Genomic DNA, 57,671 nt, shown 5'->3' on the forward strand with positions numbered 1-57,671 from the left:
CGCAGCATCCTGGACCGTGTAGACCAGCACGTCGTTGCCGTAGTAGTTGGTCATGGTCTTGTAGGTGACCGTGCCGTCGGCGGTGAACGAGATGGCGCCGGCCCTGCCCTGGAAGGTGCTGTCGAGTGACGCGCTCTCATGCGCCACGCCGATCAGCTTCAGGCCGGGGTTGTCGTTGGCCAGCACGTTGAAGGTGACGGAACGGTCCTCGCACACCTTGACGGCGTCGGGGTTGGTGCCCAGGGTGGCGACCACGCCGGCATCGACCGTGAAGTTCTGCTCGCCTGCGGCCAGCGTGATGACGGCGGTCTTGCCGTTCACGCCCGCATCGGAATCCGTGGCGTCGTTGCCGACATCGGACTTGGTGAACATGAAGCCGCCGGGCTGCTGGAACTCCACCTGGTACTGGCCCGCGTTGAGCCCATAGAAGTGGTAGATGCCGTTGTTGTCGGTGGTCGTGAACGCCTTGGTGTCGTCGGCCGTGCCCAGCACGCCGTCGGCGCCGGCGCCGTTCAGCGTGACCAGGACGCCTCCGACGCCGACTTCCCCCGCGTCCTGCTGGCCATTGCCATTGGCATCCAGCCAGACCCGGTCGCCCAGCGCCGCCGCGGTCACCAGGCCCGCGTCGACGTCGGTGCGATCCTGGCCGGTGGCCAGCGTGATCGTGTCGGTGCGGCCGGTGAACCGGTTGGCGTCGCTGTCTGCGGTGTCGTAGGCGTTGTTGCCGAAGTTCGCTGTCGTGAAGACCATGCCCGGCGGCAGGCCGTTGAACTGCACCTGGTAGTTGCCGGCCGTCAGGTCCTTGAACAGGTACTTGCCGTTGGCATCCGTGGTGGTGGTCGCCAGCGTAGTGTCGTCGGCCGTGCCGAACACACCGTCGGCGCCCGCGCCCTTGAGTTGCACGGTGACGCCGGCCACGCCGGTGTTGCCATCGTCCTGGTAGCCGTTGCGGTTGGTGTCGACCCAGACCTGGTCGCCGATGCTGCCCAGCTTCGAGGTGAAGCCGATGTCCACCGTCAGGTTGTCTTCGCCCTTGCCCAGTGTGATCGCGTTGGTATAGCCAACCGGCGCGCTGCTGCCGCCGGTGATCTTGGTGATGTCGGAATCCACTGCATCGTTGGTGCCGGCATCGGCCTTGGTGAACACCTGGGTCGTCGGGTCGACGCCCCAGTTGTAGCCATAGACCTGCACGCCGTAGTTGCCCGCGGCCAGGTTGGTGAACTTGTAGTAGCCGTTGGCGTCGGTGAACATCTGGTTGACGTACACGTCATCGGCCGTGCCGGCGATGCCATCGGCACCGACCGTGTTCAGTCGCACCAGCACGTTGGCCATGCCGGCCTCGCCCGGGTCCTGGATGCCGTTGCGGTTGGTGTCGAACCAGACGCGGTCGCCGAGGCTGCCCAGCTTGTCGACGATTCCGGCGTCGACGTCGGTGCGGTCCTGGCCCGCGGTCAACGTGATGGTGTCGGTGCGGCCGGTGGTCTGGTTGGCATCGCTGTCGGCGGTGTCGTAGCCGTTGTTGCCCAGGTTGGCCGTGGTGAACGCGGTGCCCGGTTGCAGGCCGCTGAACTGCACCTGGTAGTTGCCTGCCTGGAGGCCGGTGAACAAGTACTTGCCATTGGCGTCCGTGGTGGTGGTCGCCAGCGTGGTGTCATCGGCGGTGCCGAAGACGCCGTCGGCGCCCGCGCCCTTGAGTTGCACCGTGATGCCGCCGACGCCGGTGTTGCCGTCGTCCTGGTAGCCATTGCGGTTGGTGTCCATCCACACGGTGTCACCGATCGAGCCGAGGCGCGAGGTGATGCCGATGTCCACCGTCAGGTTCTGCTCGCCCTTGCCGAGCTTGACCACGTCGGTGTAGCCGCCCACGCGGTCCGCATCGAGCTTGGTCAGGTCGGAGTCGAGGGCGTCGTTGCTGCCAGCGTTGGGGATCGTCGCCTCTTGCGTGGCGGCATTCAGGCCCCAGCCGTTGTAGGTCTTGACGGAATAGCTGCCGGCGTTCAGGTCGGTGAACAGGTAGTTGCCGTTGGCATCGGTCCACTTGTCGGCCACATACACGTCGTCGCCGGTGCCGGCCACGCCGTCGGCGCCCACGTTGTACAGGCGCACCAGCACATTGGCCAGGCCCTGCTCGCCCGGGTCCTGCAGGCCGTTGCGGTTGCCGTCGAACCAGACGCGGTCGCCGAGGCTGGAAAGCTTGTCGCGGATGCCGGCATCCACGTCGGTGCGGTCCTGGCCCGCGGTCAGCGTGATGGTGTCGGTGCGGCCGGTGAGTGGGTTGGCGTCGCTGTCCTGCGCGTCGTAGCCGTTGTTGCCGAAGTTCGCCGTCGTGAACTCGGTGCCCGGCATCAGGCCGCTGAACTGCACTTGGTAGTTGCCAGCCGTCAGGTCGGTGAACAGGTACTTGCCGTTGGCGTCCGTGGTGGTGGTCGCCAGCGTGGTGTCGTCGGCCGTGCCGAACACACCGTCCGCGCCAGCGCCCTTGAGTTGCACCGTGATGCCCGGCACACCGGTGTTGCCGTCGTCCTGGTAGCCGTTGCGGTTGGTGTCGACCCAGACCTGGTCGCCGATGCTGCCCAGCTTCGACGTGAAGCCGATGTCCACCGTCATGTTGTCTTCGCCCTTGCCCAGCGCGATCACGTTGGTGTAGCCAACCGGCGCGCTGCTGCCGCCGGTGATCCGGGTGATGTCGGAATCCACCGCATCGTTGGTGCCGGCATCGGCCTTGGTGAACACCTGGGTCGTCGGGTCGACGCCCCAGTTGTAGCCATAGACCTGCACGCCGTAGTTGCCCGCGGCCAGGTTGGTGAACTTGTAGTAGCCGTTGGCGTCGGTGAACACCTGGTTGACGTACACGTCATCGGCCGTACCGGCGACGCCATCGGCGCCGACCGTGTTCAGGCGCACCAGCACGTTGGCCATGCCGGCCTCGCCCGGGTCCTGGATGCCGTTGCGGTTGGTGTCGAACCAGACGCGGTCGCCGAGGCTGCCCAGCTTGTCGACCAGGCCCGCATCCACGTCGGTGCGGTTCTGGCCGGTGGCCAAGGTGATGGTGTCGGTGCGGCCGGTGGTCTGGTTGGCGTCGCTGTCGAGCGTGTCGTAGCCGTTGTTGCCGAAGTTGGCCGTGGTGAAGGCCGTGCCCTGCGGCAGGCCGAACTGCACTTGATAGTCGCCTGCGGCGAGATTGGAGAACAGGTACTTGCCGCTGGCATCCGTGGTGGTGGTCTGCAGCGTGGTGTCGTCGGCGGTGCCGAACACGCCGTCGGCGCCCGCGCCCTTCAACTGCACCCTGACGCCCGCCACGCCGGTGTTGACTTCGTCCTGGTAGCCGTTGCGGTTGGTGTCGAGCCAGACGGTGTCGCCGATGCTGCCGGGCTTGAAGAAGCCGGCATCGACGCTGTTGTTGGTTTCACCGGACTTCAGCGTGTAGCAGCCGGTGAAACCGTTCGCGCCCGCGTCGGAGTCGAAGGCATCGTTGCCGACGTTGGCGGTGCTCAGCACCGAGCCGTCGTTGGCGATGAACTTGACCATGTAGTCGCCGGGCTTCAGGCCATTGAAGCTGTAGTTGCCGTTGGCGTCGGTGGTCTGCGTGCCGATGAGCGCGCCGGGCTGGTCGCCGACGCCGCAGGTGTAGAGCTGCACCGTGACGCCGGACTTGCCGGTTTCGCCCCCGTCTTGGATGCCGTTGCCGTTGGTGTCGTTCCAGACGCGGTCACCGAGGCTGGCGTACTTGTAGAAGCCCGAGTCGATCGTGGCGTTGTATTCGCCGGGCGCGAGGTAGATGACGTTGGAGAGCTTGCCGTCGCTGTTGGTCCCGGAGGCCGCGCTGCCATCGGCCTGGCGCGGGCTGGCGGCGTCGTAACCGGCCGGATCGAGGAAGCGGACCTGGTACCCCAGCCCGGGTGTCAGTCCCTTGAAGCTGTAGTTGCCGTTGACGTCTGTGCTGGTGCTGGCCAGCACTTCGTTGGGGCCGCTGATGACGCCGTCGCCGTTGACGTCGCGCACCAGTTGCACGGTGGCGGCGGCGATGCCGGCTTCGCCTGCGTCCTGGATGCCGTTGGCATTGCTGTCCGCCCACACGCGGTCGCCGAGCTTGGCCGCGCGGGTCTCGACGATCAGGTTCTGGTCATGGACCTGCTGCGCATTCACCGGGTCGATCACGACGGCCAGGATGTCGCCGGCATCGGGCACGAAGTCGTTGTGGCTCAGCGCAAGATTGGCCAGCCCATTGGGGATCGTGAAGTCGTTCGCGATCAATTGCCAGATGGTGTTCTGGACGTCCATGGCGGTGTAGTTGGAGACACCGCTGCGGTAGTAGTTGAGCAGCCAGTTGATGGCGCCGCTGGAGGTGAAGCTGTTGTCGGCGGCGATTTCGAATGCGGGGTAGCCGAAGCCGGAGTAGGTATAGCCGTTGTTGTATTCGAGCTTCACAAACGGCTGGATGCACCAGCCATTGAGCACCGTGCCCGCGGGCCCCAACGGCGAAACCGCGTTGAAGAGGACATCGTAGTAGCTGTCATTGCCGGGTTCCGGCGGCTTCGTGATGACGGTTGGCGTTGAGAAATAAGGTGTGGCCATATCGAGCAGTCCTTGTCCGAAAGAAGAGGCCCGGCAGCAAGGCAATCGACCCGGGGGTCGACCGCGTCACAGGCCGGGGACATCAAAAGGAGAGGGAGGAAAGGCAACTGCCCAAGGCCGGTACCGCGGCGCGAAGACCCCGGTGACTCACCAGGGCCCTGGCTCGCGACTGCGCCGCAGATGACGTCCGGTGATCGCATGCGCTGGCGCGTCACCGTTGTTGTTCAAGCATCCCCCTACCAATCGAACCCATCCATCGAAACGGATGAAGTCGGCCCGGATGTTAATCACAAAGTGCTACGGAATCGACGTTCGATCGACTTAGATCGACGGTGAACGCGCACCTTTACACATAGACTTCAGGCCGCACTGTCAATCATTTGTCAGCGATCGGACAGCGCGCTGGCTTGCGGCGCGCGACCTAGGTGCCGCCCAGGCTTTGCTCCAGCGCATCGATGAAGCGCCTGGGCACATCGAAGCCGGTCTGGTCAGTGATCTCCTGAAAGCAGGTCGGGCTGGTGACGTTGATCTCCGTCACGTAGTCGCCGATCACGTCGAGCCCGATCAGCAGCAGCCCGCGCGGTGCGAGCGCGCGGCCCACGGCCTCGGCGATCTTGCGGTTGCTGTCGCTCAAGGGCTGCGCCACGCCCTTGCCGCCGGCGGCCAGGTTGCCGCGCACCTCGGTGCCTTGCGGGATGCGCGCCAGCACGAAGGGCACCGGCTCGCCCGCGATGATGAGGATGCGCTTGTCGCCCAGCGAGATCTCGGGCACGAAGCGCTGGACCATGATGGTCTCGGCGCCGTTCTTGTTGAGCGTCTCGGTGATGGAGCCGAGGTTGAGTGCGTCCTCGCGCACGCGGAAGATGCCCATGCCGCCCATGCCGTCGAGCGGCTTCAGGATGATGTCCTTGTGCTCGGCATGGAAGGCGCGCACGGCGGCAGGGTCGCGCGTGACCAGCGTGGGGCTGGTGAACTGCTGGAACTCCATCACTGCGAGCTTCTCGGGATGGTCGCGCAAGGCAGCGGGGCTGTTGAAGACCTTGGCGCCTTCGCGCTCGGCCTGGCCGAGCAGGTGCGTGGCGTAGATGTATTCGGCGTCGAACGGCGGGTCCTTGCGCATGATGACCGCGTCGAAGGTGTGCAGCGGCGTGGAGCGCGCGGGCGTCTCGGTGAACCAACGCTCGCCATGGCCGGTGAGCGTGATGTCGCGCACCGTGGCCGTCACCGGCTGGCCGGTCTGCCAGCCGAGGTCGCGCGGCTCGCAGGCCGACACACCATGGCCGCGGCGCTGGGCCTCGCGCATCATCGAGAAGGTGGTGTCCTTGTAGATCTTGAAGTGTTCGAGCGGGTCGGCAACGAAGAGGATGTTCATCGGGGAGCCTTTTCGGCGGACGAGGGGGTGGAAGAAGTCGACGGATGGGTCGCGGCACGGCGGCGCCCCAGGCTCTGGATGCCCAGCGCCACGGCTCCGGCCACGACACCCCAGAAGGCGGAGCCGATGCCGGCCAGCGTGACGCCGGAGAGCGTCACCAGGAAGGTGATGAGCGCGGCTTCGCGATGGGCGTCGTCGCGCACCGCAGCAGCCAGTCCGCCGCCGATGGTGCCGAGCAAGGCCAGGCCGGCGACGGCCGCGACCAGTTCCTTCGGGAAGGCGGTCAGCAGGCCAGTGACGGCCGCGCCGAACAGGCCGATGACCACGTAGATCGCGCCGCAACAGACGGCCGCCGTGTAGCGCCGCGCCTTGTCGTCATGCGCCTCGCGGCCCATGCAGATGGCGGCGGTGATGGCGCTGAGGTTGAGTGCGAAGGCGCCAAAGGGCGCGAGCACGAGCGTCATCAAGCCGCTGATGGTGATGAGCTTGCTGACCGGCATGTCGTAGCCGGCCGCGCGGATGGCCGCGACGCCGGGCAGGTTCTGCGAGGCCATCGTCACCACGAAGAGCGGCAGCGCCAGACTGACGGCGGCTTGCAAGGTGAACACCGGCATCGTGAAGACCGGCATCGCAAGGTGGAAGTGAACCTCCGACCATGCGAGTTGACCGCGCGCCGCGGCGAAGACGATGGCCACCAGCAAGGTCAGCGGCACCGCATAGCGTGCAACGAAGCGTTTGGCCAGCAGGTAGGTGGCCAGCATCAGCAGCACCAGCGGCAGCGCCGTCTGCGCGGCCGTGAAGGCCTGCAGGCCGAAGCGCGCCAGCACGCCGGCAAGCAGCGCCGACGCGATCTCCATCGGGATCCTGTTCATCACGCGCTCGAACCAGCCGGTCGCGCCCGCGAGGGTGATGAGCACCGCGCAGACGATGAAGGCGCCGACCGCCTCGTTCATCGAATGGCCCGCGCCGGCCACGGCCAGCACCGCCGCGCCCGGCGTGCTCCACGCGATCATGACCGGCATGCGCCACCACAGCGAGGGCAACGCGGACGCGAGCCCCATGCCCAGGCCCAGCGCCCACATCCACGAGCTGATGACTTCCGGCGAGGCGCCGAAGGCCAGCGCGGCCTGGAACACGATGGCCACCGAACTGGTGAAGCCCACGAGCACGGCGACGAATCCCGCCGTGAAGGCCGACAGGCTGAGGTCCTTGAAAAAACGCATCGGGCGATTGTGCCGGCTGGGCGGTGCCGCCGCCCGGGGAGGGGCTCGGTGACAGCCGGCGGTCCCGACAGCGCCTGCCGATATCGAAAGCGCACGTGCATGCCGCCATCGCAAGGTGACTCGCCGCGGCGCATTTCTTGCACGCCCTGTCAGCGTCCACTTGATCATCCCGACGGCAACGCATGACCGAACGCTGGCCCCACCTGCTGCCCCATCACGGGCGCTTCGACTACTCGCCGATCACGCGCCGGCCGGACTGGCGCTGGGCCAATGGCGCACGGCTCGCGGTGTACCTGGGCTTCAACCTCGAGCACTTCGCCTTTGGCGACGGCCTGGGCGCGCGCATCGGGCCGGTGTCGGCGGAGCCGGATGTGCTCAACCACGGCTGGCGTGAATATGGCAACCGTGTCGGGGCGTGGCGTTGCCTGGAGCTGTTCGACGAACTCGCGCTGCCGACCGGCGCGCTGGTCAACACCGCGCTCTACGACCATTGCCCGGAACTCGTCGCGGCGGTTGTCGCGCGAGGCGACGAACTCATCGGCCATGGCCACAGCAATGCCGAGCGTCAGGCCGAGTTCGACGAGGACGGCGAGCGCGCCCTGCTGCAGCGTTGCAGCGACCGTATGGCCAGCGAGAGCGGGCAGGCGCCGACGGGCTGGCTGTCACCGTGGATCTCGGAAAGCAGATTCACGCCGGACCTGCTGGCCGAGACCGGCTACCGCTACACGCTCAACTGGTGCCACGACGACCAGCCCACGCGCATGCACACGCGCAGCGGCCAGCCGCTCTGGGCCGTGCCCTATCCGCAGGAGCTCAACGACATCCCGATGATCGTGACGCGGCAGATGGATGCGAAGGACTTCTGCGCGATGGTGCGCGACAACTTCGACGAGATGCTTGTTCAATCCGCGCGCCAGCCTCTGGTGATGGGGCTGGCGCTGCATCCGTACATCTTCGGCCAGCCCTACCGGCTGCGGCATCTGCGCGCGGTGCTCGAAGCCCTCGCTTCGGCGCGGGACCGGGGCGAGATCTGGTTCACCACGCCAGGCGCCATCTGCCGGCACATGGAGGCACTGGCCGCCGAGCGACCGGAGGAATTCAGCGCAATCTAGAGGTCGAAGTTGGTCGGCATCATGACCACGTCCCGAATGGTCATGCCACGCGGCCGGGTCAGCATGAACTTCACCACCTCGGCCACTTCGCTCGCCTCCAGCAGGCTGCCGGAGGCCTTCGCTTCCGCCAGCTTTTCCGCGGGCCAATCCGCGAGCAGCGCGCTGATCACCGGCCCCGGCGAGATCGAGCCAACCCGGATGCCATGCTTGAACACCTGCCGCCGCACCGTCTGCACGAAGCAGTTGATCGCCCATTTCGACGACGCATAGACCGGCTCCCAAGGCGTCGGGAAATGCGCCGCCAGCGAGCTCGTGACGATGATGTCGCCGGTCTTGCGCGCGATCATGTGCGGCAGCACGTCGTGCACGTTCTTCATCACGACGTTGACGTTGAGGTTCAGCATGCGGTCGATGGCTGCGGTGTCGGAATCGACCAGGTCGCCGCCGACATAGGTGCCGGCATTGGCATGCAGGATGTCGAGCTGACCGGCGAGTTCCAGCACGCGCGGCAGCAGCGTCGCGCAATCCTTGGCGTCCAGCAGGTCGATGACCAGCGGTATCACCGCATCGCCGTGCCGGCCGCGATGCACCTGCAATGCCGCATCATCGCGGTCCACCATCACCACGCGTGCGCCGGCGGCCAGCATCGCCTCGGTGCTCGCCAGGCCGATGCCCGATGCCGCGCCGGTGACGACAGCCACCTTGCCTTCCAGTTCTTTCGCCATGCAGTGCCTCCGGATCGAATCTGGAGCCAACGATAGACCTTGCCGGAGACGGCGGGCATATCGCAATGGCAGGCCGCCGATACTCTCCAGCGATAGCGACCGAGGGACATCCCTCGGCGACGCTAAATCTCGATCTTCGACCCCAGCTCCACCACCGCGTTGTTCGGCAGCCCCAGGAAGTCCGCCGCGCCGCTCGCGTTGTGGTGCATCTGCGCAAACAGCTTCTCGCGCCACGGCACCATGCCGCTGCCCAACGTCGGGATGACGACGTCGCGCGAGAGGAAGTAGCTGGTCGTCATCGGCTCCAGCTGGCAGCCGCGCATGCGGGCGTGCTCCAGCGCGCGCGGCAAGTCGATGTCGTTCTTGAAACCGTAGTGCACGATGATCTGCCAGCAGTGATGGCCCAGCGCCTCGATCTCGATGCGCTTGTCCATCGGCACCCAGGGGACCTCGTGGTTGCGCACGGTGACGAACATGTTCTGGTCGTGCAGCACCTTGTTGTGCTTGAGGTTGTGCAACAGCGCGTTCGGCACCACGCCGGGCGCGGCGGTCAGGAACACGGCCGTGCCCTCCACGCGCGTGGGCGGGCTCACGAACACCGAATCCAGGAAGCTTTGCAAATCGATGGCGTCGGCGCGCTGCACTTCGGCCATGAGGCGGCGCCCTTCCTTCCAGGTGATCATCAGCGTGAACACCGCGCCGCCGATCATCAGCGGGAACCAGCCACCCTCGAACAGCTTCAGCAGGTTCGACGCGAAGAACATGAAGTCGACGATGAAGAACCAGGCCGTCGACGCGATGCACAGCGCCAGCGGCAGCTTCCAGGCGAAGCGGATCACGAAGAAAGTCAGCACGGTGGTGATCAGCATGTCCGTCGTCACCGCGATGCCGTAGGCCGCGGCCAGGCTGCTCGAGGAGCGGAACATCACCACCGCCAGCACGATGGCCACGAACAGGCCCCAGTTCACGACCGGGATGTAGATCTGCCCGGCCGTGCGCACGCTGGTGTGCTCGATGTTGAGGCGCGGCAGGTAGCCGAGCTGGATCACCTGGCGCGTGACGCTGAAGGCGCCGGTGATGAGGGCCTGCGACGCGATCACCGTGGCGGCCGTGGCCAGGATCACCAGCGGGATCAGCGCCCAGTCCGGCGCCATGTTGAAGAAGGGGTTCTTCACCGCTTCCGGGTTCTCCAGCAGCAGCGCACCCTGGCCGAAGTAATTGAGCGTCAGCGCCGGCATGACCACCGAGAACCACGCGATGCGGATCGGCCCCTTGCCGAAGTGGCCCAGGTCGGCATACAGCGCCTCCGCCCCGGTCACGCACAGCACCGTGGCGCCCAGGATGATGAAGCTGGTCATGGGGTTGTCCCACATGAACTTGAGCGCGTAGTGCGGGCTCAGCGCCTTGAGGATCTCGGGGTGGTTGAGGATCTGGTGCACGCCGAGCACTGCAATGACCGCGAACCAGGTCAGCGTGATCGGCCCGAAGAACTTGCCGATGCCGGCCGTGCCGCTCTTCTGCACGAAGAACAGGCAGAACAGCACCACCAGGGTGATCGGGATCACATAGTGCGTGAACTGCGGCGACACGACTTCCAGGCCTTCCACCGCCGACAGCACCGAGATGGCCGGCGTGATGACGCCGTCACCATAGAACAGCGAGGTGCCGAAGATGCCGACCATCAGCAGCAACTGGCGCAGCTTGGGTTTGTCGTGCACCGCGCGCGAGGCCAGCGCCAGCATGGCGACCAGGCCGCCTTCGCCCTCGTTGTCGGCACGCAGCACCAGCACCACGTACTTGAGGGAGACGATGACCGTCAGGGTCCAGAAGAACATCGACAGGATGCCGTAGACGTTCTCGATGGTGAACTGGACGTGTCCGTGCGCGAACACTTCCTTCATCGCATAGAGCACGCTCGTGCCGATGTCGCCGTAGACGACACCGATGGCCGCGATGATCAGCGCGGGTGAGAAGGTTTTGGGGGCTGACACGAAGGTCGCTGGAGAGCGGGTCGGCGAAAGGTGCCGGGCACCGCGGGCCGCCTGCGCTGCCTCGCTTACCCTCCCGCCCTCTTTTTGTCCGATTGCTGTGGGGAGGCTATTTTGACGCTGCGGCCACGGGCCGCAAGGGGCGCTGTGGCCGGTTGGCATCAATCGAATGGGCTACATGCCCGCCGGAGCTCACTCGTAGACCTCGGCGTCCGGGTTGGTGGCTTCCAGCTCGTAGCTGGCCGCGACCATGGCCAGCCTTGCCACCACGCCATACATGTAGAAGCGGTTCGGCGCGCTCGCGCCCGGCTTGGCGCCCGGCTGAGGTAAGTGCGCACTCTCCGAAAAAGCCAATGGCACGAAGCTCGCGCCCGGCGAGACCAGGCTTTCATCGGGGCTGCGGCCGGCATGCACTCGATAGAAGCCGCCGACCACGTAGCGGTCCATCATGTAGACCACCGGCTCGGCCACGCCGTCGTGCACCCGCTCGTTGGTCAGCACGCCTTCCTGCACGATCAGCGGCTCGAACTCGGCGGTCGGGCTCATCATGCTGCGCGTCTTGGGGTCCAGGTTGTCCAGGTCCTTGACGTCGCGCACCGTCAGCACGCCGACGCCCGCCGCGCCGTTGTCCGGCTTGACGATGACGAAGGGCTTCTCGTTGATGCCGTATTCCTTGTACTTGCGGCGCACCTTGGTCAGCACCGTGTCGACGTGGCTGGTCAGCACGTCCATGCCGGTCTTGGAGCCGAAATTGACGCCCTCGGCTCGCGCATACATCGGGTTGATCAGCCAGGGGTCGATGCCCAGCAGCTTGCCGAAGCGCTTGGACAGCTCCTCGTAGCTGTGGAAATGGTTGCTCATGCGCCGCGACGGCCAGGCCGCATGCAGCGGCGGCAGCAGGTACTGCTCGTGCAGGTCTTCCAGGATGCCCGGAATGCCGGCCGACAGGTCGTTGTTGAGCAGGATGGTGCAGGGGTCGAAGTTCTTCAGCCCCAGGCGGCGCTTGCCACGCACCACCGGCTCCAGGCAGACCGTCTCGCCGTTGGGCAGGGCGATCTTCTTGGGCGTCTTGATCTGCGGATCGATCGAGCCGACCCGCACATTGAGTCCGGCCATCTGGAAGATGTGCACCAGTTGGGCGACGTTGGCCAGGTAGAAGGTGTTGCGCGAGTGGTTTTCCGGGATGACGAGCAGGTTGCGCGCCTCCGGGCAGATCTTCTCGATGGCGGCCTGGGCGGCCTGCACGGCCAACGGCAGCATCTCCCGGGTCAGGTTGTTCCAGCCGCGCGGGAACATGTTGGTGTCCACCGGCGCCAGCTTGAAGCCAGCATTGCGCACGTCGACCGAGGTGTAGAACGGCGGCGTGTGCTCCATCCATTCCAGCCGGAACCAGCGCTCGATCGCCGGCATGGAGTCGAGCACGCGCTGCTCGAGCTCATTGATGGGGCCGGTCAGGGCGGTGACGAGGTGGGGGACCATGGACGGGGTGACCTTGGGAAAACCGGAGTGCGATTGTAGGGAATTGGGGCTGACCTCCCGCTTTTGCAACGGCCCGATGACGGTGGCGTGACGCTTCTTTATTTGCGCCAGAAGGACGGCGTCAGCAGCGCGATCAGGCTCAGCAGTTCCAGCCGCCCGAGCACCATCGCAAAGGTGCAGACCCAGACCTGGAAGTCGGTCAGCACGCCGAAGTGCGAGGACGGCCCGATGTCCCCCAGCCCCGGCCCGGTGCAATTGATGCTCGCCACCACGGCGCTGAAGGCGGTAATCGGGTCCAGGTCGGTCAGCACCAGCAGCATGCTCAGCGCAATGATCGTCACGCCGTAGACCAGCATGAAGGCCAGCACCGAGAAGATCACCCGGTTGTCGACCACCATGTTGCCGAGCGTGACTGGCTGAACCGCGCGCGGATGCACCAGCCGCGTCATCTCGCGCAGGGTCTGCTTGACCAGGATCAGCACCCGCACCATCTTGATGCCGCAGCCCGCCGAGCCGGCGCTGGTCGCCACCCCGGAGAGCAGCAGCATCAGCATCGGCGCGAAAGCCGGCCACTTGAGGTAGTCGGTGGTGGCATAGCCGGTGGTGCTGGCCACCGAGACGGTGTGGAAGATGCCGTAGCGCAGCGACTCCAGCGGCCCGTAGATGCCCTTGGACCAGAGCACGGCGGAGACCACCAGGCCGCCGCCGACCAGCGCGATGATCGTCGCGCGCATCTCGGGGTCGCGCCAGAAGCCGCGCAGGCTGCGCTTGCGCAAGGCGATGAAGTAGAGGGCGAAGTTGCAGCTCGCGGCCAGCATGAAGACGACGGAAATCATCTCCAGCCATCCCGAATTGAAGTGCGCGAAGCTCGCATCGTGCGAGGACAGCCCGCCCAGGCTCACCGTGCTGAACATGTGCATGAGGGCGTCCATCGCCGTCATCCCGGCCACCCAGTAGGCCAGGAAGCAGGCGATCGAGAAGGTCGAGTAGATGCCCCACAGGCCCTTGGCGGTTTCCTTCACGCGCGGCGTGAGCTTGCTGTCCTTGATCGGCCCGGCGATCTCGGCCTTGAAGAGCTGGCTGCCGCCCACGCCCAGCAGCGGCAAGATCGCCACCGCCAGCACCAGGATACCCATGCCGCCCAGCCACTGCAGGAAGGTGCGCCAGAAGTTGATCGACAGCGGCAGGTCGTCGAGCTTGGTGAGCACCGTGGCGCCGGTCGTCGTGAGACCCGACACGGCCTCGAAGTAGGCATGCGTGAAATTGATCGGGCGGCCGATATCGTCGAGCGCCCACATCAGCGGCACGCTCGCGAAAAAGGGCAGCAGCACCCAGGTCAGCGACACCAGGAAGATACCGTGGCGAGGTTGCAGCTCCCGCTTGAACTTGCGCAGCCCCGCCCAGAGCAGCGCCCCGCTCACGAACGCCGCGCCCGCCGAGATGCCCCAGACGTGGATCAGGCCATCCTCCTGCACCCAGGACACGACACAGGGCAGCAGCATGCCCAGCGAGAAGAAGGTGAGCAGCGCGCCCAGCACGCGGAGGACCGGGAAGAAGTCAGCCATTCCAGCGCCCGCGTTCAGAAGAAGGTCGCGCTGACGCGGAACAGCTTTTCCACTTCGCGGATCTGGCGCTTGCGTGGGATGAAGATCACGACGTGGTCGTTGCTCTCGATGACGGTGTTGCCGTGCGGGATGATCACCTTCGGCGGCACGATCTCTTCGGAAGGCGGCGTCTCGCCCTCGCCGATCACCGGCAGGCCGCGCATGATGAGCCCGACCTGCGCGCCCTTGGGCAGCTTGAGGTCGTCGATGCAGCGACCGACCACGCGCGAGGTCTTGCGGTCGCCGCGCGCGACGATCTCCAGCGCCTCGGCCACGCCGCGCCGCAGGCTGTGTACCGCCTGCACGTCGCCCTGCCGCACATAGGCCAGCAACTCGCCCAGCATGGTCTGCGCCGGGGACAGCGCGATGTCGATCTGCGTGCCGTGCATCAGTTCGGCGTATGTGCGCCGGTTGATCAGTGCCAGCACCCGCGTCGCGCCCATGCGCTTGGCCAGCAGGCTGGCCATGATGTTGTCCTCGTCATCGCTGGTGAGCGACAGGAAGAGGTCGATCGTCTCGATGCCCTCGTCCTCCAGCATGTCCTCGTCGGTGCCGTCGCCGTGCAGCACCAGCACGCCGGGCAGCTCGGAGGCCAGCTGCACGCAGCGGTCGTGGTCGCGCTCCAGCACCTTGAGCTGGTACTTGCGGCCGGTCGCCAGAAGCTGCTTGGCCAGCCGCAAGCCGACCCGACCGCCGCCCGCGATCATGATGCGCTCCACCTCCCGCTTGGCCGACTGGTCATAGCGGTGCAGCGCCGACAACACGGCCGGCAGGTGCTCGCGCGCCGACAGCACGAAGACCTCGTCGCCCGGCTCGATGCGGGTGATGCCTTCGCAGGTGATGAAGACGTCGGGCCGGTCTTCCAGCCGCCGGTAGATCGCGACGATGCGCATGTCGGCATTCGGCACGCACTCGCTCAACTCCGCGATGCTGTGCATCACCAGCGGCGCACCGGCCACCGCCCGCACCGACACCAGGCAGGCCAGGCCACCAGCGAACTCGCGCACCTGCAGGGCTTCCGGGTATTCGACCAGCTTGCCGATGTAGCGGGTCAGCGATTCTTCCGGGCAGATGATGCGGTCGACCGCGAAGCCGTCCTTGCCGGTGAGCGGGCTGTCGTCCTTGAAGGCGCTGGAGCGCACGCGCGCAATGCGGGTCGGAATACCGAAGACCTGGTGCGCGACCTTGCAGCACACGAGGTTGGTTTCGTCGAGTGCGGCGCAGGCGATGAGCATGTCGGCATCGCGCGCGCCGGCCTCGGCCAGCACGTCGGGATCGATGCCGCTGCCGACCACGCCGCGCAGCTCGAAGCGGTCTTCCAGCTCGCGCAGACGCCTCGAGTCCGTGTCGATGACCGTGATGTCGTTGCGCTCGGACACGAGCGTGCCCGCGACGCTCTCGCCGATTCGGCCTGCGCCGAGGATGATGATTTTCAAGTTGTGCTCCCCCGGGGCGCTTTATACGCCTGAAGGAGCCTTCTTCACGTACGGACTTCGCCTTGGCCCAGGACGACGTACTTCAGCGAGGTCAATCCTTCGATGCCGACCGGGCCGCGCGCATGGAACTTGTCGGTGCTGATGCCGATCTCCGCGCCCAGGCCGAATTCGAAGCCATCGGCGAAGCGCGTGCTGGTGTTGACCATGACGCTGGCCGAATCCACCTCGCGCAGGAAGCGCTGGGCATGGATGTGGTCGCGCGTGACGATGGCGTCGGTGTGGTGGCTGGAATAGCGGTTGATGTGGGTGATGGCTTCGTCCACGTCCTTCACCACCTTGATGCTGATGACGGCGGCGAGGTATTCCTCCGACCAGTCGGACTCTACGGCATCGACCGCATTCAATCCAGCACCGCGCACGATGGCGCCGGCAGCCGCGTCGCAGCGCATCTCGACGCCCTTGGCCGCGAACACCTGGCCGATCAGCGGCAGGAACTTTCCTGCCACGGCTCCCGTGACCAGCAGGCCTTCCGCCGCATTGCACGGGCTGTACTTCTGCGTCTTGGCGTTGTCGACGATCTTGAGCGCCATGTCGATGTCGGCCGTGTCGTCCACGAACACGTGGCAGTTGCCGTCCAGGTGCTTGATCACCGGCACCTTGGCCTCGCGGCTGATGCGCTCGATCAGGCCCTTGCCGCCGCGCGGGATGATCACGTCGACGTACTCCGGCATGGCGATCAGGCGTCCCACGGCTTCGCGGTCGGTGGTCTGCACCAGCTGCACCGCATCGACCGGCAGGCCGACTTCGGCCAGCGACTCCGATACGAGTTGCGCCAGCGCCTTGTTCGATTCGATCGCCTCCGAGCCGCCGCGCAGGATCGCCGCGTTGCCGCTCTTGATCGCCAGGCTGGCCGCCTCGATGGTCACGTTCGGCCGGCTCTCGAAGATCATGCCGAACACGCCGAGCGGCACGCGCATCTGGCCGACGCGGATGCCGCTGGGCATCTGCTTCATGCCGATGATCTCGCCGATCACATCGGGCATGGCGGCAAGCTGCTCGCAGCCTTCGGCGACCGTGGCCAACACCTTGGGCGTGAGCTTGAGGCGATCGACCATCGGCGCGGACAGGCCGGCGGCGACGGCGCGGTCGATGTCGCGGGCGTTGGCTTCGGCCAATTCCGGGCCGGCCTCGCGCAGGCGGCGGGCCAGTGCCTTGAGGGCCTTGTTCTTGATGGCGGCGTCGGCGCGCGCCATTTGCGCGGCAGCGGCCTTGGCTTGCAGGCCCAGGGCCTGCATGTGTTCGTTGACGTTGAACGCGTTCATGACGGCATTTTCCCACCGCTCGCGCTGCCGCAGGCGCGGCAGGTCATTTGCGCCAGCCGGTGCAGCGCCTGCCAGCCGTTGGCCGGCCAATCGGGCTGCTTCAGGCCCTTGACGATGCCGTCAACGATGTGGGCCGCGCGCAGCAGCTGGTTCAACCGGCGCTCGTCGATGCGCGGCAGCACGCGTTCGAAGGCGCGTTCCTTGTTGCCCCAGATGCGGTTCTCGCGCAGGGCCATCGGCAAGGGGCGGCCTGCGGCCATCGAATCCTTGACGCGCTTGAGCGCGCGGATGTCCTCGGCCAGCGTGTAGTGCACCAGCACCTCGGCCTCGCCCTCGGCCTGCAGGCCGTCGAGCATGCGGGCCACGCGCTGCGTATTGCCGGCCAGCACCGCCTCGCCGAGCTTGAACACGTCGTAGCGGGCCACGTTGTGCACCGCGCTCTCGACCTGCTCCCAGCCCAGCTCGCCAGGCGGATGCAGCAGCGCGAGCTTCTGGATTTCCTGGTGCGCGGCCAGCAGGTTGCCTTCGACGCGGTCGGCGAAGAACTGCAGCGTGCGCTGGCCCTCCTCGCCGGCCTTCACGCGCTGGCCTTGCAGGGCCAGGCGCTGGGCGATCCATTGCGGCAGGGCGGCGCGGTCGATCGGGTCGATCTGCAGCGCCACGCCATTCGATTCGAGCGCGCCGTACCAGGCGCCGGTGCGCGTGGCCTTGTCGAGCCGGGGCAGCATCACCAGCGTGAGGGTGCTGTCATTGCCGACGGCCGATTGGGCCAACTGTTGCAAGGCCACGCTGCCGTCCTTGCCGGGCTTGCCGGAGGGGATGCGGATTTCGACGATCTGCTTGTCGGCGAAAAGGCTCAGCGAACCGCCTGCCGCGATCACCGCGCTCCAGTCGAAATGGGCGCCAGCGACGGTGTACGAACTGCGCTCGGTGTAGCCCTGCGCACGCGCGGCCGTGCGGATGGCGTCGGCTGCTTCCTGCGCGAGCAGGGGCTCGTCGCCGTGAAGGGTGTAGAGCGGGCGCAGGCCGTCCTTGCTGAGGTGTGCCGCGAGCCGGGCGAGGGCGAGTTCCATGGGCGGGGAGTTTACGCAGCCCAGGGACGGGCGGATGGCGCGCTCCGCCGAAAACGCCTGTCGGCCGGCGGCGCTCAGGCGGCCAGCGCCTGTTCCCGCAATTCGACCCGCGCAAAGGCGGACAGCAGTGCGAAGGCGGACTCCGCCGTGCGGCCGTCGACATCGTGCAAGGGGTTGTACTCGGTCACCTCCACGGCCACGCAAGCCGGGTCGGCGGCATGGCCGCGCAGGGCCTGCAGCGCTTCCACCAGCGCGATGCCGGCCTCGACCGGCGTGCCGGTGCCCGGCGCGTCGGCCGGGTCCAGTGCATCGAGATCGAAGCTCAGGCCCCAGGCCACGGTGCGCTGGCGCACCAGCGCGAGCGCCTCGGTGAAACACGCACCAAAGCCGCGGCGATCGACTTCCGGCATGTACATCACGCGCACGCCCAGCGACTCCAGCAAGGCTCGCTCGGCCGGCTCATAGCTGCGCGCGCCGATGATGACCAGGTTGCCCGGCTTGATCTTGCCCTTCCAGCCGTAGAGCGAGGTCAGTCCCGGCGACCCGTGGCCCAGGAGCGCGGCGACCGGCATGCCGTGGGGCGCCAGGCTGTCGGACGATTCGGGCGTGTGCGCGTCGAGGTGCGCATCGATCCAGATGAGGCCGATGTCCCCCTTGTCGCGCCAGGCGTCGGCGACGGCGCTCCAGGTGCCGGCCGCGCAGGAATGGTCGCCACCGACCACCACCGGCATCGCGCCCTGCTGCAACTGCCGGCGCACGACGGAGGCCAACTTGACGCTGAACTCCTCGACCGAGTCCAGCCGCGCCTGCGGTTGGTCTTCCGGACGCGCACGCACCATGTCGACCCAGCGCGCATCGCGATGCGGCTCGGCCAGGTGCGCCGCGAGGCCGCGATCGCGCAGGGCCTGTGCGCCCAGCTTGCAGCCGCTGTCGCTCGCGCCTTCGCCCACCTCGGCGCCGATCAGGGCCAGGGTCTTGTGCTTCTTCATCGACGGCTCCTCAGGCGGCTTTGCGTGCGGTGTCCGCGCCCTGGAGCGAGTAGCCGAACAGGTCCTTCGGATCGTCCATGGTCGGCACCAGGTCGATTTCGCGGCCCACGTCGTGCGCGAGGGCGAGCCGATGCACGTAGCGCAGGGCCGAGAGGTCCTCCAGCGCGAAGCCGACCGAGTCGAACAGCGTGACCTGCGCGGCGTCGTCCCGTCCGGCGACGCGCCCGGCCAAGACTTCCCACAGCGCGGTGACCGGGAAGTCGGGCGGCATCTGCTGCAACTCGCCCTCGATGCGGGTCTGCGGCTCATACTCGACGAACACCTTCGCGCGATTCAGGATTTGGGCCTCCAGCTCGGTCTTGCCCGGGCAGTCGCCGCCGACCGCGTTCAGGTGCATGCCGGGCTCCAGCAGGTCGGCCGTGAGGATGGTCGCGTAGGCCTTGTCGGCGGTGACGGTGGTCACGATGTCCGCGCCCTGCACCGCCTCGCGCACGCTGGTGGCGCGGCGCACCTGCAGCGCGCCGCTGCGGATCTGCGGCGCCAGGTTGGCGAGCAGCTTGCCGGTGGCCATCGGATCGACGTCGAACACGCGCAGCTCGCGGATGCCGAGCCGATCCATGAAGGCCAGCGCCTGGAATTCCGATTGCGCGCCGTTGCCGATCAGCGCCATCGAGCGCGAGTCGGGCCGGGCCAGCGCGGCGGCGGCCATGACCGAGGTGGCGGCGGTGCGCAGCGCGGTGGTCATGGTCAATTCGCTCAGCAGCATCGGGTAGCCGGTGGCCACGTCGGCCAGCACGCCGAAGGCCATCACGGTGGACATCTGCACGCTCGGATTGCCGGGATGGCCGTTGACGTACTTGAAGGCGAAGAGCTTGGAGTCCGACACCGGCATCAACTCGATCACGCCGCCCTTCGAATGGTTGGCGGTGCGAGCGCTTTTCTGGAAGTCTTCCCAGCGCAGGAAGTCCTCGCGAATGCAGGCTTCCATCTCGCGGGTCATGCGTTGCGCACCCAGTTGCCGGATCAGGTGCCTCATGTCGTGGATGTCGACGTAGCGTGTCATTTTTGTCTTCCTTGAAGGCCACCGCGGCCGATAAGGAAGTCTAGGTTTGGCGCCCTCTCCACAAAGGACGTTGTACGCTGCGTCGACGCCTTTTCAGGCAGTAAATGGAGCCTTTCACTTCCGATTCGGAAGTGATAATTTCAACCCTGCCGGGGCACGACGATCACCGGCACGCGCGACGCGCGAACCATCTTCGCGGCGTTCGAGCCCAGGAAGACGCGCTGCAGCGCACCCAGCCGGCTGGAGCCGAGCAGCAGGAGGTCGCCCTCGCGCCATTCGACGGCCGACAACGCAGCCTCCCAGTCCGGCCCGACGCCGATGGCCGTTTCCACCGGGTAGCCCGTGACCGCGATCTGCGCACGCACCGCGTCCAGCGCGGCCTTCGCCTGCGCCGTCCAGCGCTCGAGGATGGCGAGTTCCGGCTCCGGCCCGAAGCGCGATGGAAACGCCAGCCGGTCGCGCACCGCGAAGCTGGCCAGCCGCAACGGCACCTGCAGCGCGCCGGCCAGGCCCAGCGCATGCAGCACCGTGCTGCTCGCGCCCTCGGTGCCGGAAAAGCCGACCGTCACGCGCGTCGGCGCGGCGGTCGACGCGAAGCCCTGCGGCGCCACCGCCACCGGCCGCGACGACACATGCAGGACTTCATCCGCGACATCGCCCAGCAACAGTCGCCCGACCGCATGCCCGCCGCGCGCCGAGCCGATCACGATGAGGTCTGCTTTCACGCGCTCGGCCGCCTGCGTCAGGCCGACCGTCGCGGACTTGGCCGCGATGCGCTCGTATCGCACGTTCGGCGCGTCGCCGAGGACGGCACGGGCGCTGTCGAGCAACCCGGTGGCATGCTCGTCGAGGAAGCGGTTGTAGTCCTGGTCCACGCCCAGCGAGGAATGGCCCCAGGTCTCGGGCGTCACCACGCACACCACTAGCGTGGTCTCGCCTCGCGCGGCAATGGAGCGGGCCAGCGCCAGCGCATCCTGGCCGCCTGCATCCTTGGTGTAGCCAACGATGACGGTCTTCATGCTTGCTCCTTTTGTGCCGCTGCGCGGGTCAGGTTGGAATGTCGGATGCCATAGGCGAAGTACCCCACCAGCGCCACCGTGATCCAGCTGAAGAACACCACGTAGGTCGCATGCGACAGGTCCTTCAGGATGTAGCAGCAGGCCGCGATGCTCAGGCCCGGGATCAGGTACGGGCCGAAGGGCAGGCGGAAGCCCTGCACCGTCGATGCCGCCTTCAGCCGCGCCCGCACCACCGGCACGCTCGCCGACACCGCCATGAAGGCGACCAGCGTGCCCATGCTGACCATGTCCCAGAGGTAACTGGAGTCGACCGTCCCGGCCACGATCGCCACGCCGATGCAGACGTAGACGATGTTGTTGACCGGTGCCAGCGTACGCGTGTTCACTTGCTGGAAGGTCTTGGGAATCAGGCCGTCACGGGCGATCGCGAACAGGATCCGGGTCTGGCCGTAGATGGCGACCAGCGTCACGCTGAACACTGAGATCACGGCACCAGCCGACAGCACCACCGAAGGCCAGCCCTGGCCCGTCACCTTCTGCAGGATCACCGCGAGGCCGGCCTCCTGGTGGGCGAAGTCCGCGGCCGGTTGCGCACCCAGCGCGGCCATTGCCACGACCACGTAGCCGGCCATCACGATGATCAGTGCCAGCACGATGCCCAGCGGCACGTTGCGCTTGGGATTGCGCACCTCGGCCCCGGCCGTCGAGATCGCGTCCAGCCCGATGAAGGAGAAGAACACCGTGCCCGCCGCGGCCGTCACGCCCTTCATGCCGGCCTCGTTGTAGAAGGGCGTGAAGTTGTCGGCATTGAAGGCGGTAAAGGCAATCACCGCAAAGAAGATCAGCACGGCCAGCTTGAGCATCACCATGATCGCGTTGGCGGTGGCCGACTCCTTGGCGCCGCGCAGCAGCAGCAGGCCGCAGAGCCCGACCAGGATCACCGGGGGCAGGTTGAACTGGTCGACATGAATCTCCAGCCCTTTCTCGCCGAGCACCAGCATCGGGCTGCGCAAGGCCTCCGGTATCGGCACGCCGACCAGGTTGACCAGGAAGTTGTTGAGATAGCCCGACCAGCCGATCGCCGTGGCGCTGGCCGACAGCGCGTACTCCAGCATCAGGCAGGCCGCCACGATGTAGGCCGCAAATTCGCCCAACCCGACATATGCGTAGGAATACGACGAGCCCGAGGCCGGGATCGACGCGGCCAGTTCCGCATAGCAGAGCGCCGTGAGGCCCGCCGTGAAGCCCGCCAGCAGGAAGGCCAGCAGCACGGCTGGCCCGGCCTTGGGCACGGCCTCGGCCATGACGAAGAAGATGCCGGTGCCGATGGTCGCGCCCACCCCCAGCATCGTCAGTGAAAACAGCCCGAAGGACGGCGCCAGGCTGGCGCCGCCGTGTGCCCCCTCCTCGCCCGCATCGCCCTCGAGCCCCTTGGTCCGGAGCAAGTTCTGGATCAAACCCATGATGTGTCCCTCAATCGCTTTTCTTGTGTCGTCTGCAATGTGAAAGGCCCCATGAAGGGGCCTGAACGGTATTAGAAGGCGTGGCGCATGCCGACCTGCACGCCCGAAGCGTTCTGGCCGGGCATCACCGGCACACCGAGATCGAAAGTGCCGGCCGCGTTGTTGCGGATGTATGAGACCGCGCCGTACAGCGCGGTGCGCTTGGACAGGTTGTAATCGTAGCCGGCCGAGTACATCGTGGCCCGCATCGATTCCATGCCGGTTCGCTTGATCCGGCTGTTCACGACCTGGAACTTGATCGCCTGCACGCCCAGCGTCCAGACCACGCCCAGCGCGGCCGCATCGTTGGTGTGGCGCACTTCCGCGATGGTGGTGCGCTCACGGCTGAGCTGGCCGAAGAACTGCAGGTCGTTCCAGGTGTACGTACCGCCGAAGTGAATGTTGCTGAGATCCTGCTGGAACGACAGGATGCTCTTGCCATAGGCCAGCGCCATGTTCAGGCCGGCGCCTTCCCACCCCAGGCGGATGCCACGATGGCCGCCGTCGCCGCGCAGGAACCCGGCCGGCTCGTCGTCGCGCGTCTTCTCGCTCAGCGCAACCATGCCGTAGCCCCAGAAGCCGCCCAGGTCGGCAGGCAGCACGTAGACGACCGCATTGGACGCACGCACATCGGTGCGCACGCCCCGGCCGGCAACCAGGCCGATCGCCAGCGCCTGCGTGAGCAGGCTCGAATCGCCGACGCCGGAATTGCCGAACACGTCGAAGTCGGTGTGGTTGTCGGCCACCGGCGTGTAGTCGCGGCCGGCGCGGACTTCGCCGAAGCGGCCCATCAGGCCGACCGTCGAGCGGCGGTTGAAGCTGATGAAGTCACCCGGCGTTTCGATGACGTTGCCGATGCTGTTGGGCCGTCCGCGTCCGGTGTCGGCACTGAGGCCGGCCTCCAGGTGGAAGCTGGCGGCGAGCCCGCCGCCCAGGTCTTCCTGGCCCTTGAAGCCGAGCCGGCTGCCGTTGAGGCCACCCGACTCGAGGCGGGTCAGGTGGCCGTCTCCGCGAATGTGCTGGGCCGACAAGTCGACCACGCCGAACAGGGTCAGCGAGGATTGCGCGGCCGCGGGCAAGGCCGCGCAGAGGGCCGCCGCGGTGGCCAGGGCCAAGCAGGGTGCCCTCATCGGGAATCCCCCGCGCTCGCGCGGATCTCCGTGGCCAGTGAATGAAGCGCTTGCCGCTGAGCGGGCACGCGCAAAGGTTCATGTCGCGCAGGGCGACACGTCGTGTGTTGCATTGAGTCTCCTCCCTAGTCGGCCTCTGTCGGGCCTGGCGAAATTCTAGGGAGGGGGCATTCGCCGTTCCCGCCTTTGCGGGCGGTGCGAACGCCCCTCGCCGCCGTTGCGAGGGCTTGCCACTTCCGATTCGGAAGCGGGGCGGGCGGTCAGTTCAGCCCTGGCGCGGAATCACGAGCACCGGAACCGGCGATGCCCGCACGATCTTCGTTGCCGTCGAACCAAGGAACACCCGTTGCAGCACGCCCAGCCGGCTGGACCCCAGCACCAGCAGGTCGCCTTCCTGCCAGTTCACCGCGGCGATGGCTTGATCCCAGTCCGTGCCGACGCCGATGGCGGTTTCCACCGGGTAGCCCGTCACCGAGATCTGCGACCGCACCGCGTCGAGCGCGGCCTGCGATTGCGCGGTCTGCCGCTCGACCATCGACTGCTCCGCGTCCGGCCCCACCCTCGCCGCGTAGCCGAGGCGCTCGCGCACCGTGAAGGTGGCCAGCCGCAACGGCAGGCCCAAGGCGCCGGCCAGGCCCAGTGCATGCAGCACCGTGCCATGCGCCGACTCGCCGCCCGAGAAACCGACCGTGACGCGCGTCAAGGCGGCGGCACCCGCGAAGCCCGGCGGCGCGGTGGCGACCGGCCTGGACGCGGAGTGGAGCAATTCCTCCGTCGCGCTGCCGAGGAAGAGGCGCCCGACGGAACTCCCGCCCGCGTACCCCAGCACGATCAGGTCCGCGCGCTCGCGCTCGGCTGCCTGCGTCAACCCCACGCTGGCCGACGATGCGGCCACATGTTCATAGCGCACGTTCGGCGTATCACCCATCAGTGCGCGCGCCTCGTCGAGCAGGCCCTTCGCCTGCTCCTCGAGGAAGCGGCTGTATTGCACGTCGACGCCGAGCGACGTGGGACCCCAGGACTCCGGCGTCACCACGCAGACCACCAGCGCCACGTTGCCGCCCCCGGCAATGGTGCGTGCCAAGGCCAGCGCCTCGCGGCCGCCCGCGTCCTGTGTGAATCCGACAATGCAAGTCTTCATTTGGAGGCTCCCTGCGACAGTTTGGAATGACGGATGCCCCACCCGAAGTACGCCAGCAGTGCGAGCGCCATCCAGGCGAAGAAGATGATGAAGGTGGCGGCCGACAGGTCCTTGATGATGTACAGGCAAGCCGCCAGGCTCACGCCCGGAACCACGTAGGGACCGAAGGGCAGGCGGAAGCCGGTGGGACGGATGCCCTTCGCCTTGAGGCGCGCCCGGTGCACCGGCACGCTGATGGACACCGCCATGAATGCGACCAGCGTGCCCATGCTGACCATGTCCCAGAGGTAGGCCGAGTGGACCGTGCCGGCGATCACCATCACCACGCCGCAGACCAGGACGATGTTGTTGACCGGCGCGTGGGTGCGCGGGTTCACCTGGCGGAACTTGCTCGGGATGAGCCCGTCGAGGCTGACCGCGAACAGCATGCGGGTCTGCGCATAGATGGCGACCAGCGTCACGCTGAACACGGAGATCACCGCGCCCGCGGCCAGCACGATCGCGGGCCAGGCCTGGCCGGTCACGTTCTTGAGAATCACGGCTAGGCCGGCATCCTGGTGCAGGAACTTGTCGGCGGACTGTGCGCCCAGCGCCGCCATGGCCACCATCGCATAGCCGCCGCACACCACGAGCAGCGCCAGCACGATGCCCAGCGGGATGTTGCGCTTGGGATTGCGCACCTCCGCGCCGGCCGTGGCGATTGCATCCAGCCCGATGAACGAGAAGAACACCGTGCCCGCCGCGGCGGCCACGCCCTTCATGCCGGACTCATTGAAGAAGGGCGTGAAGTGGGTGTCGTTGAATGCACTGAAGGCAATGGCCGCGAAGAAGACCAGCACCGACAACTTGATCACCACCATGATCGAGTTCACGGTGGTCGACTCCTTGGCGCCGCGCATCAGCAGCAGGCCGCACATCAGCACCAGGATCACCGGCGGCAGGTTGAAGCGCCCGCCGTGGATCTCCAGGCCGTTCGGGCCCGACACGAAGATGGGACTTCGCAGCGCCTGCGGAATCTCCAGCCCCGTCGTGTTCATCAGGAAGTTGTTGAGATAGCCCGACCATCCGATGGAGGTCGCACTGGCCGCCAGCCCGTATTCCAGCACCACGCAGGCGGCCACGATGAAGGCCGGGAACTCGCCCAGCGCGGTGTACGCGAACGAATACGACGAACCCTCCGCCGGAATCGAGGCGGAAAGCTCCGCATAGCAAAGTGCCGTCATGCCCGCGGTGAAGCCCGCCAGCAGGAAGGCGAGCAGCACCGCCGGCCCGGCCTTGGGCACCGCCTCCGCCATCACGAAGAAGATCCCCGTGCCGATGGTGGCGCCCACGCCGAGCATCGTGAGCGAAAACAAGCCGAACGACGGCTCGAGGCCGCCATGCCCGCCGCCACCCGCGTCGGCGCTCACTGGCTTCGTTTGAAACAATCGATCCATCAATCCCATGCTGTCTCCCCTTTGTTGTCGTCGTGAAAATGAAAGCGGTCGATGTGCCGGTCGCGCGACGTTGCAACTTCGGGCGCAGTGTGCCCCGGAAGGTCGTCGCGATGGACCGGCGATGCAGCCGGCGCCCTGGAAGCCGGGGCCGCTGCGCTGGATGCCGTGGTTGCGTGCGGGCTACGCGATGGCGTGCCCGTGGCTCATGCGCCGGGAAGGCGCACGAGTCGACGCCGATGAGGGGCGCCACTGCGTGCGTGATGGAAGATGCCCCTGCGTGGGCGATGGACGGCGCGGCCGAGGCGGCACGCCGGATGCGTCATGTCGTACTTGGCGACACGTTGTCTGATGCATGCAAGTCTCCCCGAGGCCTCAAGCCGCTGTCGCGTGCCGTTTCTCCCTGATACGGCTTTCTTCTTGGCACGACAGCGCTGACTGGACCGCGGCGGATTCTAGTGATGCGCCGATACACCGCCGCCTGATTGCGGCGCACCCCTACCTTTGGGGGAGCTCGCGGATACCTCTAGTGTGAAATAGTTGGCACCCTGCGCCGTGCCCTACGCCTGCACGACCGGAAACCCGGTGAACTCCTTGACCGTCTGCAGCTCCGTGTTGGTCACGATCCTGTCGATGCCCAAGCCCACTTCTTCCAGCCAGGCATTGGTCAGGTTGCGATAGTGCGTGAGATCGCGGCAGCCCAGGCGCAGCAGGTAGTCGTAGCGGCCGCTGACCAGCCAGCAGCCCACGACCTCGCGGCAGGCGCCGATGTGCCGCTCGAAGCGCTGCACCGTGGCCTGGCGCTGGTCCTTGAGCGTGACTTCGGCGAACACCGCGACGTGCTCGCCGAGCGCGGCCCGGTTGATCTGCGCGCGATAGCCTTCGATGATGCCTTCCGCTTCCAGCCGGCGCACCCGGTTGAGCGTGGCGCGGGCCGACAGGTGGATCGCCTCCGACAGTGCCTGCATGCTCTGCCGGCCGTCGGCCTGGAGCAGTTCGATGAGCAGGCGGTCGACGCGGTCGAAGGAGCCCATCAGAGTGACTTCACGGCCCCGAGCTGCCGCACGATCTGCTGCGCGATGTCGTTCTGCATGTCGCGATAAAGGAGGTTCTGCTCGGTCTCTTTCGCCAATGCGTTGGTTTCGTTGTACGTGATGTCGCGCTGCTGCCGGATCTCGCCGACGCTGATCAACTCCTTGCCGGCCGGCGTGCGCAGGCGGAAGCGCACCGTCAGGCGCAGCGTCAGTTCGCGCACCTGGCCGGCGGAGGTGGTGGAAAGCACCAGCGACTCGCGCGGTTCGGACAGGATGTCGAAGATGACGTCGGCGGTCTTCGCATCCGCCTCGGGCACCAAGACGACATTGCCGGCGGCCTGAAGGTTGCGCCGCAGGCGGACGGCCACCAGGGAATTGCCCATGACCGCGATGGTCTTGAAGGCGAAGTTGGGCGCCTTTCGCAGTTCGAAACCGCAGCCGGCGAGCGCCAAGGTGGCGCCCAGCAAGAGGCCGCGGCGGCTCATTGCGGAAACACCACCAAGCCGGCCTTCCAGGATTGAAGTCGCGCCCTCGAAAGGGCTTGGCGAAGCGGCGCGGGGCTTGGGCGTGCTCGCCATCACACGACCACGTTGACCAGCCGGCCGGGCACCACGATCACGCGCTTGACCGAGGCACCGGGCGCGAACTTGACGAAGTCGTCGCTGGCCACGGCCAGCTTCTCGATGTCCTGCTTCGAGGCCGCCGAGGGCACGCGGACCGCGCCGCGCAGCTTGCCGTTGACCTGCAGCATCAGTTCGATCTCGTCCTGCTCCAGCGCACCGGCATCGACCTTGGGCCAGGCCGTGTCGAGCAGGTCGCCGTGGCCGTCCGCATAGCCCAGTTCCTTCCAGAGCTGCTGTGCGATGTGCGGCGTGGCCGGATAGAGGCAGCGCAGCAGGATGCCAAAGCCCTCTCGCACGGCCGCCGTGTCACCGACGTTGCCGGGCTGCGGCTTGAAGGCTTCCAGCGCGTTGAGCAGCTTCATCGCGCCCGACACCACCGTGTTGTATTGCATGCGCTGGTAGTCGTAGTCGATCTGGCGCAGCACGGTGTGCACCTCGCGACGCAGCTTCTTGGCCTCGGCGCCGTAGACCGTCGCGACATTCCCGCCACGTACCTCCACGGTCATGTCCCTGAGCGAGACGCCGTAGTTCCACACGCGGCGCAGGAAGCGGTAGCTGCCTTCGACGGCGGCATCGTTCCATTCGAGCGTGGCCTCGGGCGGCGCGGTGAACATGGTGTACAGGCGCGCCGTGTCGGCGCCGTACTTCTCGATGAGGTCCTGCGGGTCGACACCGTTGCGCTCGGTCTTGCCCATCTTGCCGACGCCGCCGTATTCCACCGTCGTGCCGTCGGCCAGCTTGCCGCCCGTGATGCGGCCCTGTTCGTCGAGCACCGGCGTGACATCGGCGGGCGGGAAGTACTCCTTGCCGCCCTTGTCACCGCGCCGGTAGTAGATGTGGTTGAGCACCATGCCCTGCGTGAGCAGCTTGCTGAAGGGCTCGTCGATCGAGACCAGTTTGAGGTCGCGCATGACCTTGGTCCAGAAGCGCGCGTAGAGCAGGTGCAGGATCGCGTGCTCGATGCCGCCGATGTACTGGTCCATCGCCATCCAGTACTTTGCGCCGCCGTCGACCATGGCGTTGTCACTGGTCGGATCGCAATAGCGCATGAAGTACCAGGACGAATCCACGAAGGTGTCCATCGTGTCGGTCTCGCGCCGCGCGGGCTTGCCGCAGACGGGGCAGACCACGCCGGCATGGAAGCCTTCGTGCTTGTTCAGCGGGTTGCCGGAACCGTCGGGCACGCAGTCGGTGGGCAGCACCACCGGCAGGTCCTTCTCGGGCACGGGCACGGCGCCGTGTTCCTCGCAATGGATGATCGGGATCGGCGTGCCCCAGTAGCGCTGGCGGCTCACGCCCCAGTCGCGCAGGCGCCAGGTGGTCTGCTTGTCGCCCAGGCCCTTGAGTTGCAGGGCGTGCGCGACGGCGTTGACCGCCTCTTCATGGCGCATGCCGCTGAAGACGTCGGAGTTGATGGTCACGCCATTGGTCTTGTCGCCGTACCAGTCCTGCCACTTCTTGTAGTTGAAGTGGGGTGCGTCGTCGTCGATGATGACCTGGAGGATCTCGAGGTGGTACTTGTTGGCGAAGGCGAAGTCGCGCTCATCGTGCGCGGGCACGCCCATCACGGCGCCGTCGCCGTAGCTCATGAGCACGTAGTTGCCGACCCACACGGGGATCGGCTCGTCGGTGATCGGATGGTGCACGACGAGGCCGGTGGCGACGCCCTTCTTTTCCTGCGTCGCGAGCTCGGCCTCGGTGGTGCCGCCGCTCTTGCATTCCTCGATGAAGGCGGCGACCTTGGGGTTGGTCGTCGCGGCATGCAGGGCCAGCGGATGCTCCGGCGCGACGGCGCAGAAGGTCACGCCCATGATGGTGTCGGCACGCGTGGTGAACACGTACATGCGGCCGTCCTGGATCAGCTTGCCGTCGCTGCCCTTGATGGTGTGCGGGAAGGCGAAGCGCACGCCGCTGGACTTGCCGATCCAGTTCTCCTGCATCAGCTTGACGCGCTCGGGCCAGCCGGGCAGCTTGTTCTGGGTGTGGTCCAGAAGCTCTTCAGCGTAGTCGCTGATCTTCAGGTAGTAGCCGGGGATCTCGCGGCGCTCGACGGTGGCGCCGGTGCGCCAGCCCTTGCCGTCGATGACCTGCTCGTTGGCCAGCACGGTCTGGTCGACCGGGTCCCAGTTGACGACCTGGGTCTTGCGGTAGGCGATGCCTTTTTCCAGCATCTTCAGGAACAGCCACTGGTTCCACTTGTAGTAGCTCGGGTCGCAGGTGGCGACTTCGCGGCTCCAGTCAATCGCCAGGCCCATGGCCTGGAGCTGCTGCTTCATGGACGCGATGTTCTCGTAGGTCCACTTGGCCGGAGGCACGCCATTCTTCAGCGCGGCGTTCTCGGCGGGCAGGCCGAAGGCGTCCCAGCCCATGGGCATGAGCACGTTGTAGCCGCTCATGCGCAGGTAGCGCGTGAGCATGTCGTTGATGGTGTAGTTGCGCACGTGGCCCATGTGCAGCCGGCCGCTGGGGTACGGCAGCATCGAGCAGGCGTAGTACTTCTTCTTGTTGGTGTCTTCGGTGACGCGGTAGGCGTCTGCGGCGCGCCAGTCGGCCTGGGCCGCTGACTCGACGTCGCTGGGGGTGTAGCTGGGGTTCATGGCATTCGCTGGAACCCGGCGCCAGGCGGCCGGGGGAAGGCGGATTATCGTCGCTCGCTGCGCACCGGGCCTCCCCCGGGGGCATGAGGAACGGCGCAGGAGGCGGCTCTTGGGTCGATGGGGTCTGCCGTCCCGGCTTGATCCCCGTGGCGGCGGGTCGTGCGTGACCCGCTCCTTGGGCTCAGGGTGGCACGCGGGCGCTGCGCGGTTCGGCTCGCCGTCTAAAACGATCCTTTCCGCCAGTTTGGCCCTCGACTCTCAGCCGCCGAGGGCGACCGCGATGAATCGAATGTCCAGTCGTCCTTTAGCGTTCGACGCCAAAGTCCACGATCCGCACGCTGCCGGCACCCGAGGAATCGCTGCGGCTGCCCAGGCCGACGACCAGGCCCAGGTCTTCCAGGAATGCGCGCTCCTCGGTGTCGGCGCCTGGGTCGCTCGAGCGGCACCACAGCCCGATGGCGCGCCCCGGGATCGAGGGATGGATCGTGCCCGCCGCATAGGCCTGCCTGACGTTGCAGATGGTGATCGTCTTCTGGCGCGCATCGCCGGACCGCGCGGGAACGTCGGACTGGTCCGTGGAGATTTCGATCGCCTCGCCCGGCGCCAGCCGGGCCGGCAGCGACATCGCAAGCCCACCGACGAGTTGCACGCGACCGTCGGAAAGGCCGTTCAACCGCGTCTTGAGTGGAACCAGCCCCGCCAGGCCGAGCCGCTGCACATGGAACGAAGGGTCGAAGGTCTCGCGGGTGCGCAGCAGCCCGTCCGGCTGCGCTTCCACCTCGACGGTGTAGGTGGTCTCCTTGTCGTGCTTCGGGGACCTCGCGACCACCGTATAGCGCAGCTTGTCGAACTTCGGCGTCCACAGGCCCTTGCCGGCGCGCGCGGCGTCGAGGGAAGCGCGAACTTCAGCCGGGACCTGCACTTCGTCGAACAGCGCGGGCCGCAGTTGCACGGGATAGCCCGCGGCATCGATATCGGGGCGCACCTCCTTCAGCAGTTCGGCATCGACTGCGCCCTGCAAGCCGCAACTCACGCGGGTCAGCCTGCTGTTCTTGCCATCCCTTTCGATCCGCAAGGTCCGCTCGGTCCTGGAGAAGCCGGGCGGCGTGCGGGCCGGGGTGTCCACCGGCAGCCAGCGAAAGCCCAGCACCTTGATCTCGGTGCGCGCATAACCGCCCGCATCCATCGCGCGCAGGCGGCCGCCCTGGTAGACCCACGGACCGAGCTTGTTGTAGACCGCGTCGACATCACCCTCGACCAGGAAGCCCCATCGCCAGGACAGCCCCGCGCTGCCGAGGTCCGCCGCTTCGTCGAAGTACGACACCGCCTTCAGGCCCTCGATCCCCACCGGCGGCCGGAAGGCCACCTCGATGAGCCCGGCCTGCTTGCGCTCGGGCATCTTCGGCCAGCTCCGGTCGCCGCGGGTTTCGAGCGGCATGTGGGCGCTCCAGGTGGCAGCGTCGCGGTTCAGCGTACGAAAGAAACCGGCATCGCACACGCTGAAGTCGGTGAAGCCGTCCTCAACCGCATCGGCCAGGGCACTCGGGACGACGGCAACGCAGGCGAGCGCGACACCCCACGCGGCACCCGCGCGCGCCGCCGCCTCGATTGCATTCACGATCACATCCACTCCCTGTCTACCGCCCATTTGCCGAAGGACGCAATTCTGCGGGATCGCGTCGCAGCGCCATGGCATGAATTCACGACTGCGCGGACGGATGCAAGGTCCCGTGCCATCATGCTGTGCCCTTCTCCCGACTGCGGATCCCTTCTGACGAGAGCCTGCCCATGCCCACGCTGCCCGAATCCGAGATCCACGCGCTGATGCGCGCCGAACATGGCGATCCCTTCGCCGTCCTGGGACCGCACGAGACGGACGAGGGCCTGGAGGTGCGCGTGCTGCTGCCCGGCGCGCAGGCCGTGGCGGTGATGCATGCGAGTTCCGGCTGGCCGCTGGCCACGCTGGAGCGCGTACCCGGCAGCGACCTGTTCACCGGCCTCGTGCCGTCCGACCCCGCCCGCGACAGCTACAGCCTGCGGGTGACCTGGGCCGATCACACCTCCATCATCGACGACCCCTACCGCTTCGGCCAGGTGCTCGGCGAGATGGACGTGTGGCTGCTGGCCGAAGGCACGCACCTGCGGCCCTACGAGCAGATGGGCGCACACATCCGCGAGATGGACGGCGTCAAGGGCGTGGCCTTCACCGTGTGGGCGCCGAATGCGCGGCGCGTGTCGGTGGTGGGCAACTTCAACAACTGGGACGGCCGCCGCCACATGATGCGGCTGCGCAGCGAATGCGGCGTGTGGGAGATCTTCGCGCCGGGACTGGCGCCGGGCGATGTCTACGAATACGAGATCCTGTCGTCCAGGGGCGATCTGCTGCGCAAGGCCGATCCCTTCGGCTTCTCCGCGCAGTTGCGCCCCGACACGGCCAGCGTGGTGCAGCCCTTGCCCGGCGTGGCCGAGGTGCCGCCGCAACGCGCCACCGCCAATGATCGGCATTCGCCCATCAGCATCTACGAGGTGCACCTCGGCTCCTGGCGCCGCAAGAACAACGGCCTCGACTGGCTCGACTACCGCGAGCTGGCCGACTCGCTGGTGCCCTATGCGCGCGACATGGGCTTCACGCACATCGAGTTGCTGCCGGTCAGCGAGCATCCCTTCGACGGCTCCTGGGGCTACCAGCCGATCGGCCTCTATGCGCCGACCTCGCGCTTCGGCACGCCGGGTGACTTCCGCTATTTCGTCGAGACCGCGCATGCGGCCGGCCTCGGCGTGATCCTCGACTGGGTGCCCGCGCATTTCCCGACCGACGCGCATGGCCTCGGCCAGTTCGACGGCACTGCGCTCTACGAATATGCCGATCCGCGCGAAGGCTTCCACAACGACTGGCAGACGCTGATCTTCAACTACTCGCGCATCGAGGTGCGCAACTACCTGGTCGGCAATGCGCTGTACTGGCTGGAGCGCTATGGGGTGGACGGCCTGCGCGTGGATGCCGTCGCTTCGATGCTCTACCGCGACTACAGCCGCGAACAGGGCCAGTGGGTGCCGAATGCCTATGGCGGTCGCGAGAACCTGGAGGCGATCGCCTTCCTGCGCCGCATGAACCACGTGGTCGGCTTGGAGCGTCCCGGCACGATGACGGTGGCCGAGGAATCGACCAGCTTTCCCGGCGTGACGCGCCCGCCCGAGGACGGCGGCCTGGGCTTTCACTACAAGTGGAACATGGGCTGGATGAACGACACGCTGTCGTATGCAGGCATTGATCCGGTGCACCGCAAGCACCATCACCGCAAGATCACCTTCGGGCTGATGTACGCGCACAGCGAGAACTTCGTGCTGCCCTTCTCGCATGACGAGGTGGTGCACGGCAAGGGCTCGATGATCGGCCGCATGCCCGGCGACGAATGGCAGAAGTTCGCCGGCCTGCGCAACCTCTACGGCTACCTGTGGGCCTACCCGGGCAAGAAGCTGCTTTTCATGGGCTGCGAGTTCGCGCAGTACGCCGAGTGGAATGCGGACAAGAGCCTGGATTGGCACCTGCTGCAGGACAACGCGCCGAACCAGGGCGTGCATCGACTGGTGCGCGATCTCAACAACGTCTATCGCCACTTCCCGGCGCTGCATGAGCTGGACTGCGATGGCGGCGGCTTCGACTGGATCGTGCATGACGATGTGGACCAGTCGATCTTTGCCTTCATCCGCAAGGCGCGTGACGGAGCCTTCGTGATCGCGGTGTGCAACTTCACGCCGGTGGTGCGGCATGGGTATCGACTGGGTGTGCCGGAGGCGGGGTCGTATCGCGAGATCATCAACACGGACAGCGGGGTGTATGGGGGCAGCGGCGTCGGCAACGGTTTGCTGGCTTCTGAGGCTGCTGCGCACCACGGGCGTTCCCAATCAGTGGTGATGAGCCTGCCGCCGCTGGCGACCGTGATGTGGGTGCTGGAGTGAGTCTGGAGTTGCGTGCCGGGGGGCGGCGGCGGGCGGCATGCACTTGGCCGGCCGACGTCACCGGCCCTTCGGGCTGCCCTGCGCTGCTCGCGACAGGCGGGGTCCGCGCAAACTCGCTTCGCTCAAACAGCGCGCGGCCCTTTTTCCGCCTGCCACTGCGCCGCTCGGCGGTGCCTCAACGGCCAGCCAAGTGCATGCCACCCACCGCCGCGGACAGGCCTGTTGTCGATCCCGCGGTGCCTCCTGACTTCCTCCCTCTCCCCCTGGGAGAGGGCCGGGGTGAGGGCACCGCCTTCCCAAAGGGTGTCACCTCCCGCCACCGCATGCCGGGCGCTCCTTCCAGAGAGCACGAACCATGACCCTCAGACTAGGCTGGCCCACCCCCCTGGGCGCAACCCCGAGCACAGACGGCGCCAACTTCGCCCTCGTCGCCCCGAACGCCACAAAGGTCGAACTCTGCATCTTCGACCCCACCGGCCAGCACGAACAACAGCGCCTGCCCCTCCCCGCCCGCACCGACGACGTCTGGCACGGCCGCCTGCCCAACGCCCAACCCGGCCTCGTCTACGGCTATCGAGTCCATGGCCCGTGGGCACCGCAGGACGGCCATCGCTACAACCCCGCCAAGCTGCTGCTCGACCCCTACGCCCGCGAGATCGTCGGCACCTACGACGGCAGCGACATCTTCTGGGGCCACGACCCCGCCAATCCGAACCAGCCCGACCCGCGCGACAACGGCCCCGTCGCACTCAAGGCCCGCGTCGCATCGCCGCTCGTGCCGGTCACACCCTCACGCCCCCGCATCGAGGCCAGCCAACGCGTCATCTACGAACTCCACGTCAGAGGCCAGACCAAACAGCACCCGGACGTCCCCCCCGACCTCCAAGGCACCTACGCTGGCCTCGCCCAACCGACCGTGCTCGATCACCTCCAGCGCCTGGGCATCACCACCCTGAGCCTCATGCCCGTCCAGCATCGCGCCGACGAACAGCGCCTGCTCAACATGGGCCTCAGCAACTATTGGGGCTACAGCACCATCGGCTGGTTCGCGCCGGAAGCGCGCTACTGGAGCGGCCGTGCCGGCACCACGCCCGCGAGCGAGTTCCGCGCGATGGCCGATGCGATCCACGCGTGCGGCATGGAACTGGTCATCGACGTCGTCTACAACCACAGCGCCGAGACCGATGAACTCGGGCCGACCTTGCAGATGCGCGGCATCGACAACGCGCTCTACTACCACCTGCGCCGCGACAACCGCGCGCTCTACGAGAACTGGACCGGGTGCGGCAACTGCCTCGACTTCAGCCAGCAACGCGTCGTGCAACTGTGCATGGACAGCCTGCGCCACTGGGTCACGCAACTCGGCGTCGACGGCTTCCGCTTCGACCTGGCCACCGTGCTCGCGCGTGGCGCCAGCGGTGAGTTCGACCCGCGCGCCCCCTTCCTCGCCGCCGCCCGGCAAGACCCGGTGCTGGCCGATGCGCTCTGGATCGCCGAGCCCTGGGACATCGGCGCGGGCGGCTACCGCGTCGGCGAATTCCCGCCGGGCTGGCTCGAATGGAACGACCGCTTTCGCGACACGCAACGCGCGTTCTGGCTGCAGGGCAACGTCTCGCGCGGAGAGTTCGCCCAACGCTTCACCGCATCGAGCGACAAGTTCAATCACGCCAACCGCTCGCCCACCGCGAGCGTCAACTTCGTCGTCGCGCACGACGGCTTCACGCTGCGCGACCTGGTCAGCTACAACGAGCGCCACAACGAGGCCAACGGCGAGCAGGGCCGCGACGGCAGCAGCCAGAACCACAGCAACAACTGCGGCGTCGAGGGCGAGACCAGCGACCCCGCGATCCTCGCCACCCGAGGCCGCCTGCAACGCGCGCTGCTCGCCTCGCTGCTTCTCTCGCAAGGCACACCCATGCTGCTGGCGGGCAGCGAACTCGGCCAGACCCAGCAGGGCAACAACAACGCCTACTGCCAGGACGGCCCGCTGACCTGGCTCGACTGGCATCAGGACGACGCCGGACTCACCGACTTCGTGACCCGCGTGCTGGCGCTGCGCCGCGAGGCCGAACCGCTTCGCCATGCCGACTGGTGGCCTGCCGCACCCATCGATGGCGCCCCGGCGTTGCGCTGGCGCACGCCCGAAGGCCACGACTTGCAGCCCCAGGACTGGCAGCGCCTTGACGCGCTGGCCCTGGCCATCGTCTTCGAAGCGCCCGCCCCTGCACCGCAGTGGCTGGTGCTCGTCAACCCCGGCCCGCGAGCCATCGACTTCACCCTGCCGCAAGGCAACTGGACCCTCCGACTCGCCAGCGACGACCCGCAACCAACGCCACGCCCACTCGCCGCAAGCGCCAACCTGCCGCCTTCGAGCCTCTGGATCGCAATAACGTAGCAGCCAACTGGCACGGCCGGTGCTACGCTGGCCGCACCTCCAATGCGCATCACAACAACCGGGAGACAACCCATGGACCATATGAGCACTCAACCGACGCAGCCGGCCCATCAACTGGTTCGCCGCACCATCGCGCTGGTGCTGGCCGGCGGGCGCGGGTCGCGCCTGAAGCAACTGACCGACCGGCGCGCCAAGCCGGCCGTGTACTTCGGCGGCAAGTTCCGCATCATCGACTTCGCGCTGTCCAATTGCCTCAACTCCGGCATCCGGCGCATGGCGGTGGTCACGCAATACAAGTCGCATTCGCTGATGCGCCACCTGCAGCGCGGCTGGAGCTTCCTGCGGGCCGAGCTCAACGAGATGGTCGACGTCCTGCCCGCGCAGCAGCGCGTCGGCGACGAGCACTGGTACCGGGGCACGGCCGACGCGGTGTTCCAGAACCTCGACATCATCCAGACCCGGTCCACGCCGCATGACTACGTGGTGGTCCTGGCCGGCGATCACATCTACAAGATGGACTACTCGATCATGCTGGCCGACCACGTGCAGAGCGGCCTGCCCTGCACGGTCGGCTGCATCGAGGTGCCGCGCATGGAAGCGGTCGCCTTCGGCGTGATGCACATCACCGAAGACCGCAAGGTCACCGCCTTCCTCGAGAAGCCGGCCGATCCGCCCGCCATGCCCGGCAAGCCCGACATCGCATTGGCCAGCATGGGCATCTACATCTTCGATTCCGAATACCTCTACAAGCTGCTGGAAGACGACAGCAACAACCCCGACTCCGACCACGACTTCGGCAAGGACATCATCCCGCGCGCCGTCGCCGAGGGCCGGGCCCAGGCCCATCCCTTCGGCATGTCCTGCGTCACCCGTGCCACGCGCGGCGGCGACAGCCCGGCCTACTGGCGCGACGTCGGCACGATCGACGCCTTCTGGGCCGCCAACCTCGACCTCGCTTCCATCACGCCGGAGCTCGATATCTACGACACCAACTGGCCGATCTGGACCTACCAGCGCCAGCTGCCGCCGGCCAAGTTCGTGTTCGGTGCGGATGGCAAACCCGGCATCACCTACAACACCATCGTCTCGGGCGGCTGCATCGTGTCGGGCTCGGCAGTGAGCGACTCGGTGCTGTTCTCCGGCGTGCGCGTGCATTCCTTCTGCACCATCTCGCAGGCCGTGCTGCTGCCGGACGTCGAGGTCGGGCGCAACTGCCGGCTCAGCAAGGTGGTGATCGACCGCGCCTGCGTGCTGCCGGACGGCATGGTCATCGGCGAAGACCCGGTGGCCGACGCCGCCCGCTTCGAACGCACCGAAGCCGGCGTCACCTTGGTCACGCGCGAAATGCTGGCCCGGCTGAAGTAAGCGCGCAGCCGATGCGAATCCTCCAGGTCAGCGCAGAAATCTTCCCCCTCCTCAAGACCGGCGGACTGGCCGACATCGCCGGTGCCCTGCCACTGGCGCTGGCCGCCGCGGGCGAGGAGGTGCGCGTGCTGCTGCCGGGCTTCCCGGCGATCCTGGCTGGCGTGAAGGGCCTCGCGCCCGTCGCCGCCTTCACCGCGCCATGGGGCGAACCGGCCCGGCTGCTCAAGGGCCACCTCGCCACCGCCGGCGCCCCTGACCTGCCCACCTACGTCATCGAGGCGCCCAGCCTCTACGACCGCCCCGGCAATCCCTACGAGGACGCCAACCGCCAGCCCTATGGCGACAACCACCGCCGCTTCGCCCTGCTGGGCTGGGCCGCCGCCCGCCTCGCACAGGGGCTCGACCCGGAATGGGCACCCGAACTGGTGCATGCCCACGATTGGCACGCGGCGCTCGCGCCCGCCTACCTCGCCTTCGCCGACTGGACCGGCCGCCAGCGCGTGCGCAGCCTCTACACGATCCACAACCTGGCCTACCAAGGCGTGTTTCCGCCCTGGACCTTCACCGAGCTCGGCCTGCCGCACCAGGCTTTCCAGGTCAACGGCCTCGAATACCACGGCCAGGTCTCGTTCATGAAGGCCGGCCTCTTCTACGCCGACCGCCTCAGCACCGTCAGCCCGACCTATGCCGGCGAGATCCAGACGCCCGAACAGGGCTTCGGCCTGGACGGCCTGCTGCGCAGCCGCAGTTACACCTTGCACGGCATCCTCAACGCAGTCGATGACGCCGTCTGGAACCCCGCCGCCGACCCGCTGCTGGCCGCGCCCTACGACGTGCGCCGCCCCGGCGGCAAGACCGCCTGCAAGGCCGCGCTGCAACAGAAGCTCGGCCTCGCGGTGGCACCCGACGCGCCGCTGTTCGTCATCGTCAGCCGCCTCACGGAACAGAAGGGCCTGCCCCTGGTCCTCGATGGCCTCGACGCCCTGCTGGCACAGGGCGGCCAGTTCGCCCTGCTCGGGAGTGGCGACGCCTGGCTCCAGGACGCCTTCCGCCGCCGCGCCGCCGACGCACCCGAATCGGTCAGCGTCACCATCGGCTACGACGAGCCGCTGGCGCACCAGTTGTTCGGCGGCAGCGACGTCACGCTGGTGCCCTCGCTGTTCGAGCCCTGTGGCCTGACCCAGATGTACGGCCTGCGCTACGGCAGCCTCCCCTTGGTGCATCGCGTCGGCGGACTGGCCGACACGGTGGTCGACTGCACGCTGGAAGACATGGCCGCGGGCACCGCCACCGGCTTCACCTTCGACGAATTCAGCGGCGAGGGCTACCAGCGCGCCATGCGCCGGGCCTTCGCCCTGTATGCCCGTCCAGCGGACTGGCGCCGCGTCCGCGCCACCGCCATGCGCCGCCCGGCCGACTGGGGCACCGCCGCCGCCAGGTACATCGAGGTGTACAAGTGGGCGCTCGGCTAGATTAAAAGCCTGGCAAGGCCAACCCGGCCCCGCTCTTGCTTGGAAGAAAAGACGACTCTAGGGAACCCCGCATGACGATCGAAGAATTTGCCTACGACCATCCCGACCGCGATGTGGCCGCCTTCAAGCGCGCCGTGGCCAACAAGCTGATCTACACCGTCGGCAAGGACCCGGTCGCGGCCAGCCAGGACGACTGGCTGCATGCCACCGCGGCGGCCGTGCGCGACCAGCTCGTCGAGCGCTGGATGGCGACCACCCGCGCCAACTACAAGCAGGACCTGAAGCGCGTCTACTACCTCTCGATGGAATTCCTCATCGGGCGCACCTTCACCAATGCGCTGCTGGCGCTGGAACTCCACGCCACGGTCAAGCAGGCGCTGGCCGATTTCGGTGTCGACATCGAGGCCATCACCGAGCGCGAGCCCGACGCCGCGCTCGGCAACGGCGGCCTCGGACGCCTCGCCGCCTGTTTCCTCGATTCCATGGCCACGCTCGGCGTGCCGGGCATGGGCTACGGCATCCGCTACGAATACGGCATGTTCCGCCAGCGCATCGTCGACGGCCAGCAGGTCGAGACGCCCGACTACTGGCTCACCCGCGGCAACCCGTGGGAGTTCCAGCGGCCGGAGGTCAACTACCGCGTGCGCTTCGGCGGCCATGTGCAGAAGCGCGTCGGCCATGACGAGCCCTACGGCGCCGCCCACTGGGTCGACACGCACGACGTGCTGGCCGTGGCCTACGACACCATCATCCCCGGCTACGGTACCCAGGCCACCAATACGCTGCGGCTCTGGTCGGCGCGGGCCACGGAGGAGATCGACCTCTCCGCCTTCAACCGCGGCAACTACATGGCCGCCGTCGAGAGCAAGAACCACTCCGAGAACGTCTCGCGCGTGCTCTACCCCGACGACTCCACGCCCTCGGGCCGCGAGCTGCGCCTGCACCAGGAGTACTTCTTCTGCAGCGCCAGCGTGCAGGACCTGGTGCGCCGCTACCTGCGCACCCACACCAACTTCGACAAGCTCGGCGAGAAGGTGAGCATCCACCTGAACGACACGCACCCCGTGCTGGCCGTGCCGGAACTGATGCGCCTCCTGCTCGACGAGCACAGCATGCCCTGGGACGCGGCCTGGGAGCAGGTGCAGAAGGTCTTCAGCTACACCAACCACACGCTGATGCACGAGGCGCTGGAGACCTGGCCGGTCGAGATGATGGGCCGCATCCTGCCGCGCCACTTGCAGATCATCTATGACCTGAACGCGCGCTTCCTCGGCACCATCGCGCAGAAGTACGGCACCGACCCCGAACTGATGCGCCGCCTCTCGCTGGTCGACGAATCGGGCGAGCGCCGCGTGCGCATGGCCTACGTGGCGGTGCTGGCCAGCCATTCGATCAACGGCGTCTCCGGCCTGCATTCGGAGCTGATGAAGCAGTCGATCTTCGCGGACTTCAACAAGGTCTTCCCCGAGCGCTTCAACAACAAGACCAACGGCGTCACGCCGCGCCGCTGGCTGGCGCAGGCGAATCCGCCGCTGGCCAGCCTGCTCGATGCCCGCATCGGACGCGGCTGGCGGCGCGACCTGAACCAGTTGCAGGCGCTCAAGCCGATGGCCGCGCAGGCGCCCTTCGTGCGCGCCTTCCGCCATGCCAAGCGGGAGAACAAGCTGCGCCTGGCCAACTACATCGAGCAGCACATGGGCATCGTGGTCGACACCGACGCCATGTTCGACGTGCAGGTCAAGCGCATGCACGAATACAAGCGCCAGCTGCTCAACGTGCTGCACGTCATCACGCGCTACCACCGCATCCTCGACGAGCCCGATGCGCCCCACGTGCCGCGCGTGGTCGTGTTCGCCGGCAAGGCGGCTTCCGCCTATGCGATGGCCAAGCAGGTGATCCGCCTCATCAACGACGTGGGCGCCGTCATCAACAACGACGAGCGCATCGGCAAGCTGCTGAAGGTGGTGTTCCTGCCCAACTACAGCGTGAGCCTGGCCGAATGCATCATCCCGGCGGCCGACCTCAGCGAGCAGATCTCCACCGCCGGCACCGAAGCCTCCGGCACCGGCAACATGAAGTTCGCCCTCAACGGCGCACTGACCATCGGCACGCTGGACGGTGCGAACGTAGAGATGCAGCAGAACGTCGGCGCCGAGAACATCTTCATCTTCGGCCACACCACCCCCGAGGTCGCCGACATCCGCGCCAAGGGCTACCAGCCGCGCAGCTACTACGAGGGTGACATCGAACTGAAGCGCGTCCTCGACGCCATCCGCGACGGCGCCTTCTCGCACGGCGAGACCTCGCGCTACCAGCAGGTCTTCGACACCCTGGTGAACTGGGGCGACAACTACCTGCTGCTGGCCGACTACACCAGCTACATCGAGATGCAGGAAAAGGTCGATGCCCTCTACCGCGACAGCGACGCCTGGACCCGCATGGCGATCCTCAACGTCGCCGGCATGGGCGCCTTCTCATCGGACCGCACGATTGCCGAGTATTCCTACGAGATCTGGAAGACGAAGCCGGTGCACCTGGAGAGCTGATTCCAACGCTGCGGAACTCGGGAGCGGACAGCCTTCGAAACCGCCGACGCCCCGAATCAGCGCGCCGGCGCTTCCGTCACGAACCCGATGCGGCTCAACCCGGCCTGGTTCGCGATGCCCATGAGCTGCACCACCTTGCCGTAGGGCACGATCGTGTCCGCGCGCAGTTGCACCTCGGTGTCGCGATTTTCGAGCGCCGCCTGCTTCAGGCGCGCCGCCAGTTGCGCATCGTCCATGGGCACGTCGTTGAGGTAGACCACGCCCTTCGCATCCACCACCAGGCTTACGAAGCGGGGCTCCTCGTTCGGCTTTCCGGCATCCGTCTGCGGCAGGTCGAGCCGGATCGAACTGGCCAGCAAGGGCGCCGTGATGATGAAGATCACCAGCAGCACCAGCATCACGTCCACCAGCGGCGTCACGTTGATGTCCGACAGAGGCCGCTGGCCGCCCGCACCCGTGGCGCGCCCGCCGCTGCCGCTGCTGCTGCCGAGGGCGGTGCGACCGAAGGCCATGATCAGATCAGCATCGTCCCAGCCGCCGGCAGGCCAGCCTCAGGCCGCTCGCCGAACACCGCCAGCAGGTCGTGCGCAAAGCCTTCCAGCTCTGCCTCGATCCGCCCGATGACGCGACCGAACCAGTTGTAGGCCAGCACGGCCGGGATTGCGACGGCCAGGCCGGCGGCCGTCATGATCAGCGCCTCGCCGACAGGCCCGGCCACCTTGTCGATGGTGAAGGCGCCCGACTGCGCGATGCCGGTCAGCGCATGGTAGATGCCCCAGACCGTGCCCAGCAAGCCGACAAAAGGCGCGGTCGCCCCCACGGTCGCCAGCAGGATCTGTCCGGCAGAGACACGACGCATGGTCCCGTGCAGGGCCACGCGCAGCACCCGCGTCAGGTGCGCGTCGCGCCCACCCGTGGCGCCCAAGCTGCCCTTGGCCGCCGGTGTACTGGCCAGGGCCTGCAACGCCACCACCGACGGCAGCACCAGCGTGCTGCGGTCGAAGGACTTGACGTGGCTCAAGGCCTCGTTGATCGAGTGCGCCTGCCAGAAGGCCGCGACGCTGCGCAGCAGGTCGCGCGTGCCGCCGCGCAGGAACCAGGTCTTCCAGAGGATCACGACCCAGCTCGCGATCGACATCGCCAGCAGCAGCGCCGCGACGCCACGGCTGACACCGTCGCCCTGGGTCAACTGCTCGAGGACGGTCATCCGGTGACGGCGAGCCCGACGCTCGTCACTTCAGGCCGAGAACGTCCGACATGTCGAACAGCCCGGCCTTCTTGTCCGCCAGGAAGCGGACCGCGCGCAGGCTGCCCTGCACATAGGTCGCACGGCTGGCCGACTTGTGCGTGATCTCGATGCGTTCGCCGATGCCGGCGAACAGCACGGTGTGGTCGCCCACGATGTCGCCGCCGCGGATCGCGGAAAAGCCGATGGTCGACGGATCGCGCTCGCCGGTGATGCCTTCGCGGGCGTACACGGCGCAGTCCTTCAGGTCGCGGCCCAGCGCGTCGGCGATGACCTCGCCCATCTTGAGCGCGGTGCCCGAGGGCGCATCGACCTTGTGCCGATGGTGCGCCTCGATGATCTCGATGTCGTAGCCCGTCGAAAGCGCCTTCGCCGCCATTTCCAGCAGCTTGAAGGTGACGTTGACGCCCACGCTGAAGTTGGGCGCCAGCACGATGGCGATGTCCTTCGCGAACTCGGCGATCTCGCCCTTCTGCGCGTCGCTGAAACCCGTGGTGCCGATGACCGCCTGCACACCCAGTTCGCGGCAGGCGGCGAGATGCGCCAGCGTGCCTTCGGGCCGCGTGAAGTCGATCAGCACCTGCGCGTTCTTCAGGCCTCCGCGCAGGTCCGCGACGATCGGGACACCGGTGTTGACACCGAGGAAGGCGCCGGCATCGGCCTCGATGGCCGGACTGGCGGCGATGTCAAGCGCGCCCGCCAGTTGGCAGTCGTCGGCACCGCGAACGCCTTCGATCAGCATGCGCCCCATGCGGCCGGACGCGCCGGCAATGGCAATGCGGTGCATCAGCGAGCCGTCGATTCGAGGGGAGGATAGCTGGCGGGCAGCGGCGGGCGCTTCGCGGCGGCTTCGTCGGCGGGCTTGTCCGGCTCGACGGGTGCGATCTTCTTGAGCTTGTCTTCGGGAAGCTCGAGTTCCGGCACCTTGCCGCTCTTGCGGCGCGTGTCGAGCGTGGCGACGAATTCTTCCTCGCTCGGCATCTCGTCGCCCTCGAAGCGTTGCAGCAACTCGCCGTCGAAGAACAGCGTCAGGCGGCGCTGCTGCGGTTCAACGCCCTGGCGCCGGATTGTGAAGACGTAGTCCCAGCGATTGGCATGGAACACATCGGAGAGCAAGGAGGTGCCGAGGATGTCGCGCACCTGCTGGCGCGACATGCCCGGGCGCAGCGCCCCGACCTGTTCCTTGGACACGAAATTGCCCTGCACCACTTCGACCTTGTAGGGCGTGACCGCCGTGAGCGCGCTGCGCGTGCTGTCGCCAACGCTGCTGCAGGCTGCCAGGCTCAGGCACGTCAGCACAGCAGCGGCCAGCGCGCCCGATCGGCAATGGGGGATGACGGGCATGGGGAGAAAGGGTAGCGATATGATCGAACCATTGTAGCGGCTGGCCCCCGGCGGACCGGGTCCGCACGGCCATCACAGAAACCACCATGGCCAACATTGAAGAACTGAAGAACACCGGCCTCAAGGCCACGCTCCCGCGCCTCAAGATCCTCGAGATCTTCCAGTCCGGCGGGCAGCGGCACATGACGGCGGAAGACGTCTTCCGCGTGCTGCTCAACGAGCATTCCGACATCGGCCTGGCCACCGTCTACCGCGTGCTGACGCAGTTCGAGCAGGCCGGCATCCTGGAGCGCAGCCACTTCGAGAGCGGCAAGGCGGTCTACGAGCTCAACGAAGGCAAGCACCACGACCACCTGATCTGCACCGGCTGCGGCAAGGTCGAGGAGTTCTACGACCCCGAGATCGAGCGCCGCCAGCAGATGGTTGCCAAGGACAAGGGCTGGATCCTGCAGGACCACGCCATGTCGCTCTACGGGCTCTGTGCCGACTGCACCGCCCGTCGGTAAAGCTCCGTAAAGACGACGGACCTGGGCGGCAAATCAGTCCGCCAGGCCGCTTTCCATCGCCTTGTGGTGGCGCGCGACGAAATCGGCGTACGTGTCGATGCCGCGCAACTGCAGGATCGAATTGCGCACGGCTGCCTCCACCAGCACGGCGATGTTGCGGCCGGCCACCACCTGGATGATCACCTTGCGCACCGGCACGCCCAGCACGTCCTGCGTCAGCGGCGCCGAGGGCATGCGCTCGTAGTCGCGCTCGAAGCTGTCGCGCCGCACCAGGTGCACGATCAGCTTGAGCCGCATGCGTCGCCGCACCGCCGTCTCGCCGAAGATCGCTCGGATGTCGAGCAAGCCGATGCCGCGCACTTCCAGCAGGTTCTGCAACAGCTCGGGGCAGCGGCCCTCGATGGTGTTCTGGTTGATGCGGAACACGTCCACCGCGTCGTCGGCCACCAGGCCGTTGCCGCGCGAGATGAGCTCCAGGCCCAGTTCGCTCTTGCCCAGCCCCGACTCCCCCGTGATCAGCACGCCCATGCCCAGGATGTCCATGAACACGCCGTGCATCGAGGTGCGTTCGGCGAAGTGCTTGGACAGGTAAGCGCGCAGCAGGTCGATCACAAGGGCCGAGGACTCGCGCGTGGCGAACAGCGGCAGTTGCGCGCGCTCGCAGATCGACAGCAGTTCGTCCGGCGCGGTCTGCGCGTCGGCCAGCACCAGCATCGGCGGCTCCAGCGTGACGATGCGCGCGATCCGTCGGGCGCAGTCTTCCTTGGTGCCGCGCGTGAGGTAGGCGACGTCGCGCGAGCCGAGGATCTGCACGCGATAGGGGTGGATGTAGTTGAGGTAGCCGACCAGGTCCGCAGCCGACTGCGCCCGGCTGATCACATCCGATTCGAATTGCCGCTCGGATGCGCCCAACCCCGCCAGCCACTCCCAGCGCAGCGAGCCGCGAAATTCCTCGAACATCGCGTCCGCGCTGATGACTGTGTGCTTCATGGGGGATTGGAGGGGGCCGGCCTTGGGATTTCAGTCCGAGAATACCGTGGAACCTGCCAAGCCGGGCCAGCGCCATGGCTCGCACCGGGCGCCGCGCAGGAACCAGGAGCCTCTGAAGAAGCGAGGTTCTACGCCACTTGCGCCGACTGCCAGCCGGCGATCAAGGCATGCAGGGCGCCGGCATCGGTGCTCGACTTGATCTTCTCCCGCAGGCCGGAATCGCTCAGCAGTTCCGCAATCTCGGAGAGGATTTCCAGGTGCTTCTGCGTGGCCGCTTCCGGCACCAGCAGGAAGATCAGCAGCACGACGGGTTGTTCGTCCGGCGCATCGAAGCCGATCGGATCGGCCAACTGGAACACGGCCGCCATCGGCGCCTTCAGGCCCTTGATGCGTCCGTGCGGTATCGCCACGCCGTGGCCGAGCCCGGTCGAACCGAGCCGTTCGCGCGCGAACAGGCTGTCGGTGATCAGGGCGCGGCCGAGGCCGTGGAGGTTTTCGAACAGCAAGCCGGCCTCTTCGAAGGCACGTTTCTTGCTGGTAGCGTCGACGCTCACGAGGACTTGAGCGGGCGGCAGGATGGACGCGAGGCGATTCATGTTTGGGACGGGGCGACGGCGATTATGCACCGAGCCCGCGAAAAGCAAAGGGCCGCCAAAAGGCGGCCCGCAAGAGTGTTTGCCCTGAGCCACTTTCAATGGCTCGAATCACTCTGTACTACATGCTTACATGATGCGCTTGGGCGCCGCGTGATGGTGGTCCTGCAGGCGGTCCTTGTGGCGCACGACCTGGCGGTCCAACTTGTCGACCAGCTCGTCGACAGCGGCATAGAGATCAGCGTGGCTCGACTCGGCGAACATGTCATTGCCCTTCACATGAATGTTGCATTCGGCGCGTTGCCTGCGTTCCTTTTCCTTCTGCTTTTCAACCGTGAGCAGCACCTTGACATCGACCACCTGGTCGAAGTGGCGGGTGATTCGATCAAGCTTGCTAGTGACATAGCTGCGCAATGCCGGAGTGACGTCGAGGTGATGACCGCTGATCGTCAGATTCATGAATGACCTCCTGGGATAGACCGTTGAAAGACCGTTGGTGAAAAGGACCTCGCCTCGGCTGAGCGCGGGGCCGCGGGAACAACATGGACAGGAAATGGAAAGGGAAAGGAGCGGAAGAAGAGGTGTTGGAAGGGAGGGGGAAAGAGGGGTGGTTGAAGAAACTCGCGAGCGGTCCGGTTCACTATGCCCCCCGTGTCATCGAATTGCAATACTCGAATCACGCCAAAAACCGTGATGCATTGCACACGCTGAAGGTAGTTACCAACCGTTTCAAAAACGCTGTAGCGACTTTTCATTCACTTCAGCGGATGCCGGCAAGACCGCGCTATTTCCAGGCGTTTCGAAGGCGATTGCGAAGGTCGATGGCCGCGGCCGGCGGCGGCACGAAGACCGGGCGCTCGGGCGGTGGCGGCCAGGTGACGTGTTCGAAGCGGGCGGCGTCGGCCGCGTCGATGAAGCGCGTACGTCCGGCGTACACATGGCGGTCGCCCCGCGCCGCCTGCTGGGTCACGTAGAACCGTTGCGGCACGACGAGGTGCAGATGGTCGCGCGCACGGGTCATCGCGACGTAGAGCAGCCGCCGCTCCTCCTCCAGTTCGGCCGCTCCTTGCGCCACGTCGGCCGGCATGCAGCCATCCACCACGTTGAGCACATGGACCGAGCGCCACTCCTGGCCCTTGGCCGAATGGATCGTCGAAAGGATCAGGTAATCCTCGTCGAGCAGCGGCGGGCCGGGACGGTCGCTGGTGGCGGCGGGCGGGTCGAGCGTAAGTTCTGTAAGAAAGCTTTCGCGCGATGAATAGCCTGACGCCAGCCGGGCCAATTGCTCCAGGTCGCCGCGCCGCACGCCGGCATCGTCGTGCAGGCGCTCCAGGTGCGGCAGGTACCAGCTCAGCGCGAGTTCCACATTGGCCGGCCAGGGCGATGCCGGTGCGCGCAACTGGGCGTAGATGTCGGCAAAACGTTGCCATTCCGCGCGAGCGCCAGGGGGCGGTTGGAAATCGCGCACCACTGCGCCGGGATCCGCTGCTTCGCCCATGGCGTCGAGCAATCGCGACGAGGTGGCGGGACCGACGCCCGGAATGAGTTGGGTGACCCGGAAGCCGGCCATGCGCCCGCGTGGGTTCTGGACGAAGCGCAGCACCGCCAGCAGGTCCTTGACGTGGGCGGCTTCGAGGAATTTGAGCCCGCCGTACTTCACGAAAGGGATGTTGCGGCGCGCCAGTTCCAGCTCCAGCGCGGCGCTGTGACTGGAAGTGCGGAACAGCACGGCTTGCGACTTCAGCGCCAGGCCGCCCTCCCGGTGCGCCAGGATGCGGTCGCAGACCCAGGTGGCCTGCTGCGCCTCGTCGGGCACCAGCACCAGTTGGGGATGGCCGGCGGAGGGCTTGTCGGTCCAGAGGGTCTTGGCATGGCGCTCGGCGGCATGCGCGATGACGGCGTTCGACGCGTCGAGGATCGGTTGCGTCGAGCGGTAGTTGCGCTCCAGCGTGACGATGCGCGCCGGCTGCGAGAACTGGCCCGGAAAGTCGAGGATGTTGCGCACCGTCGCGCCGCGGAACGAATAGATGGACTGCGCGTCGTCGCCGACCACGGTGAGGCCGCGGCCATCGGGCTTGAGCGCGATCAGGATCGCGGCCTGCAGGCGGTTGGTGTCCTGGTATTCGTCGACCAGCACATGGTCGAAGCGCGAGCCGACCAATTCGGCCAGCGACGACTCGCTCATCATCTCGGCCCAGCACAGCAGCAGGTCGTCGTAGTCGAGCAGGTTCTGCTGCTGCTTGGCCTCGACGTAGCCGCCGAAGAGGCGCTTGAGTTCGGCCGCCCATTCCGCGCACCAAGGGAAGGTGTGCTTCAGTACGTCTTCCAGCGGCTCGCGGGTGTTCACGCAGCGCGAATAGATGGCGAGGCAGGTGCCCTTGCGCGGGAAGCGCCGCGTGCTGGCGGACAGGCCGATCTCGTGGCGCACCAGGCCCATGAGGTCTTCGGCGTCGCCACGGTCGTGGATGGTGAAGTTCTCGTCGAGGCCGATCCGCGCCGCATGCTCCCGCAAGATGCGCGCGCCGATGCCGTGGAAGGTGCCGGCCCACGGCAAGGCGGGCGGCGCCTCGGAGCGAAGGCCGAGCACGCGGGCCACGACCTGGCCGGCGCGCTTCTCCATTTCCTGGGCGGCACGGCGAGAGAAGGTCAGGAGAAGGATGCGCCGCGGATCGGCGCCTTGGGCGATGAGGTGCGCGACGCGATGGGCCAGCGTGCTGGTCTTGCCGGAGCCGGCGCCTGCGATCACCAGCAGCGGCTCGGGCGATGCATGCGTGACGGCCGCGCGTTGCTCGTCGTTGAGCGCGGCGAGTACCGACGCGAGGCGTTGCGCGGGTGTTTCGACGGCGGGAGAGGGAGCTTCGGCGAGCATCGACATGGAATGTGAACTGTACATTCATCCAGCACGCAAAGGTTGCGGCGTGCGAGGCCTGCCCTCACCCCGGCCCTCTCCCTGAGGGAGAGGGAGGCATCCCGACGCGATGCACGGCGTAGTCACAGTCGGCAACAGATAATCCGCGCCATGCTGAATATCTTCACGCTCGCCAACGGCCGACTCGTCCAGGAAGAAATCGAGTCGCTGGAAGAGCTGTCCAAGTTCCAGCCGATCTGGGTCGACCTGGAGTCGCCGTCGGTGGAGGAAAAGCGCTGGGTGAAGCAGTACTACGGGCTGTCGATTCCGGAAGACGCGATGGACGAGGACATCGAGGAATCGGCGCGCTTCTACGAGGAAGACAACGGCGAGCTGCATATTCGCAGCGACTTCCTGATCGATGACAGCGAGGACCCGCGTTCGGTGCGCGTGGCCTTCATCTTGAACCAGCACAACAACGAGCTGCGCAGCCGCGGCGTGCTGTTCTCGATCCACGACGAGGACGTGCCGGTGTTCCGCCTGGTGCGCATGCGCGCGCGCCGCGCGCCGGGCCTGATCGAGGATGCCAAGGAAGTGCTGCTGAAGCTGTTCGACGCCGACGCCGAATATTCCGCCGACACGCTGGAGAACATCTACGACGACCTGAAGAAGGTCAGCGAAAAGGTGCTGCGCGGCAACATGACCGATGCGCTGGCCAGTGAGGTGCTGGGCGAGATCGCGCGCCACGAAGACCTGAACAGCCGCATCCGCCGCAACGTGATGGACACGCGCCGCGCTGTGAGCTTCATGATGCGCAGCAAGATGCTGAGCGCCGAACAGTTCGAGGAGGCGCGGCAGATCCTGCGCGACATCGAATCGCTGGACAACCACACGGCCTTTCTGTTCGACAAGATCAACTTCCTGATGGATGCAACGGTCGGTTTCATCAACATCAACCAGAACAAGATCATCAAGATCTTCTCGGTGGCCAGCGTGGCGCTGCTGCCGCCGACGCTGGTGGCGAGCATCTACGGCATGAACATGCAGTTCCCGGAACTGCAGTTCCTGGGCGGGCTGTCGTATCCGTATGTGGTGATCATGATGGCGGCGAGTGCGCTGGTGCCGATGTGGTACTTCGGGCGCAAGGGGTGGTTGAGCTAGGCTCGCCCCCAGGTCGCCGCTTTGCGGCTCTCACCCCCTACCGGGGGCAACACCAGCGGCCCGGCGGAGCCGGTTCCGCGGTGTTTCACGAAGGAGAGCAAGATCCCTCTACGCTCTTGGCGTTTCAAGGAAAAAGACATGTCGAAACTTCGGGTCGCGAGCTTTTCTGTCTCGCTGGACGGCTACGGCGCGGGGCCGGAACAGTCGCTGGAACATCCACTGGGACGCAACGGCGGCGAGCTGCACGGCTGGGTCTTTCCGACCCGCACCTTCCAGCGCATGCTGTTCGGACGCGACGACGGAAGCACGGGCGTCGACGACGACTTTGCCGCGAGGGGCTTCGCGAACCTCGGCGCCTGGATCCTTGGCAGGAACATGTTCGGTCCGGTCCGGGGGCCGTGGCCCGACCTCGAATGGAAGGGCTGGTGGGGCGCCAATCCGCCGTACCACGTGCCGGTCTTCGTGCTGACGCACCATGCCCGGCCCTCGCTTGAGATGGAGGGCGGCACGACCTTCCACTTCGTCACCGGTGGCATTCATGAGGCTCTGGCGAGGGCTCGGGAAGCGGCCGGGAGCAAGGACGTGCGCGTGGGTGGCGGGGTGAGCGTGATCCGCGCGTACCTGCAGGCAGGCCTCATCGACGAGATGCACCTGGCGGTGGCGCCAGTGCTGCTCGGCCAGGGGGAACACCTCTTCCACGGACTCGACCTTCGCGCGCTGGGCTACACCTGTACCGAGCGCGCCGCTTCAGAAAAAGCAACGCATCTGGTCCTGACGCGCAACGCCAACGGCGCCTGAACATGCGCGACGGATGACGCCAACGCGAGCAATGCCTGTTCGTGGGCACCCGCGGAACCGGCTTTGCCGGGCCGCTGGGTGCGCCCCCTTGAGGGGCTGAGGGCCGCGGCTCCGAGCCTGCCTTCGCAGGCTTGGACGGCCCGCAAGAGCAGCCGCCTCTGGCGGCCGCCCCGGCGCCGAAGGCGCATTCGGGGGTGGGCTTGATACTAGCCGTGCATCTGCGCCCAGAGCCGGGTCGGGCTCAGCGGCATCTGCAATTGCGTTGTCTTGGCCCCGAAGCCGTTGCGCGCCAGCGCATCCGCCACCGCATTCACCACCGACGGCGTCGCGCCGATGGTGCCGAGTTCGCCCACGCCCTTCACGCCCAGCGGGTTGTTCTTGCAGGGCGTGGACTGGTCCATCTCTGTCTTGAAGTCGGGCGAGGTGCGCGCCACCGGCATCGCGTAGTCCATGAAGCTGCCGGTCAGCGGCTGGCCGGTCTCCGGGTCGTAGACGATCTGCTCCAGCAGCGCCTGGCCGATGCCCTGCACCGCGCCGCCGTCGAGTTGGCCGCGCACGATCATCGGGTTCACCACGTTGCCGACGTCGTTGACGGAGGCATAGGCCACCACCTCGACGTCCGCCGTCAGCGGGTCGATCTCGACCTCGCTGATGTGGCAGCCGTTGGGCCAGGTCGGGCCGGCCACGGAGCTCGTGGAGTCCATGAAGATGCGGTGGTCGGGCTGCTTGCCGGCGAGTTCGAACAGGCCGATGCGCAAGTCGGTCCCGGCCACGGTGAATGTGCCTTCCGCGTACTTCACGTCCTCCGGCGCGGCTTCGAGTTCCTTCGCGGCCAGGCCCTTGGCATGGTCGATGGTGCGCTCGGAGCCGACGCGCACGGCCGAGCCGCCGGTGAAGATCGAGCGCGAGCCGGCGCTGCCGAAGCCGTCGCCACGGTCGGTATCGCCGAGCACCACGCGCACTTGTTCGAGCGGCACGCCGAAGGTGTCGACCACGAGTTGGGCGAGCGAGGTGGCGATGCCCTGGCCCATCGCGTTCACGGCCGAGAACACCTCGATGATGCCGTCGGCCAGCACCGACACGGTCACGCGTTCCTCGAACACGTTGCCTCCGGTCCATTCCAGGAAGGTCGCGATGCCGAGGCCGCGCAGCTTGCCGCGCTGCTTCGATTCGGCAGCGCGCGCCTCGAAACCCTTCCAGTCGGCCAGCGCCAGGCCCTGATCCATCACATGCTCGAAGCGACCGGTGTCGTAGGTCTGGCCCATCGGGTTGGTGTAGGGCATCTGGTCCGGCTGGATGAAGTTGCGGCGGCGCAGCGCGAGACGGTCCATGCCGATCTGGCGGGCCGCCTCGTCCATCAGGCGCTCCATGTTGTGGATGGCTTCCGGACGGCCGGCGCCGCGGTAGGCGCCGGTGGGCGCGGTGTTGGTCATCACCGCCTTGAAGTGGAAGTCGATGGTCTGGATGTCGTAGATGCTGGTCTGCACCCAGGGGCCGATCAGCAGCTGGATGGCCACGCCCACGCCCGTGCCGTAGGCGCCCACGTTGGCCAGCGAATGCACGCGCAGTGCGAGGATCTTGCCGTCGGCGGCCAACGCCAGTTCGGCGTCGACGTGCACGTCGCGACCGTGCGTCGTCGAGGTGAATTCCTCGCTGCGATCGGCAATCCATTTCACCGGCGTCTTGAGCGCGCGGGCCGCGAACACGACCACGGCATCCTCCGGATACATCCCGGTCTTCATGCCGAAGCCGCCGCCCACGTCGGGCACACGCACGCGGATCTGGTCGCGCGGGATCTTGAGCACGGCGTCGCAGAGCGTGTCGCGCACGCCCGAAGGCATCTGCGTGCTCATGTGGATGGTGGTGCGGCCGCTCGCCTTGTCGAAGTCGGCGACGATGGAGCGCGGCTCCAGCGTGACCGCGGCCAGGCGCTGGTTGACGATGTGCAGCTTGACGACGTGCGCGGCCTTGGCGAAGGCGGCGTCGGTGGCCTCGGCGCTGCCGTGGCGCATTTCACAGGAGATGTTGTCGGGCGCCTCGTCGCACAGCACCGGCGCGCCGGGTGCGACGGCCTGCACGGGGTCGATGACCATCGGCAGCGCTTCGTAGTCGATGAAGACCGCCTCGGCCGCATCGCGCGCCTGTTGCAGGGTCTGGGCAATCACCGCGACCACGGGTTCGCCGACGAAGCGCACGCGCTCATGGGCCAGCGGGCGGCGCGGCGCGGTGGCGGCGGCGCTGCCATCGGCTCGCACGAAGCCGGCCACGCCGGGCAGGGGCTCCACGCCGGCGGCGACGAGGTCCGCACCCGTGATGACCTGGAGCACGCCGGGCATCGCCGCAGCGGCGGCGGTGTCGATGGAGACGATGCGCGCGTGCGGGTACGGCGACCGCGAAAAGCTGAGTTGGGCCTGCCCGTCGAAGGAGATGTCGTCGGTGTAGCGGCCACGGCCCGCGACGAGAGTGTCGTCCTCGACGCGACGGACTTCCTTGCCGCTGCCGAAGCGGCCGGCTGCAGGGACGGGGGTGGAGACGGAAGTGTTCAAGTGTCGACCTCATCAATCAATGGCCCCAGCGGCCAGCGGGTGGACTTTGCCACGAAACGCGATGTCGTGTGAGCGGTCAAGCGAGGAGGTCGACGCGAGCGCGACGCCGTCTTTTCTCAGGCCGATGCGGCCTTGCCAGCACGACATGATTTGCCCCAGGGCGCGCGCCGGCCCAGGGAGCTCGAACTTACTCGCTGGGGCTGGGGCGCACCCATCGCCACGTCACCTCCACCGCCTGGACGCCCGCGACAAGCGCCTGCGGATCGGGAAAGGTCTGCCCCTCCAGGACATAGGCCGTGCGATTCCAGACGTTGAAGTTGCGCGCCTGCGGATGCCGTGCCTCCACGCTGGCGATCCACTCGCCGGTGCCGGGACACACGTCGGTGCCATTGCAGACGCGCTTGTGCCGTTTCTCGGTCTCGGGTGTCTGCGCATGGATGCCGGCGATCGCCAGGCTGGCCAGCAGGCCGATGCCGGCGCCCACCAGCGTGAAGACGAGCGTGGCCAGCGCGCCAATGACCGCACCGACGCCCACGCCGCCGCTGCGTTCGCTCAGGTAATAGCCAAGCACGGCCCCGGCGAGTGGGAACAGCAGCAGCTTTATGCCGCCTTCGCGGCCCAGGCTGGTCTTCAGGGCGAAGCACGCGGCCCGCGCCCTTTCAAGCCAGGACGGCCGCAACGGGCGCACGTTGGTGGGTTTCATTTCAAGTCGTTGCATGCGTGACCATCACCGCGTCGCCACGGCGAAGCGGACCACCTGCCAGTATGCGAGCGGTCACGCCACCGTGCCCGCGCATGGCGTTGTAACCACCCGGGCCCAGGGCTTCTTCCATGCGCGAGCAGGGTTCGCACGGGCCGGTGATCTCGAGCACCACCTCGTCGCCGATTCGCAAGTGCAGGGGCTGGTCGCGGAACAGCCCGCGCGCGGCCAGCAGGTTCAGGCCGGAGACGACAAGGTTGCGGCGCAGCATCTCCGCACCGACAACGTCGTGGCCCGACAACGCGGCGATGACCGGCAAGTGCTCGGCTTGGATCAGCGTGACTTGCCGCTTGCTCCCGGCGGCTGACGAGGGCGTCCGCACCGCGATGCGATCCCCGGCCAGGCCGCGCCCGGCAAGTGCCATGACTTGCTCGACGGGCTGCATGGGCGCACCGCGCGCCGGCCGCAACAGGATCGCGTCGAGCCGGCCCGCATGCGCGAAGCGGCTCGTGAGTTCGCGCAGGCCGTTCACGGCGGCAGCATCGGCAGCAGCGCGGCGATGAGCGCCCGCGCCTGCCGCCCGGCCACCTGGGAGAGATAGGCCGGGAAGTCCACATGGGCCTGGTCGTCCGCGCGGTCCGAGATGTTGCGCACGGCGGCAAAGGGCACGCCGTGGTCGTGGCAGACCTGCGCGACGGCTGCGGCTTCCATCTCGACGGCCATCGCATCGGGCAGCGCCGCACGCAGGGCGCCCGCCTCGTCCGCGCGCGACACGAAGCGGTCGCCGCTGACCAGCAGGCCCTGGAGCACACGCGGCGCATCGATGCCGAAGCGTGCCAGCGTTTCCGCGTCGAAGTGCGATTTCGCATCGACGGCCGGATCGCGCGCCGCCGCCAGCAGCAGCCCGACGAGTTGCGCGTCCGCCGCAAAGCGCGAACGCCCATACAGCGGCACCTCGTAGCGCGGGAACAGCGGCGAGGCATCCATGTCGTGCTGGAGGAATTCGGTGCCGATGACCGTGTCGCCCACCCTCACATCCGGATGCAGCCCGCCGGCCACGCCGGTGAACACGATGCGCCGCGCGTTGAAGCGCTCGATGAGCGCCGATGCCGTCGTGGCGGCGGCCACCTTGCCGATGCCCGACAGCGCGAACACCACCGGCCGGCCCAGCCACTCGCCCGCATGAAAGTCGCGCCCCGCATGGCGCACGACACGCAGCCCGTCGAGCTGCGCGGCGAGCCCTTCCTGCTCCTCAGGCAAGGCGCTGAGGATGGCAGTGGTCATGCAATTACTTGATGTCGACGCCGTAGAAGGTGTGGCGGCCGAACGGGCTCAGCTTGAAGTCGATCACTTCCTTGCGCACCGGCTTCAGCTGCACGGCATGCGCGATGGTGAACCAGGGCGCCTGCTCCTTAAAGACAACCTGCGCCTTCTTGTAGAGTGCGTCACGTTCGGACTGCTTGGACACGGTCTTGGCCTTCAGCACCAGTTCCTCATACGGCTGGTAGCAGAACTTCGCGACGTTCGAGCCATTGGCCTGCGCCGACGCGCAACCCAGCAGCGTGTAGAGGAAGTTGTCCGGATCGCCGTTGTCGCCGGTCCAGCCCAGCATGCCCATCTGGTGCTCGCCGTTCTGCATGCGCTTGCGGTACTCGCCCCATTCGAAGGTCTTGATCTCGGCCTTGATGCCGACCTTGGCCAGGTCGGCCTGCATCAGCTCGGCGATGCGCTTGGCATTCGGGTTGTAGGGGCGCTGCACCGGCATGGCCCACAGGTCGGTGGTGAAGCCGTCGGCGAGGCCAGCGGCGGCCAGCAGCTTCTTGGCGCCTTCCGGATCGTACGGATCGTCCTTGACCGCATCGTTGTACGACCACATCGTCGGCGGGATCGGGTTCTTCGCAGCCACGCCGGTGCTCAGGTAGACGCCGTCGATGATGGCCTTCTTGTTGATGGCCATGTTGACGGCCTTGCGCACGCGCACGTCGTCGAAGGGCTTCTTGGTGGTGTTGTAGGCCAGGTAGCCGACGTTCAGGCCGGGCTGCTCCAGCACCTGCACGGCCGGATCCTTGCGGATGGCGTCGAGGTCGGCCGGGTTCGGGTACGGCATGACGTGGCACTCACCCTTCTGCAGCTTGGCCCAGCGCACCGAGGCATCGGGCGTGATCGAGAAGATCAGGTCGTCGATCTTGGCCTTGCCGCCCCAGTATTGCGGGAAGGCCTTGAAGCGCACCACGGCGTCCTTCTGGTACTGCACCAGGTAGAACGGGCCGGAGCCGATCGGGTCCTGGTCGATCTTCTCGGGCGTGCCGGCCTTCAGCATCGCGATGGCGTATTCCTTGGACTGCACGCCGGCATAGGGCATGGCCAGGTTGGCCAGGAAGGGTGCCTCGGGCTTGTTGAGCACGATCTTGACCGTGTAGTCGTCGACGCGATCGACCGACTTCAGCAGCTTGGGCATGCCCATGTCGTTGAAGTACGAGTGGTTGGGGCTGGTGACCTTGAAGAACGGGTCGTTCTCCTTCCACTGGCGCTCGAACATGAAGACCACGTCATCGGCATTGAAGTCGCGCGTGGGCTTGAAGTTCTTGCTCGTGTTGTGCCACTTCACGCCCTTGCGCAGGTGGAAGGTGTATTCGGTGCCGTCGGCATTGATGTCCCACTTCTCGGCCAGGCCCGGGATGACCTTGGTGCCGCCGCGCTCGAAATTGACGAGGTTGTCGTAGACCTGCGTGGTGACGTCGAAGGAGGTGCCGGTGGTGTT

At 67.0% G+C, this 57,671-nt stretch carries 43 protein-coding genes (2 of these 43 cut by a window edge); 9 read left to right on the top strand and 34 right to left on the bottom strand.

Features of this window, described 5'->3' with window-relative positions; all coding sequences use genetic code 11:
- From WKW79_RS24135 to WKW79_RS24145, 3 genes are all read right to left on the bottom strand, one after another.
- Positions 1-4,575, bottom strand: partial view of an SdrD B-like domain-containing protein gene (locus WKW79_RS24135; protein ID WP_340337754.1) — the 5' portion only. 1,224 nt of this gene lie to the left of the window's left edge; 4,575 of the gene's 5,799 nt are visible here — the first part of the coding sequence; the start codon lies at positions 4,573-4,575; the stop codon falls past the left edge of the window.
- Between the two features lie 421 nt (positions 4,576-4,996).
- Positions 4,997-5,947 carry a glutathione synthase gene (gene gshB, locus WKW79_RS24140; RefSeq protein WP_340337755.1) on the bottom strand — a complete coding sequence of 317 codons (951 nt, stop codon included), beginning with the start codon at positions 5,945-5,947 and terminating at the stop codon, positions 4,997-4,999.
- Positions 5,944-7,170: a benzoate/H(+) symporter BenE family transporter gene (locus tag WKW79_RS24145; protein WP_340337756.1), complete on the bottom strand. Its 1,227-nt coding sequence runs from the start codon at positions 7,168-7,170 to the stop codon at positions 5,944-5,946. The genes gshB and WKW79_RS24145 overlap by 4 nt, the downstream gene beginning before the upstream one ends.
- 182 nt (positions 7,171-7,352) lie before the next feature.
- Here WKW79_RS24145 and WKW79_RS24150 point away from each other — a divergent pair, with 182 nt between their 5' ends.
- On the top strand, positions 7,353-8,282 hold the full coding sequence (locus WKW79_RS24150; RefSeq protein ID WP_340337757.1) for a polysaccharide deacetylase family protein: 930 nt from the start codon (positions 7,353-7,355) through the stop codon (positions 8,280-8,282).
- Here the strand turns inward: WKW79_RS24150 and WKW79_RS24155 are convergent.
- The 18 genes from WKW79_RS24155 to WKW79_RS24240 form a co-directional block, all read right to left on the bottom strand.
- The gene (locus WKW79_RS24155) at positions 8,279-9,007 is read right to left on the bottom strand and encodes an SDR family oxidoreductase (protein ID WP_340337758.1); all 729 of its coding nucleotides are present in this window, start codon (positions 9,005-9,007) and stop codon (positions 8,279-8,281) included. The two genes, WKW79_RS24150 and WKW79_RS24155, sit on opposite strands and share 4 nt — an antisense overlap.
- A 122-nt stretch (positions 9,008-9,129) precedes the next feature.
- Entirely contained in the window at positions 9,130-10,998 is a 1,869-nt protein-coding gene (locus WKW79_RS24160) for a potassium transporter Kup (protein WP_340337759.1), read from the bottom strand.
- A gap of 189 nt (positions 10,999-11,187) precedes the next feature.
- Positions 11,188-12,474: a glutamate--cysteine ligase gene (gene gshA / locus WKW79_RS24165; RefSeq protein WP_340337760.1), complete on the bottom strand. Its 1,287-nt coding sequence runs from the start codon at positions 12,472-12,474 to the stop codon at positions 11,188-11,190.
- Positions 12,475-12,572: 98 nt separating this feature from the next.
- Positions 12,573-14,039, bottom strand: a complete 1,467-nt coding sequence (locus WKW79_RS24170; RefSeq protein ID WP_340337761.1) for a TrkH family potassium uptake protein — start codon at positions 14,037-14,039, stop codon at positions 12,573-12,575.
- A 14-nt stretch (positions 14,040-14,053) separates the two neighbouring features.
- On the bottom strand, positions 14,054-15,514 hold the full coding sequence (gene trkA, locus WKW79_RS24175) for a Trk system potassium transporter TrkA (protein WP_340337762.1): 1,461 nt from the start codon (positions 15,512-15,514) through the stop codon (positions 14,054-14,056).
- A 44-nt stretch (positions 15,515-15,558) separates the two neighbouring features.
- Entirely contained in the window at positions 15,559-16,836 is a 1,278-nt protein-coding gene (locus WKW79_RS24180; protein WP_340337763.1) for a glutamate-5-semialdehyde dehydrogenase, read from the bottom strand.
- Positions 16,833-17,909 (bottom strand): DNA polymerase III subunit delta, encoded by a 1,077-nt coding sequence (gene holA, locus WKW79_RS24185; RefSeq protein WP_340337764.1) that lies wholly within the window; start codon positions 17,907-17,909, stop codon positions 16,833-16,835. The genes WKW79_RS24180 and holA overlap by 4 nt, the downstream gene beginning before the upstream one ends.
- A 74-nt stretch (positions 17,910-17,983) precedes the next feature.
- On the bottom strand, positions 17,984-18,898 hold the full coding sequence (locus WKW79_RS24190; protein WP_340337765.1) for an arginase: 915 nt from the start codon (positions 18,896-18,898) through the stop codon (positions 17,984-17,986).
- A gap of 10 nt (positions 18,899-18,908) precedes the next feature.
- Positions 18,909-19,961: an ornithine cyclodeaminase gene (locus WKW79_RS24195; RefSeq protein ID WP_340337766.1), complete on the bottom strand. Its 1,053-nt coding sequence runs from the start codon at positions 19,959-19,961 to the stop codon at positions 18,909-18,911.
- 140 nt (positions 19,962-20,101) lie between these two features.
- On the bottom strand, positions 20,102-20,980 hold the full coding sequence (locus tag WKW79_RS24200) for a universal stress protein (protein WP_340337767.1): 879 nt from the start codon (positions 20,978-20,980) through the stop codon (positions 20,102-20,104).
- Positions 20,977-22,443: an APC family permease gene (locus tag WKW79_RS24205; protein ID WP_340337768.1), complete on the bottom strand. Its 1,467-nt coding sequence runs from the start codon at positions 22,441-22,443 to the stop codon at positions 20,977-20,979. Before WKW79_RS24205 ends, WKW79_RS24200 begins: the two co-directional genes overlap by 4 nt.
- A 71-nt stretch (positions 22,444-22,514) precedes the next feature.
- Positions 22,515-23,597 carry a porin gene (locus WKW79_RS24210; protein WP_340337769.1) on the bottom strand — a complete coding sequence of 361 codons (1,083 nt, stop codon included), beginning with the start codon at positions 23,595-23,597 and terminating at the stop codon, positions 22,515-22,517.
- A 280-nt stretch (positions 23,598-23,877) separates the two neighbouring features.
- Positions 23,878-24,753: a universal stress protein gene (locus tag WKW79_RS24215; RefSeq protein WP_340337770.1), complete on the bottom strand. Its 876-nt coding sequence runs from the start codon at positions 24,751-24,753 to the stop codon at positions 23,878-23,880.
- The gene (locus WKW79_RS24220) at positions 24,750-26,189 is read right to left on the bottom strand and encodes an APC family permease (RefSeq protein ID WP_340337771.1); all 1,440 of its coding nucleotides are present in this window, start codon (positions 26,187-26,189) and stop codon (positions 24,750-24,752) included. Before WKW79_RS24220 ends, WKW79_RS24215 begins: the two co-directional genes overlap by 4 nt.
- Positions 26,190-26,746: 557 nt before the next feature.
- Entirely contained in the window at positions 26,747-27,220 is a 474-nt protein-coding gene (locus WKW79_RS24225) for an Lrp/AsnC family transcriptional regulator (protein WP_340337772.1), read from the bottom strand.
- A complete protein-coding gene (locus tag WKW79_RS24230; RefSeq protein WP_340337773.1) occupies positions 27,220-27,705 on the bottom strand; it encodes an LPS-assembly lipoprotein LptE in 486 nt (161 codons plus the stop codon). Before WKW79_RS24230 ends, WKW79_RS24225 begins: the two co-directional genes overlap by 1 nt.
- A 92-nt stretch (positions 27,706-27,797) precedes the next feature.
- The gene (gene leuS / locus WKW79_RS24235; RefSeq protein ID WP_340337774.1) at positions 27,798-30,440 is read right to left on the bottom strand and encodes a leucine--tRNA ligase; all 2,643 of its coding nucleotides are present in this window, start codon (positions 30,438-30,440) and stop codon (positions 27,798-27,800) included.
- A gap of 304 nt (positions 30,441-30,744) precedes the next feature.
- Complete coding sequence (locus tag WKW79_RS24240; protein WP_340337775.1) at positions 30,745-32,058, bottom strand: hypothetical protein; 1,314 nt, start codon at positions 32,056-32,058, stop codon at positions 30,745-30,747.
- Between the two features lie 170 nt (positions 32,059-32,228).
- Between WKW79_RS24240 and glgB the strand changes: the two genes are divergently transcribed.
- From glgB to WKW79_RS24265, 5 genes are all read left to right on the top strand, one after another.
- Positions 32,229-34,400 (top strand): 1,4-alpha-glucan branching protein GlgB, encoded by a 2,172-nt coding sequence (gene glgB, locus WKW79_RS24245; RefSeq protein ID WP_340337776.1) that lies wholly within the window; start codon positions 32,229-32,231, stop codon positions 34,398-34,400.
- Positions 34,401-34,755: 355 nt separating this feature from the next.
- A complete protein-coding gene (glgX, locus tag WKW79_RS24250) occupies positions 34,756-36,795 on the top strand; it encodes a glycogen debranching protein GlgX (RefSeq protein ID WP_340337777.1) in 2,040 nt (679 codons plus the stop codon).
- 72 nt (positions 36,796-36,867) lie between these two features.
- Positions 36,868-38,160, top strand: coding sequence for a glucose-1-phosphate adenylyltransferase (gene glgC, locus WKW79_RS24255; protein ID WP_340337778.1), 1,293 nt, complete (start codon positions 36,868-36,870; stop codon positions 38,158-38,160).
- 11 nt (positions 38,161-38,171) lie between these two features.
- On the top strand, positions 38,172-39,632 hold the full coding sequence (gene glgA / locus WKW79_RS24260; protein WP_340337779.1) for a glycogen synthase GlgA: 1,461 nt from the start codon (positions 38,172-38,174) through the stop codon (positions 39,630-39,632).
- 71 nt (positions 39,633-39,703) lie between these two features.
- The gene (locus WKW79_RS24265) at positions 39,704-42,178 is read left to right on the top strand and encodes a glycogen/starch/alpha-glucan phosphorylase (protein ID WP_340337780.1); all 2,475 of its coding nucleotides are present in this window, start codon (positions 39,704-39,706) and stop codon (positions 42,176-42,178) included.
- Positions 42,179-42,234: 56 nt separating this feature from the next.
- On the opposite strand, the gene WKW79_RS24270 is transcribed toward WKW79_RS24265, so the two are convergent.
- From WKW79_RS24270 to WKW79_RS24285, 4 genes are read right to left on the bottom strand one after another with little or no spacing between them, the layout of a single operon-like run.
- The gene (locus WKW79_RS24270; protein ID WP_340337781.1) at positions 42,235-42,690 is read right to left on the bottom strand and encodes an ExbD/TolR family protein; all 456 of its coding nucleotides are present in this window, start codon (positions 42,688-42,690) and stop codon (positions 42,235-42,237) included.
- 2 nt (positions 42,691-42,692) lie between these two features.
- On the bottom strand, positions 42,693-43,385 hold the full coding sequence (locus WKW79_RS24275) for a MotA/TolQ/ExbB proton channel family protein (protein ID WP_340337782.1): 693 nt from the start codon (positions 43,383-43,385) through the stop codon (positions 42,693-42,695).
- Between the two features lie 25 nt (positions 43,386-43,410).
- On the bottom strand, positions 43,411-44,211 hold the full coding sequence (gene dapB / locus WKW79_RS24280; protein ID WP_340337783.1) for a 4-hydroxy-tetrahydrodipicolinate reductase: 801 nt from the start codon (positions 44,209-44,211) through the stop codon (positions 43,411-43,413).
- A complete protein-coding gene (locus WKW79_RS24285) occupies positions 44,211-44,768 on the bottom strand; it encodes an outer membrane protein assembly factor BamE (RefSeq protein WP_340337784.1) in 558 nt (185 codons plus the stop codon). Before WKW79_RS24285 ends, dapB begins: the two co-directional genes overlap by 1 nt.
- A gap of 86 nt (positions 44,769-44,854) precedes the next feature.
- Here WKW79_RS24285 and fur point away from each other — a divergent pair, with 86 nt between their 5' ends.
- Positions 44,855-45,274, top strand: coding sequence for a ferric iron uptake transcriptional regulator (gene fur, locus WKW79_RS24290; RefSeq protein WP_340337785.1), 420 nt, complete (start codon positions 44,855-44,857; stop codon positions 45,272-45,274).
- 33 nt (positions 45,275-45,307) lie between these two features.
- Here the strand turns inward: fur and hprK are convergent, their stop codons facing one another.
- The 4 genes from hprK to WKW79_RS24310 all read right to left on the bottom strand — a co-directional run bounded on the left by hprK (position 45,308) and on the right by WKW79_RS24310 (position 49,726).
- Entirely contained in the window at positions 45,308-46,264 is a 957-nt protein-coding gene (gene hprK, locus WKW79_RS24295; protein ID WP_340337786.1) for an HPr(Ser) kinase/phosphatase, read from the bottom strand.
- Between the two features lie 128 nt (positions 46,265-46,392).
- On the bottom strand, positions 46,393-46,860 hold the full coding sequence (locus WKW79_RS24300; protein WP_340337787.1) for a PTS sugar transporter subunit IIA: 468 nt from the start codon (positions 46,858-46,860) through the stop codon (positions 46,393-46,395).
- 126 nt (positions 46,861-46,986) lie between these two features.
- The gene (gene hpf, locus WKW79_RS24305; RefSeq protein WP_213956108.1) at positions 46,987-47,316 is read right to left on the bottom strand and encodes a ribosome hibernation-promoting factor, HPF/YfiA family; all 330 of its coding nucleotides are present in this window, start codon (positions 47,314-47,316) and stop codon (positions 46,987-46,989) included.
- A gap of 325 nt (positions 47,317-47,641) precedes the next feature.
- A complete protein-coding gene (locus tag WKW79_RS24310) occupies positions 47,642-49,726 on the bottom strand; it encodes an ATP-dependent helicase (protein ID WP_422823962.1) in 2,085 nt (694 codons plus the stop codon).
- 150 nt (positions 49,727-49,876) lie between these two features.
- On the opposite strand from WKW79_RS24310, the gene corA reads away from it, so the two are divergent.
- Positions 49,877-50,866 carry a magnesium/cobalt transporter CorA gene (gene corA / locus WKW79_RS24315; RefSeq protein WP_340337789.1) on the top strand — a complete coding sequence of 330 codons (990 nt, stop codon included), beginning with the start codon at positions 49,877-49,879 and terminating at the stop codon, positions 50,864-50,866.
- A gap of 138 nt (positions 50,867-51,004) precedes the next feature.
- A complete protein-coding gene (locus tag WKW79_RS24320) occupies positions 51,005-51,664 on the top strand; it encodes a dihydrofolate reductase family protein (protein ID WP_340337790.1) in 660 nt (219 codons plus the stop codon).
- Between the two features lie 206 nt (positions 51,665-51,870).
- Here WKW79_RS24320 and WKW79_RS24325 read toward each other — a convergent pair whose 3' ends face one another.
- The 5 genes from WKW79_RS24325 to WKW79_RS24345 form a co-directional block, all read right to left on the bottom strand.
- Entirely contained in the window at positions 51,871-54,210 is a 2,340-nt protein-coding gene (locus tag WKW79_RS24325; protein ID WP_340337791.1) for a xanthine dehydrogenase family protein molybdopterin-binding subunit, read from the bottom strand.
- 187 nt (positions 54,211-54,397) lie between these two features.
- Positions 54,398-54,913, bottom strand: coding sequence for a hypothetical protein (locus WKW79_RS24330; protein WP_340337792.1), 516 nt, complete (start codon positions 54,911-54,913; stop codon positions 54,398-54,400).
- Position 54,914: 1 nt separating this feature from the next.
- On the bottom strand, positions 54,915-55,442 hold the full coding sequence (locus tag WKW79_RS24335) for an MOSC domain-containing protein (RefSeq protein WP_340337793.1): 528 nt from the start codon (positions 55,440-55,442) through the stop codon (positions 54,915-54,917).
- Positions 55,439-56,194: a 5'-methylthioadenosine/adenosylhomocysteine nucleosidase gene (locus WKW79_RS24340; RefSeq protein ID WP_340337794.1), complete on the bottom strand. Its 756-nt coding sequence runs from the start codon at positions 56,192-56,194 to the stop codon at positions 55,439-55,441. The genes WKW79_RS24335 and WKW79_RS24340 overlap by 4 nt, the downstream gene beginning before the upstream one ends.
- Positions 56,195-56,198: 4 nt before the next feature.
- On the bottom strand, positions 56,199-57,671 hold the 3' portion of the coding sequence (locus tag WKW79_RS24345; protein WP_340337795.1) for an ABC transporter substrate-binding protein. The gene runs 150 nt beyond the window's last position; the window shows 1,473 of its 1,623 coding nt (coding positions 151-1,623); its start codon lies beyond the right edge, outside the window; the stop codon is at positions 56,199-56,201.

Source organism: Variovorax robiniae, from assembly GCF_037889955.1.
Lineage (GTDB): Bacteria > Pseudomonadota > Gammaproteobacteria > Burkholderiales > Burkholderiaceae_C > Variovorax > Variovorax robiniae.

Excerpts from the sequence above, each read along its gene's own strand:
- gshB (WP_340337755.1), bottom strand. The coding sequence starts at position 5,947 with ATGAACATCCTCTTCGTTGCCGACCCGCTCGAACACTTCAAGATCTAC.
- WKW79_RS24145 (WP_340337756.1), bottom strand. The coding sequence starts at position 7,170 with ATGCGTTTTTTCAAGGACCTCAGCCTGTCGGCCTTCACGGCGGGATTC.
- WKW79_RS24150 (WP_340337757.1), top strand. The coding sequence starts at position 7,353 with ATGACCGAACGCTGGCCCCACCTGCTGCCCCATCACGGGCGCTTCGAC.
- WKW79_RS24155 (WP_340337758.1), bottom strand. The coding sequence starts at position 9,007 with ATGGCGAAAGAACTGGAAGGCAAGGTGGCTGTCGTCACCGGCGCGGCA.
- gshA (WP_340337760.1), bottom strand. The coding sequence starts at position 12,474 with ATGGTCCCCCACCTCGTCACCGCCCTGACCGGCCCCATCAATGAGCTC.
- WKW79_RS24170 (WP_340337761.1), bottom strand. The coding sequence starts at position 14,039 with ATGGCTGACTTCTTCCCGGTCCTCCGCGTGCTGGGCGCGCTGCTCACC.
- WKW79_RS24180 (WP_340337763.1), bottom strand. The coding sequence starts at position 16,836 with ATGAACGCGTTCAACGTCAACGAACACATGCAGGCCCTGGGCCTGCAA.
- holA (WP_340337764.1), bottom strand. The coding sequence starts at position 17,909 with ATGGAACTCGCCCTCGCCCGGCTCGCGGCACACCTCAGCAAGGACGGC.
- WKW79_RS24190 (WP_340337765.1), bottom strand. The coding sequence starts at position 18,898 with ATGAAGAAGCACAAGACCCTGGCCCTGATCGGCGCCGAGGTGGGCGAA.
- WKW79_RS24195 (WP_340337766.1), bottom strand. The coding sequence starts at position 19,961 with ATGACACGCTACGTCGACATCCACGACATGAGGCACCTGATCCGGCAA.
- WKW79_RS24200 (WP_340337767.1), bottom strand. The coding sequence starts at position 20,980 with ATGAAGACCGTCATCGTTGGCTACACCAAGGATGCAGGCGGCCAGGAT.
- WKW79_RS24205 (WP_340337768.1), bottom strand. The coding sequence starts at position 22,443 with ATGGGTTTGATCCAGAACTTGCTCCGGACCAAGGGGCTCGAGGGCGAT.
- WKW79_RS24215 (WP_340337770.1), bottom strand. The coding sequence starts at position 24,753 with ATGAAGACTTGCATTGTCGGATTCACACAGGACGCGGGCGGCCGCGAG.
- WKW79_RS24220 (WP_340337771.1), bottom strand. The coding sequence starts at position 26,189 with ATGGATCGATTGTTTCAAACGAAGCCAGTGAGCGCCGACGCGGGTGGC.
- WKW79_RS24225 (WP_340337772.1), bottom strand. The coding sequence starts at position 27,220 with ATGGGCTCCTTCGACCGCGTCGACCGCCTGCTCATCGAACTGCTCCAG.
- WKW79_RS24230 (WP_340337773.1), bottom strand. The coding sequence starts at position 27,705 with ATGAGCCGCCGCGGCCTCTTGCTGGGCGCCACCTTGGCGCTCGCCGGC.
- leuS (WP_340337774.1), bottom strand. The coding sequence starts at position 30,440 with ATGAACCCCAGCTACACCCCCAGCGACGTCGAGTCAGCGGCCCAGGCC.
- glgB (WP_340337776.1), top strand. The coding sequence starts at position 32,229 with ATGCCCACGCTGCCCGAATCCGAGATCCACGCGCTGATGCGCGCCGAA.
- glgX (WP_340337777.1), top strand. The coding sequence starts at position 34,756 with ATGACCCTCAGACTAGGCTGGCCCACCCCCCTGGGCGCAACCCCGAGC.
- glgC (WP_340337778.1), top strand. The coding sequence starts at position 36,868 with ATGGACCATATGAGCACTCAACCGACGCAGCCGGCCCATCAACTGGTT.
- glgA (WP_340337779.1), top strand. The coding sequence starts at position 38,172 with ATGCGAATCCTCCAGGTCAGCGCAGAAATCTTCCCCCTCCTCAAGACC.
- WKW79_RS24265 (WP_340337780.1), top strand. The coding sequence starts at position 39,704 with ATGACGATCGAAGAATTTGCCTACGACCATCCCGACCGCGATGTGGCC.
- WKW79_RS24270 (WP_340337781.1), bottom strand. The coding sequence starts at position 42,690 with ATGGCCTTCGGTCGCACCGCCCTCGGCAGCAGCAGCGGCAGCGGCGGG.
- WKW79_RS24275 (WP_340337782.1), bottom strand. The coding sequence starts at position 43,385 with ATGACCGTCCTCGAGCAGTTGACCCAGGGCGACGGTGTCAGCCGTGGC.
- dapB (WP_340337783.1), bottom strand. The coding sequence starts at position 44,211 with ATGCACCGCATTGCCATTGCCGGCGCGTCCGGCCGCATGGGGCGCATG.
- WKW79_RS24285 (WP_340337784.1), bottom strand. The coding sequence starts at position 44,768 with ATGCCCGTCATCCCCCATTGCCGATCGGGCGCGCTGGCCGCTGCTGTG.
- fur (WP_340337785.1), top strand. The coding sequence starts at position 44,855 with ATGGCCAACATTGAAGAACTGAAGAACACCGGCCTCAAGGCCACGCTC.
- hprK (WP_340337786.1), bottom strand. The coding sequence starts at position 46,264 with ATGAAGCACACAGTCATCAGCGCGGACGCGATGTTCGAGGAATTTCGC.
- WKW79_RS24300 (WP_340337787.1), bottom strand. The coding sequence starts at position 46,860 with ATGAATCGCCTCGCGTCCATCCTGCCGCCCGCTCAAGTCCTCGTGAGC.
- hpf (WP_213956108.1), bottom strand. The coding sequence starts at position 47,316 with ATGAATCTGACGATCAGCGGTCATCACCTCGACGTCACTCCGGCATTG.
- WKW79_RS24310 (WP_422823962.1), bottom strand. The coding sequence starts at position 49,726 with ATGCTCGCCGAAGCTCCCTCTCCCGCCGTCGAAACACCCGCGCAACGC.
- corA (WP_340337789.1), top strand. The coding sequence starts at position 49,877 with ATGCTGAATATCTTCACGCTCGCCAACGGCCGACTCGTCCAGGAAGAA.
- WKW79_RS24320 (WP_340337790.1), top strand. The coding sequence starts at position 51,005 with ATGTCGAAACTTCGGGTCGCGAGCTTTTCTGTCTCGCTGGACGGCTAC.
- WKW79_RS24330 (WP_340337792.1), bottom strand. The coding sequence starts at position 54,913 with ATGAAACCCACCAACGTGCGCCCGTTGCGGCCGTCCTGGCTTGAAAGG.
- WKW79_RS24340 (WP_340337794.1), bottom strand. The coding sequence starts at position 56,194 with ATGACCACTGCCATCCTCAGCGCCTTGCCTGAGGAGCAGGAAGGGCTC.